46 protein-coding genes, 8 tRNA genes and 1 riboswitch (1 of these 55 cut by a window edge) are annotated in these 57,244 nt (G+C 73.5%); of the genes, 27 read left to right on the top strand and 27 right to left on the bottom strand.

Annotation, left to right across the window (positions count from 1 at the left end):
- From ACZ4K2_RS15530 to ACZ4K2_RS15505, 6 genes are all read right to left on the bottom strand, one after another.
- Positions 1-490, bottom strand: the beginning of a protein-coding gene (locus tag ACZ4K2_RS15530) for a sensor histidine kinase (RefSeq protein ID WP_467468713.1). The gene continues 797 nt to the left of window position 1, outside the view; 490 of the gene's 1,287 nt are visible here — the first part of the coding sequence; the start codon lies at positions 488-490; its stop codon lies off the left edge, out of view.
- 31 nt (positions 491-521) lie between these two features.
- On the bottom strand, positions 522-1,310 hold the full coding sequence (locus ACZ4K2_RS15525; protein WP_467468714.1) for an ABC transporter permease: 789 nt from the start codon (positions 1,308-1,310) through the stop codon (positions 522-524).
- Positions 1,307-2,245: an ABC transporter ATP-binding protein gene (locus ACZ4K2_RS15520; RefSeq protein ID WP_467468716.1), complete on the bottom strand. Its 939-nt coding sequence runs from the start codon at positions 2,243-2,245 to the stop codon at positions 1,307-1,309. The genes ACZ4K2_RS15525 and ACZ4K2_RS15520 overlap by 4 nt, the downstream gene beginning before the upstream one ends.
- 148 nt (positions 2,246-2,393) lie before the next feature.
- A tRNA-Gly gene (locus ACZ4K2_RS15515) sits at positions 2,394-2,466 on the bottom strand.
- Between the two features lie 80 nt (positions 2,467-2,546).
- Positions 2,547-2,618: transfer RNA gene (locus tag ACZ4K2_RS15510), tRNA-Gly, on the bottom strand.
- 168 nt (positions 2,619-2,786) lie between these two features.
- Positions 2,787-3,104 carry a histone-like nucleoid-structuring protein Lsr2 gene (locus tag ACZ4K2_RS15505; RefSeq protein WP_201821922.1) on the bottom strand — a complete coding sequence of 106 codons (318 nt, stop codon included), beginning with the start codon at positions 3,102-3,104 and terminating at the stop codon, positions 2,787-2,789.
- 310 nt (positions 3,105-3,414) lie between these two features.
- On the opposite strand from ACZ4K2_RS15505, the gene purS reads away from it, so the two are divergent.
- The 7 genes from purS to purM all read left to right on the top strand — a co-directional run bounded on the left by purS (position 3,415) and on the right by purM (position 10,906).
- On the top strand, positions 3,415-3,678 hold the full coding sequence (gene purS / locus ACZ4K2_RS15500) for a phosphoribosylformylglycinamidine synthase subunit PurS (protein WP_467468719.1): 264 nt from the start codon (positions 3,415-3,417) through the stop codon (positions 3,676-3,678).
- Entirely contained in the window at positions 3,675-4,355 is a 681-nt protein-coding gene (gene purQ, locus ACZ4K2_RS15495) for a phosphoribosylformylglycinamidine synthase subunit PurQ (RefSeq protein WP_467468721.1), read from the top strand. The genes purS and purQ overlap by 4 nt, the downstream gene beginning before the upstream one ends.
- Positions 4,352-6,610, top strand: a complete 2,259-nt coding sequence (purL, locus tag ACZ4K2_RS15490; protein ID WP_467468723.1) for a phosphoribosylformylglycinamidine synthase subunit PurL — start codon at positions 4,352-4,354, stop codon at positions 6,608-6,610. Before purQ ends, purL begins: the two co-directional genes overlap by 4 nt.
- Before the next feature lie 164 nt (positions 6,611-6,774).
- Positions 6,775-7,572 (top strand): sterol carrier family protein, encoded by a 798-nt coding sequence (locus tag ACZ4K2_RS15485; protein ID WP_467468725.1) that lies wholly within the window; start codon positions 6,775-6,777, stop codon positions 7,570-7,572.
- Positions 7,573-7,617: 45 nt separating this feature from the next.
- A complete protein-coding gene (locus ACZ4K2_RS15480) occupies positions 7,618-8,073 on the top strand; it encodes an META domain-containing protein (RefSeq protein WP_467769958.1) in 456 nt (151 codons plus the stop codon).
- Positions 8,074-8,274: 201 nt separating this feature from the next.
- The gene (gene purF / locus ACZ4K2_RS15475; RefSeq protein WP_467468728.1) at positions 8,275-9,804 is read left to right on the top strand and encodes an amidophosphoribosyltransferase; all 1,530 of its coding nucleotides are present in this window, start codon (positions 8,275-8,277) and stop codon (positions 9,802-9,804) included.
- A 34-nt stretch (positions 9,805-9,838) separates the two neighbouring features.
- Positions 9,839-10,906 carry a phosphoribosylformylglycinamidine cyclo-ligase gene (gene purM, locus ACZ4K2_RS15470; protein ID WP_467468730.1) on the top strand — a complete coding sequence of 356 codons (1,068 nt, stop codon included), beginning with the start codon at positions 9,839-9,841 and terminating at the stop codon, positions 10,904-10,906.
- A 68-nt stretch (positions 10,907-10,974) separates the two neighbouring features.
- Here purM and ACZ4K2_RS15465 read toward each other — a convergent pair whose 3' ends face one another.
- On the bottom strand, positions 10,975-11,223 hold the full coding sequence (locus ACZ4K2_RS15465) for a DUF3073 domain-containing protein (RefSeq protein ID WP_467468732.1): 249 nt from the start codon (positions 11,221-11,223) through the stop codon (positions 10,975-10,977).
- 290 nt (positions 11,224-11,513) lie between these two features.
- Complete coding sequence (locus ACZ4K2_RS15460; RefSeq protein ID WP_467468734.1) at positions 11,514-12,620, bottom strand: Leu/Phe/Val dehydrogenase; 1,107 nt, start codon at positions 12,618-12,620, stop codon at positions 11,514-11,516.
- Positions 12,621-12,820: 200 nt separating this feature from the next.
- Between ACZ4K2_RS15460 and ACZ4K2_RS15455 the strand changes: the two genes are divergently transcribed.
- Positions 12,821-13,663 (top strand): DUF8083 family protein, encoded by an 843-nt coding sequence (locus ACZ4K2_RS15455; RefSeq protein ID WP_467468736.1) that lies wholly within the window; start codon positions 12,821-12,823, stop codon positions 13,661-13,663.
- Positions 13,664-14,182: 519 nt separating this feature from the next.
- Positions 14,183-14,389, top strand: coding sequence for a developmental transcriptional regulator BldC (gene bldC / locus ACZ4K2_RS15450; protein ID WP_003949541.1), 207 nt, complete (start codon positions 14,183-14,185; stop codon positions 14,387-14,389).
- A gap of 462 nt (positions 14,390-14,851) precedes the next feature.
- Here the strand turns inward: bldC and ACZ4K2_RS15445 are convergent, their stop codons facing one another.
- The 3 genes from ACZ4K2_RS15445 to hrpA all read right to left on the bottom strand — a co-directional run bounded on the left by ACZ4K2_RS15445 (position 14,852) and on the right by hrpA (position 19,496).
- Positions 14,852-15,043, bottom strand: coding sequence for a DUF6274 family protein (locus ACZ4K2_RS15445; RefSeq protein ID WP_467468737.1), 192 nt, complete (start codon positions 15,041-15,043; stop codon positions 14,852-14,854).
- Positions 15,044-15,381: 338 nt separating this feature from the next.
- Positions 15,382-15,456, bottom strand: a tRNA-Asp gene (locus ACZ4K2_RS15440).
- Positions 15,457-15,551: 95 nt separating this feature from the next.
- Positions 15,552-19,496 carry an ATP-dependent RNA helicase HrpA gene (gene hrpA, locus ACZ4K2_RS15435; protein WP_467468739.1) on the bottom strand — a complete coding sequence of 1,315 codons (3,945 nt, stop codon included), beginning with the start codon at positions 19,494-19,496 and terminating at the stop codon, positions 15,552-15,554.
- A 160-nt stretch (positions 19,497-19,656) separates the two neighbouring features.
- Between hrpA and ACZ4K2_RS15430 the strand changes: the two genes are divergently transcribed.
- Entirely contained in the window at positions 19,657-20,733 is a 1,077-nt protein-coding gene (locus ACZ4K2_RS15430) for an ABC transporter permease (RefSeq protein ID WP_467468741.1), read from the top strand.
- On the opposite strand, the gene ACZ4K2_RS15425 is transcribed toward ACZ4K2_RS15430, so the two are convergent.
- Positions 20,730-21,050, bottom strand: coding sequence for a hypothetical protein (locus ACZ4K2_RS15425; RefSeq protein ID WP_467468743.1), 321 nt, complete (start codon positions 21,048-21,050; stop codon positions 20,730-20,732). The two genes, ACZ4K2_RS15430 and ACZ4K2_RS15425, sit on opposite strands and share 4 nt — an antisense overlap.
- 183 nt (positions 21,051-21,233) lie before the next feature.
- Here ACZ4K2_RS15425 and ACZ4K2_RS15420 point away from each other — a divergent pair, with 183 nt between their 5' ends.
- Positions 21,234-21,758 (top strand): hypothetical protein, encoded by a 525-nt coding sequence (locus tag ACZ4K2_RS15420; protein ID WP_467468745.1) that lies wholly within the window; start codon positions 21,234-21,236, stop codon positions 21,756-21,758.
- A 114-nt stretch (positions 21,759-21,872) separates the two neighbouring features.
- Here the strand turns inward: ACZ4K2_RS15420 and ACZ4K2_RS15415 are convergent.
- The 4 genes from ACZ4K2_RS15415 to ACZ4K2_RS15400 form a co-directional block, all read right to left on the bottom strand.
- A tRNA-Phe gene (locus tag ACZ4K2_RS15415) sits at positions 21,873-21,946 on the bottom strand.
- A 24-nt stretch (positions 21,947-21,970) separates the two neighbouring features.
- A tRNA-Asp gene (locus ACZ4K2_RS15410) sits at positions 21,971-22,045 on the bottom strand.
- 36 nt (positions 22,046-22,081) lie between these two features.
- Positions 22,082-22,154: transfer RNA gene (locus ACZ4K2_RS15405), tRNA-Glu, on the bottom strand.
- Between the two features lie 80 nt (positions 22,155-22,234).
- A complete protein-coding gene (locus tag ACZ4K2_RS15400) occupies positions 22,235-23,764 on the bottom strand; it encodes a metallophosphoesterase family protein (protein WP_467468747.1) in 1,530 nt (509 codons plus the stop codon).
- Positions 23,765-23,884: 120 nt separating this feature from the next.
- Here ACZ4K2_RS15400 and ACZ4K2_RS15395 point away from each other — a divergent pair, with 120 nt between their 5' ends.
- The 5 genes from ACZ4K2_RS15395 (at position 23,885) to ACZ4K2_RS15375 (ending at position 29,336) form a co-directional block, all read left to right on the top strand.
- Positions 23,885-24,235, top strand: a complete 351-nt coding sequence (locus ACZ4K2_RS15395; RefSeq protein ID WP_467468748.1) for a metallopeptidase family protein — start codon at positions 23,885-23,887, stop codon at positions 24,233-24,235.
- Between the two features lie 153 nt (positions 24,236-24,388).
- Positions 24,389-24,925: a hypothetical protein gene (locus tag ACZ4K2_RS15390; protein ID WP_467468750.1), complete on the top strand. Its 537-nt coding sequence runs from the start codon at positions 24,389-24,391 to the stop codon at positions 24,923-24,925.
- Between the two features lie 446 nt (positions 24,926-25,371).
- Entirely contained in the window at positions 25,372-27,540 is a 2,169-nt protein-coding gene (locus ACZ4K2_RS15385; RefSeq protein WP_467468752.1) for a DEAD/DEAH box helicase, read from the top strand.
- A 100-nt stretch (positions 27,541-27,640) separates the two neighbouring features.
- On the top strand, positions 27,641-29,164 hold the full coding sequence (locus ACZ4K2_RS15380) for an amino acid permease (protein ID WP_467468754.1): 1,524 nt from the start codon (positions 27,641-27,643) through the stop codon (positions 29,162-29,164).
- 99 nt (positions 29,165-29,263) lie between these two features.
- Positions 29,264-29,336: transfer RNA gene (locus tag ACZ4K2_RS15375), tRNA-Lys, on the top strand.
- A gap of 228 nt (positions 29,337-29,564) precedes the next feature.
- Here the strand turns inward: ACZ4K2_RS15375 and ACZ4K2_RS15370 are convergent.
- Positions 29,565-30,251 (bottom strand): TetR/AcrR family transcriptional regulator, encoded by a 687-nt coding sequence (locus ACZ4K2_RS15370; protein ID WP_467468756.1) that lies wholly within the window; start codon positions 30,249-30,251, stop codon positions 29,565-29,567.
- A gap of 197 nt (positions 30,252-30,448) precedes the next feature.
- Between ACZ4K2_RS15370 and ACZ4K2_RS15365 the strand changes: the two genes are divergently transcribed.
- The gene (locus tag ACZ4K2_RS15365) at positions 30,449-31,093 is read left to right on the top strand and encodes an NADPH-dependent FMN reductase (RefSeq protein ID WP_467468758.1); all 645 of its coding nucleotides are present in this window, start codon (positions 30,449-30,451) and stop codon (positions 31,091-31,093) included.
- An 11-nt stretch (positions 31,094-31,104) separates the two neighbouring features.
- Positions 31,105-32,538 carry a DHA2 family efflux MFS transporter permease subunit gene (locus ACZ4K2_RS15360; protein WP_467468760.1) on the top strand — a complete coding sequence of 478 codons (1,434 nt, stop codon included), beginning with the start codon at positions 31,105-31,107 and terminating at the stop codon, positions 32,536-32,538.
- A 31-nt stretch (positions 32,539-32,569) separates the two neighbouring features.
- On the opposite strand, the gene ACZ4K2_RS15355 is transcribed toward ACZ4K2_RS15360, so the two are convergent.
- Positions 32,570-33,214, bottom strand: coding sequence for a GTP cyclohydrolase II (locus tag ACZ4K2_RS15355; RefSeq protein ID WP_467468762.1), 645 nt, complete (start codon positions 33,212-33,214; stop codon positions 32,570-32,572).
- 107 nt (positions 33,215-33,321) lie between these two features.
- Positions 33,322-33,849 carry a MarR family winged helix-turn-helix transcriptional regulator gene (locus ACZ4K2_RS15350; RefSeq protein ID WP_467468764.1) on the bottom strand — a complete coding sequence of 176 codons (528 nt, stop codon included), beginning with the start codon at positions 33,847-33,849 and terminating at the stop codon, positions 33,322-33,324.
- 131 nt (positions 33,850-33,980) lie between these two features.
- On the opposite strand from ACZ4K2_RS15350, the gene ACZ4K2_RS15345 reads away from it, so the two are divergent.
- The gene (locus tag ACZ4K2_RS15345; protein ID WP_467468766.1) at positions 33,981-35,114 is read left to right on the top strand and encodes a dihydrofolate reductase family protein; all 1,134 of its coding nucleotides are present in this window, start codon (positions 33,981-33,983) and stop codon (positions 35,112-35,114) included.
- 55 nt (positions 35,115-35,169) lie between these two features.
- Here the strand turns inward: ACZ4K2_RS15345 and ACZ4K2_RS15340 are convergent.
- Positions 35,170-35,243, bottom strand: a tRNA-Met gene (locus tag ACZ4K2_RS15340).
- 310 nt (positions 35,244-35,553) lie between these two features.
- Positions 35,554-35,720: riboswitch (cyclic di-AMP (ydaO/yuaA leader) on the top strand.
- Between the two features lie 9 nt (positions 35,721-35,729).
- Here ACZ4K2_RS15340 and ACZ4K2_RS15335 point away from each other — a divergent pair.
- Together ACZ4K2_RS15335 and ACZ4K2_RS15330 are read left to right on the top strand one after the other, a co-directional pair.
- Entirely contained in the window at positions 35,730-36,797 is a 1,068-nt protein-coding gene (locus ACZ4K2_RS15335; protein ID WP_467468768.1) for a M23 family metallopeptidase, read from the top strand.
- A 69-nt stretch (positions 36,798-36,866) separates the two neighbouring features.
- On the top strand, positions 36,867-37,811 hold the full coding sequence (locus ACZ4K2_RS15330; RefSeq protein ID WP_467468770.1) for an aldo/keto reductase: 945 nt from the start codon (positions 36,867-36,869) through the stop codon (positions 37,809-37,811).
- Positions 37,812-37,827: 16 nt separating this feature from the next.
- Here the strand turns inward: ACZ4K2_RS15330 and ACZ4K2_RS15325 are convergent, their stop codons facing one another.
- The 4 genes from ACZ4K2_RS15325 to ACZ4K2_RS15310 all read right to left on the bottom strand — a co-directional run bounded on the left by ACZ4K2_RS15325 (position 37,828) and on the right by ACZ4K2_RS15310 (position 42,794).
- Positions 37,828-39,153, bottom strand: coding sequence for a PrsW family intramembrane metalloprotease (locus ACZ4K2_RS15325; RefSeq protein ID WP_467468772.1), 1,326 nt, complete (start codon positions 39,151-39,153; stop codon positions 37,828-37,830).
- 41 nt (positions 39,154-39,194) lie between these two features.
- Positions 39,195-40,022 (bottom strand): tRNA (guanosine(46)-N7)-methyltransferase TrmB, encoded by an 828-nt coding sequence (trmB, locus tag ACZ4K2_RS15320; protein ID WP_467468774.1) that lies wholly within the window; start codon positions 40,020-40,022, stop codon positions 39,195-39,197.
- Between the two features lie 33 nt (positions 40,023-40,055).
- Positions 40,056-41,273, bottom strand: a complete 1,218-nt coding sequence (lhgO, locus tag ACZ4K2_RS15315; RefSeq protein WP_467468839.1) for an L-2-hydroxyglutarate oxidase — start codon at positions 41,271-41,273, stop codon at positions 40,056-40,058.
- Between the two features lie 90 nt (positions 41,274-41,363).
- Positions 41,364-42,794, bottom strand: a complete 1,431-nt coding sequence (locus ACZ4K2_RS15310; protein WP_467468776.1) for an MFS transporter — start codon at positions 42,792-42,794, stop codon at positions 41,364-41,366.
- A 733-nt stretch (positions 42,795-43,527) separates the two neighbouring features.
- Between ACZ4K2_RS15310 and ACZ4K2_RS15305 the strand changes: the two genes are divergently transcribed.
- Together ACZ4K2_RS15305 and ACZ4K2_RS15300 are read left to right on the top strand one after the other, a co-directional pair.
- On the top strand, positions 43,528-45,603 hold the full coding sequence (locus ACZ4K2_RS15305) for an asparagine synthase-related protein (protein ID WP_467468778.1): 2,076 nt from the start codon (positions 43,528-43,530) through the stop codon (positions 45,601-45,603).
- 176 nt (positions 45,604-45,779) lie between these two features.
- Positions 45,780-49,097, top strand: a complete 3,318-nt coding sequence (locus tag ACZ4K2_RS15300; protein ID WP_467468779.1) for an ATP-binding protein — start codon at positions 45,780-45,782, stop codon at positions 49,095-49,097.
- On the opposite strand, the gene ACZ4K2_RS15295 is transcribed toward ACZ4K2_RS15300, so the two are convergent.
- Both ACZ4K2_RS15295 and ACZ4K2_RS15290 read right to left on the bottom strand, forming a co-directional pair.
- Positions 49,013-49,477, bottom strand: a complete 465-nt coding sequence (locus ACZ4K2_RS15295; RefSeq protein ID WP_467468781.1) for an NPCBM/NEW2 domain-containing protein — start codon at positions 49,475-49,477, stop codon at positions 49,013-49,015. The genes ACZ4K2_RS15300 and ACZ4K2_RS15295 overlap by 85 nt on opposite strands.
- 64 nt (positions 49,478-49,541) lie before the next feature.
- Complete coding sequence (locus ACZ4K2_RS15290) at positions 49,542-50,342, bottom strand: TetR/AcrR family transcriptional regulator (protein ID WP_467468783.1); 801 nt, start codon at positions 50,340-50,342, stop codon at positions 49,542-49,544.
- Positions 50,343-50,718: 376 nt separating this feature from the next.
- On the opposite strand from ACZ4K2_RS15290, the gene ACZ4K2_RS15285 reads away from it, so the two are divergent.
- The 3 genes from ACZ4K2_RS15285 to ACZ4K2_RS15275 all read left to right on the top strand — a co-directional run bounded on the left by ACZ4K2_RS15285 (position 50,719) and on the right by ACZ4K2_RS15275 (position 54,774).
- Positions 50,719-52,098 (top strand): NAD(P)/FAD-dependent oxidoreductase, encoded by a 1,380-nt coding sequence (locus tag ACZ4K2_RS15285; protein WP_467468785.1) that lies wholly within the window; start codon positions 50,719-50,721, stop codon positions 52,096-52,098.
- Between the two features lie 129 nt (positions 52,099-52,227).
- Positions 52,228-53,895 (top strand): ATP-binding SpoIIE family protein phosphatase, encoded by a 1,668-nt coding sequence (locus tag ACZ4K2_RS15280; RefSeq protein ID WP_467468787.1) that lies wholly within the window; start codon positions 52,228-52,230, stop codon positions 53,893-53,895.
- A 57-nt stretch (positions 53,896-53,952) separates the two neighbouring features.
- Complete coding sequence (locus ACZ4K2_RS15275; RefSeq protein ID WP_467468789.1) at positions 53,953-54,774, top strand: class I SAM-dependent methyltransferase; 822 nt, start codon at positions 53,953-53,955, stop codon at positions 54,772-54,774.
- 57 nt (positions 54,775-54,831) lie between these two features.
- Here ACZ4K2_RS15275 and ACZ4K2_RS15270 read toward each other — a convergent pair whose 3' ends face one another.
- A complete protein-coding gene (locus ACZ4K2_RS15270; RefSeq protein WP_467468841.1) occupies positions 54,832-56,121 on the bottom strand; it encodes an MFS transporter in 1,290 nt (429 codons plus the stop codon).
- A gap of 110 nt (positions 56,122-56,231) precedes the next feature.
- Between ACZ4K2_RS15270 and ACZ4K2_RS15265 the strand changes: the two genes are divergently transcribed.
- A complete protein-coding gene (locus ACZ4K2_RS15265) occupies positions 56,232-56,780 on the top strand; it encodes a MarR family winged helix-turn-helix transcriptional regulator (RefSeq protein ID WP_467468791.1) in 549 nt (182 codons plus the stop codon).
- Positions 56,781-57,244: the final 464 nt, after the last annotated feature.

The raw sequence follows: 57,244 nt of genomic DNA, 5'->3' as shown, positions 1-57,244 counted from the left end.
GGTCGGTGACCCAGACGGCGCCCATGAGCAGCACCGCGAGCGCCGCCGACCGGCGCAGGAACGTCCGCACCGGGACCGTGAGCCCGTAGAGCAGCCCGAACGGCAGCAGGGCGGCGCCGATCGAGAACCGGACCGTCATCGGGTCGGCCGCGTCCAGCGCGGACAGGCTCACGATCAGGGCGAGCGCCAGTCCCAGCAGGACGGCGGCCGCGCGGTGGCCGCCGGCCGGCGCCGGGGCACGCCCCAGGTAGTGGTCGAGGGCGGGCCGGGTGAGCCGGTTGGAGACCACGCACTGCAGGGCCGACACGAGGACGAGCAGGACGCCGATGACGAGCGCCGCCGGCCGGTGGTCCAGCCCCCCGACCAGCGGCAGCAGCAGCCAGGCGAGCGAGAGGAACCAGATGGTGGTGTACCAGGTGACCACGGTGTACAGCTCGACGCGGTCGGCTTTGCTCCGGTCCCGCCAGTGCCGTTGCCGCCACCGGCGCATGCGCCCCAGCATCCGCGCGACCCCCCGTTCCTCAGCGCCGCGGTTCCCAGCGGAACCGCCGCCGTACAGCAAACACCGCCACCACGATCCAGGCCACCGCGGTCGCGAGGGCGGTGAGCGTCTCGCCCGTGCTCAGGTGGCCCGTCCAGCCGCCGCGGAAGAGCCGGACCGCCGGGGACAGCGGCAGCAGCTCGCAGACGGCCGCCAGCCGGTCCGGCATGACCTCCACCGGGACGGCGATGCCGGAGCCGATCATGGACACGAACATCAGGGGCAGTGTGGTGACCTGGGCGCTCTCCACGCTGCGCGTGAAGGACGCGGTGAGCGCGGCGAGCGCGGCACTGACCAGGAGTCCGGCCACCAGCCCGGGCAGGATCAGGTACGGCGCCTTCGGCGCGCCGGTGTGCAGCAGGGCCGCGCACCCGGCGCACAGCAGCAGCGCCTGGGCCAGGCCGATCCCGGCCGCGGGCAGCGCGGTGCCGGTGAGGATCTCGGCGTCCGACAGCTCGCCGGTGCGCAGCCGCTTCAGGACCAGCTCCTCGCGGCGGGCGACGTAGGCGTTGACCAGGGCGGTGTACACGGCGAACAGGAACGAGAAGCCGACCGCGGCCGTCAGCAGGGTGGTGCCGACGGTCAGCCCCTGCGTGCCGAGGTCCATTTCGTCGAAGGCCGGCCGCACGCTGAACGGCAGCAGGAGCGGCACGAACAGCGCGGTGATCACGACCCCGCGATTGCGGCCGAGCAGGGCCAGTTCGGCCCGGCCCAGCGCGCGCAGCCGCTGTACGGAGGCCGGGCGCAGGCCCGGGAGCGAGCCGGTCACGCCACCGCCTCCCGTTCCCGCGCGATCTGGAGGAACGCCTCCTCAAGCGAGGCCGAGCGGACGTCCAGCCCGCGCAGTTCGACCCCGGTCCGCTCGGCCCAGTTCAGCACCGCGGTGGCGGTGCGCTGGAGTTCGGTGGTGCGCAGCAGCACGGTGCGCCCGTCGCTCTCGTGGTCGTGGACGCCCAGCTCGGCGAGGGGCGGCAGGTCGCCGGGGAAGTAGCCCTCGGGCAGTTCGAAGGACATCCGGGAGGGGCGGCCGGCGGTGACCTCGGCCGGTGTCCCGGCGGCGGCGATCCGGCCCCCGTGCAGGATGGCGAGCCGGTCGGCGAGCCCCTCGGCCTCCTCCAGGTAGTGCGTGGTGAGCAGGACGGTCGTGCCGGCGGCGCGCAGTTCGCGCACCAGGGCCCAGGTGTCCCGGCGGCCCTCCGCGTCGAGTCCGGTCGTCGGCTCGTCGAGGAAGAGCACCTCGGGGTCGCCGAGCAGCGCCAGCGCCAGGTCCAGGCGCCGCCGTTCGCCGCCGGACAACTGCTTGACCCGCACCCCGCGCCGGTCCGAGAGCCCCACCAGGGCGAGGACTTCCCGCTCGGGCCGGGCCCCGGTGGTGCAGCCGGCCCACATCCGGGCGGTCTCCGCGACGGTCAGCTCGGCGGGGAAGCCGCCCTCCTGGAGCATGACGCCGGTGCGCGGCCGCACGGCGGAGCGCTCGCGGAAGGGGTCGTGGCCCAGTACCCGGACCCGGCCGCCGGCCGGGGCGGCGAGCCCCTCCAGTACTTCGACGGTCGACGTCTTCCCGGCGCCGTTGGTGCCCAGCAGGGCGAAGATCTCCCCGCGCGCCACGGAGAAGGTGATTCCGCGTACGGCTTCGAACCCGCCCCCGTAGACACGTCTGAGGTCCGTGACCTCGATCACGTGCTCGTGTCCGTTGGTGTCCATGGCACCAGCCTCCCGGCGGGGCCGGCCGCAGGGCAGTGCGCGGTGTCATCACCGGGCATGACAAATGTCAGAACGGTCGCCGGGAATGAGCGGAGAGGCCGCCGACAACGAAGAGACCCCGGCCCATTGGGCCGGGGTCTCTTTCCCGAGCGGACGACGAGGCTCGAACTCGCGACCTCAACCTTGGCAAGGTTGCGCTCTACCAACTGAGCTACGTCCGCACTGTTGCCGATCGGCTCCCACCGACCGGTGCGGGCACCAGCCTACCCGATCCACAGCGGTGGTCGTGACGGCGATGCAGAGCGGGTGACAGGAATCGCACACTGCGCCTTCCCCCTGGAAGGGGGATGTTCTACTACTGAACTACACCCGCACGGTCCTCGGGATCCGGTCCTTCGGCCTCGCCCCTCGGCGTGTCCCAGACATTAGCTGATCAGCAGGGGGGTAGCGCAAGTCGGCTCCCCCGCGAGCCCCCGCGCGCCCCAAGTGCACGGCCCCCAGGGCCCTCTGACGGTCCCTGAGGGCGCGACCCGCCGCGGGCTCACTGGGCGGCGCTGAACGCCTCGTAGACCTTCTTGGGGATGCGTCCGCGGGCCGGGACGTCCATCTTGTTGGCCTGGGCCCAGGCGCGGACGGCCGCCGGGTCGGGGGCGACCTCCGTCTGCCGGAACGCCTTGCCGGAGCGCGACCGCTTGCGGCCGGCCTCGACGTAGGGCGCGAGCGCCTTGCGCAGTTTTTCGGCGTTGGATTCGTTCAGGTCGATCTCGTACGACTTGCCGTCCAGTCCGAAGGCGATCGTCTCCGCCGCTTCCGAGCCGTCGATGTCGTCAAAGAGAGTGACCACGACCTTTTGCGCCACGAATATCGGTCCCTTCGAGCGGCATGTCGTTACAGCTCAACGCCGTCGACATGCCGAGTATCGGCTATTGCCAATTCATTTGTACAGTGCCCGGCAAAGCAAAGTGAAGTCCGACTAAATCCGTCCGCGTGTCCGGGCGCAATAGGTGCCGCGGACGGACTGGGGAACTTTCCCAGAATTTTTCGCGGGCGCAGGGCTTCGACACCCGATCGTGACGCGCCTCACGTACATTCCTCCAACTCTACCCGCGTAGAAATTTTGTACGGGTAGTCTGAAGGAACCTGCTCAGCACCACACCTCGGGAGTGCCAGTGGCACGCGTCGTAGTCGACGTCATGCTCAAGCCGGAGATCCTCGACCCCCAGGGCCAGGCGGTCCAGCGTGCGCTGCCGCGCCTGGGTTTCCAGGGGATCTCGGACGTACGTCAGGGAAAGCGTTTCGAACTGGAAGTCGACGGCCCCGTCGATGACGCCGCGCTCGCCCGGATCCGTGATCTCGCGGAATCCTTCCTCGCCAACACCGTGATCGAGGACTTCACGGTGCGGGTCGACGAAGTCGCGGAGGCGGCCAAGTGACCGCTCGTATCGGCGTCGTCACTTTCCCGGGCAGCCTGGACGACCAGGACACCCGGCGCGCGATCCGTCTCGCGGGCGCCGAGCCGGTCGCCCTGTGGCACAAGGACAAGGACCTCAAGCAGGTCGACGCCGTCGTGCTGTGCGGCGGTTTCTCCTACGGCGACTATCTGCGGGCCGGCGCCATCGCCCGTTTCTCGCCGGTGATGGACTCCCTCATCGAGCAGGCCAGGGCCGGACTGCCGGTCCTCGGCATCTGCAACGGCTTCCAGATCCTCACCGAGGCGCACCTCCTCCCGGGCGCGATGCTCGGCAACGACCACCTCCACTTCATCTGCCGCGACCAGAAGCTGCGGGTGGAGAACGCGGAGACCGCCTGGACCGCCGACTACCGCGCCGGCCAGGAGATCCACGTCCCGCTGAAGAACATGGACGGCCGGTACGTCGCCGACGAGTACACGCTCGACAAGCTGGAGGCGGAGGGCCGCGTCGCCTTCCGCTACCTGGACTTCAACCCCAACGGTTCGCTGCGGGACATCGCCGGCGTCACCAACGAGGCCGGGAACGTCGTCGGCCTCATGCCGCACCCCGAGCACGCCGTCGAGCCGCTGATCGGTACGGGCCGTACCGACGGGCTCCCGTTCTTCACCTCGATCCTCAAGAAGCTGGTGGGCGCATGAGCCGGACGCCTCTGGACACGGTCGAGCACGCGGCCGCGACCCCCGACGTCGAGCTGCCCTGGGCCGAACTCGGCCTGAAGAAGGACGAGTACGAGCGGGTGGTGGAGATCCTCGGCCGCCGCCCGACCGGCGCCGAGCTCGCCATGTACTCGGTCATGTGGTCCGAGCACTGCTCGTACAAGTCCTCCAAGGTCCACCTCCGCCAGTTCGGCGAGAAGGCCCCGGAGTCCGACGCGATGCTCGTCGGCATCGGCGAGAACGCCGGTGTGGTGGACGTCGGCCAGGGCTACGCGGTCACCTTCAAGGTCGAGTCGCACAACCACCCGTCGTACGTCGAGCCCTACCAGGGCGCGGCCACGGGCGTCGGCGGCATCGTCCGCGACATCATCGCGATGGGCGCGCGCCCGGTCGCCGTCGTGGACCCGCTGCGCTTCGGCGCCGCCGACCACCCCGACACCAAGCGCGTCCTGCCGGGCGTCGTCGCCGGCATCGGCGGCTACGGCAACTGCCTGGGCCTGCCCAACATCGGCGGCGAGGTCGTCTTCGACGCCTGCTACCAGGGCAACCCGCTGGTCAACGCCGGTGCCATCGGCGTGATGCGGCACGAGGACATCCACCTCGCCAAGGCGTCCGGCGCGGGCAACAAGGTCGTCCTGTACGGCGCCCGGACCGGCGGCGACGGCATCGGCGGCGCCTCGATCCTCGCCTCCGAGACCTTCGACGACGCCAAGCCCTCCAAGCGCCCGGCCGTCCAGGTCGGCGACCCCTTCCAGGAGAAGCTCCTCATCGAGTGCACCCTGGAGGCGTTCCGGGAGAAGCTCGTCGTCGGCATCCAGGACCTCGGCGCGGCCGGTCTGTCCTGCGCCACCTCGGAGCTGGCCTCCAACGGCTCCGGCGGCATGCGCGTCACCCTCGACGACGTCCCGCTGCGCGACTCGACGCTCTCTCCCGAGGAGATCCTCATGAGCGAGTCGCAGGAGCGCATGTGCGCGGTCGTGGAGCCGCAGAAGGTCGACCGCTTCCTGGAGATCTGCGAGAAGTGGGACGTCATCGCCACCGTCATCGGTGAGGTGACCGACGGCGACCGGCTGGAGATCTTCTGGCACGGCGGCAAGATCGTCGACGTCGACCCGCGCACGGTCGCGCACGAGGGCCCGGTCTACGAGCGCCCGTACGCCCGCCCCGAGTGGCAGGACGCCCTCCAGGCCGACGACGCGAACAAGCTGCCCCGCCCGGAGACCGGCGAGGAGCTGCGCGAGCAGGTCCTGCGGCTGGTGGCCTCGCCGAACCAGGCGTCCAAGAAGTGGATCACGTCCCAGTACGACCACTTCGTGCAGGGCAACACCGTCCTCGCCCAGCCGGAGGACTCCGGCATGATCCGCGTGGACGAGGAGACCGGGCTCGGCGTCGCCATCGCCACCGACGGCAACGGCCGCTACGCCAAGCTCGACCCGTACACGGGCGCGCAGCTCGCCCTGGCCGAGGCGTACCGGAACGTCGCCACCACCGGTGCCAAGCCGCTGGCCGTCTCCGACTGCCTGAACTTCGGCTCCCCCGAGGACCCGGCCGTGATGTGGCAGTTCGCCGAGGCCGTGCGCGGTCTGGCGGACGGCTGCCAGGTGCTGGGCACGCCGGTGACCGGCGGCAACGTCTCGCTGTACAACCAGACCGGCGAGGCGGCCATCCACCCGACCCCGGTGGTGGCCGTGCTCGGCGTGATCGACGACGTCGCCCGCCGCACCCCGGTCGCCTTCCAGGAGGAGGGCCAGCTGCTCTACCTCCTCGGCGACACCCGGGAGGAGTTCGGCGGCTCGGCCTGGTCCCAGGTGGTCCACGACCACCTCGGCGGCCTGCCCCCGCGGGTCGACCTGGAGCGGGAGCGCCTGCTGGCCGAGATCCTGATCTCCGCCTCCCGCGACGGCATGATCGACTCCGCGCACGACCTGTCCGACGGCGGCCTGGTGCAGGCCGTGGTCGAGTCCGCGCTGCTCGGCGGCAAGGGCGCGCGCCTGGTCGTACCCGACGGCCTGGACGCCTTCACCTTCCTGCTCTCCGAGTCGGCCGGCCGCGCCGTCGTGGCCGTGCCGCGCTCGGAGGAGGTCCGGTTCAACGACATGTGCGGCGCGCGGGGCCTGCCGGTCACCCGCATCGGTGTCGTGGACGGCGACGCGGTGGAGGTCCAGGGCGAGTTCTCGCTGTCCCTCGCCGAGCTGCGCGAGGCCCACGAGGCCACGATCCCGGCGCTGCTCGCGTAAGCGGCCGAGCGGTCGTACGCGTACGACGGTTGGGCCCGCCCGTCTCCCCGGGCGGGCCCTCGCCCGTGTACTCACGGCTCCGTCCCGTCGGCGTACGGCGCCGCCCCTCGGCGCAGGCCACCGGTCAGCCCGCGGGCTCGCCGGCAGGGCTTAGGCTCACCGCCATGCCACCGGCCAAGAAGCGCGCCCGCAGCTACGACCCCGCCAGGACCCGCGCCGCGGTCCTGGCCCAGCTCGCCCACGTCCGGGAGGCCGCCCGCGGCCTCACCTCCGGCCAACTCGCCCTGCCCACCCGGCTCGGCGACTGGACCGTGCGCGAACTGGTCGCCCACATCGGCATGGCGACCACCGCCGTCCTCCGCGCCGCCGGCCGGCCGGCCCCGCCCCGGCAGGACGTGACGCCCGCGCAGTGGCCCTTCGCCACGGCGGCGAACGCCCGCGCCATCGCCGACTTCACCCGGGACGTCGCCGCGGACCACCCGGACCTCGACGCCTACCTCGCGGACGCCGACTCCGCCCTGCGCGCCCTGTTCGACGCGCACCCCGGCGGCCGGCTCCTGGAGACCAACGCGGGCGCGCTCCCGCTGGACGACTACCTGGTCACCCGTACCGTCGAACTCGTCGTCCACACCGACGACCTGAACGCCGCCGTGCCGGGCCTCGACGTCCCCCACGACCGGCAGGCCCTGGCCGCCGCCACCCGGCTGCTCGCCGACGCCCTCGCCCTGAAGGCGCCCGGCGGCTCCACCGAGGTGCGGGTGCCGCCGTACGCCGTCGTGCAGTGCGTCGAGGGGCCCCGGCACACGCGCGGCACCCCGCCCAACGTCGTGGAGACCGACCCGCTGACCTGGATCCGGCTCGCCACCGGCCGCCTGAGCTGGCCGGACGCCCTCGCCGCGGCGGCGGTCAGCGCGAGCGGCGAACGGGCGGACCTCGCGGGACTGCTGCCCGTCATGTCCTGACGGACCCGGGTGGAACCGGTCGCTCCGCTCACCCGTCGAACCGCCATGAACCGCTACAAGCAGCGCATGACCCTGACGGCGGCCGCCGTGCTCGTCCCGCTCACGGTGGCCTGTGGCAGCGAGATGGAGGGGAGTGCCGCGGTGAGCGTCCGGCAGCCCGTGACCGGCATCGACTGGCGGGTCGACGGCCTCACCGCCGGCGGCACGGCCCGGCAGGCCCCCGCGACCGCCCGCCTGCGCATCGACGAGGACGGCAAGGCGGCCGGCAACCTGGGCTGCAACCGGTTCAGCGCCCGGGCCACCGTGCGCGGCGACCGGATCACCATCGGGGACCTGCGCACCACCCGGATGGCCTGTGGCCAGGAGCGGATGGACTTCGAGCGGGCCCTCGCCCGCGTCCTCACCACCGGCACCCTCGTCGCCAGGACCGACGCCGCGAAGCTGACGCTCACCGACGGCGACGGCGACCGCGTCCACCTCAGCCGCCTCGGCCCCGAATGATGTGCGACACCTCACTCACGTATCCGGCAAAGCCCCCGGCGACCGGGCCGCCCGACGCGGCCGCGCTCCCCGCCGTTCGCTGACGCAGGGCTTTGACCAGCGAAAACGCGAAAACCACCAAGGTGATCGCCGGTCCCGGGCCTCGCACGGGAACAGATCCCCAATTCGGACCAGTGGTCGACCTCGCCTACACTCGGTGGCGTGCCACGTGGTGACGGTCGACTCAATCACGATCTGCTTCCCGGCGAAAAGGGCCCCCAGGACGCTTGCGGCGTCTTCGGCGTCTGGGCTCCGGGTGAAGAGGTCGCAAAGCTCACGTACTTCGGGCTCTACGCCCTCCAGCACCGGGGTCAGGAATCCGCGGGAATCGCGGTCAGCAACGGCTCCCAGATCCTCGTCTTCAAGGACATGGGCCTGGTCTCCCAGGTCTTCGACGAAACCTCGCTCGGTTCGCTCCAGGGTCACATCGCGGTCGGACACGCCCGCTACTCGACCACCGGCGCCTCCGTGTGGGAGAACGCCCAGCCGACGTTCCGCGCCACCGCGCACGGTTCGATCGCGCTCGGTCACAACGGCAACCTGGTGAACACGGCGCAGCTCGCCGAGATGGTCGCCGCGCTGCCGAACGACAACAACAGCCGCTCCGCCCGGGTCGCGGCGACCAACGACACCGACCTGCTGACGGCCCTGCTGGCCGCCCAGGTCGACGAGAACGGCAAACCGCTGACCATCGAGGAGGCGGCCCACGCCGTCCTGCCCAAGGTGCGCGGTGCCTTCTCGCTCGTCTTCATGGACGAGGGGACCCTCTACGCCGCCCGCGACCCGCAGGGCATCCGCCCGCTGGTCCTCGGCCGCCTGGAGCGCGGCTGGGTGGTCGCCTCCGAGTCCGCCGCCCTGGACATCTGCGGCGCGAGCTACGTCCGGGAGATCGAACCGGGCGAGTTCGTCGCGATCGACGAGAACGGCCTGCGCGCCTCCCGATTCGCGGAAGCGAAGCCCAAGGGCTGCGTCTTCGAGTACGTGTACCTGGCCCGCCCGGACACCGACATCGCCGGCCGGAACGTGTACCTCTCCCGGGTGGAGATGGGCCGCCGGCTCGCCAAGGAGGCGCCGGTCGAGGCCGACCTGGTCATAGCGACCCCGGAGTCCGGCACACCGGCCGCCGTCGGGTACGCGGAGGCGTCCGGCATCCCCTTCGGCAACGGCCTGGTGAAGAACGCCTACGTCGGCCGGACCTTCATCCAGCCTTCGCAGACCATCCGCCAGCTCGGCATCCGCCTGAAGCTGAACCCGCTGAAGGAAGTCATCAAGGGCAAGCGGCTGGTCGTCGTCGACGACTCGATCGTGCGCGGCAACACCCAGCGCGCCCTGGTCCGCATGCTCCGCGAGGCGGGCGCCGCCGAGGTCCACATCCGGATCTCCTCCCCGCCCGTGAAGTGGCCCTGCTTCTTCGGCATCGACTTCGCCACCCGCGCGGAGCTGATCGCCAACGGCATGACCGTCGAGGAGATCGGCACCAGCCTCGGCGCCGACTCCCTGGCCTACATCTCCATCGACGGCATGATCGAGGCGACCACGATCGCCAAGCCGAACCTGTGCCGCGCCTGCTTCGACGGCGAGTACCCGATGGAACTGCCGGACCCGGAGCTGCTGGGCAAGCAGCTGCTGGAGACCGAGCTGGCGGCCGGTCCCGCCGCCACGGCCGCGGCCGACGCCATCCGTCGCCCGTAACACCCCGCAGTACGACACGAAAGCTCTCACAGCCATGTCTGAGACAACTGGTGCCAGCTACGCAGCGGCGGGCGTCGACATCGAGGCGGGCGACCGCGCCGTCGAGCTGATGAAGGAGTGGGTGAAGAAGACGCAGCGCCCCGAGGTCCTCGGCGGCCTCGGCGGTTTCGCCGGCCTCTTCGACGCCTCCGCCCTCAAGCGCTACGAGCGCCCGCTGCTGGCCTCCGCCACGGACGGCGTGGGCACGAAGGTCGACGTCGCGCGCCGCATGGGCGTCTACGACACCATCGGCCACGACCTGGTCGCCATGGTCATGGACGACATCGTGGTGTGCGGCGCCGAGCCGCTGTTCATGACCGACTACATCTGCGTCGGCAAGGTCCACCCCGAGCGCGTCGCGGCCATCGTGAAGGGCATCGCGGAGGGCTGCGTGCTGGCTGGCTGCGCCCTGGTGGGCGGCGAGACGGCCGAGCACCCGGGCCTGCTGGGCGCGGACGACTTCGACGTGGCCGGCGCCGGCACGGGCGTCGTGGAGGCCGACCGGCTGCTCGGCGCCGATCGCATCCGCACGGGTGACACCGTGATCGCCATGGCGTCCTCCGGGCTTCACTCCAACGGGTACTCCCTGGTCCGCCACGTCCTGCTGGACCGCGCGGGCCTCGCCCTGGAGGCGGAGGTCGCGGAGCTGGGCCGGACCCTCGGCGAGGAGCTGCTGGAGCCCACGAAGATCTACTCGCTGGACTGCCTGGCGCTCACCCGCACCGCCGACGTGCACGCCTTCAGCCACGTCACCGGCGGCGGGCTCGCCGCCAACCTGGCCCGGGTGATCCCGGACGGCCTGCACGCCGTGGTGGACCGCTCCACCTGGACCCCGGGCGCGGTCTTCGACCTGGTCGGCAGGGCCGGGGACGTCGAGCGGCTGGAGCTGGAGAAGACGCTCAACATGGGCGTCGGCATGATCGCGATCGTCCCCGGCGAGTCCGCCGACGTCGCCCTGGCGACCCTCGCGGACCGCGGCGTCGAGGCATGGGTCGCCGGCGAGATCACCGAGCGTGGCGACAGGACGACCGGCGCGGAGCTGGTCGGCGACTACGCCGGCTGATCCCGCCCGGACAGCACAGAAGCCGGTCGGTGGCAGTGCCACCGACCGGACTCGTGCTCAGTACAAGGTCAAGCGCCGCGACGGTGTTGTGAGGGACCCTCACCCTCGTCTCCGTCGTCCTCATAGAGGTCGGCGTAACGGGAGTAAAGGTCGTCCTCGTCGTCCTCATCGTCCTCGAACGGTTCGCCGTTCGGCGGCTGGCTCGAAGTCGATGCGCCCAGTTCACTGGCCAGACGTGACAGGTCAGTCCCACCGCTGTTGTACTTCAGCTGGCGGGCGACCTTTGTCTGCTTGGCCTTGGCCCGGCCGCGCCCCATGGCTCGACCCCCTCGGTGACGGGGCTCAACGGCCCCAGAGTCTGACACGCGTTCATGTTCTGGAACGGACCCTCCGCGGAGGGGCCGGTCCGTAGGGCTTCCACGGTACCTGAGCCCGCGCCCATACGGTACGTCGCCCGCAGCACGCGCGTGTGCCCACGACCTTCGAGGAGCCCTGTCCTCGCTGGTCAGTGGCGATTTTAACCACTTATCGGGGAACGACCCGCCGGTGGAAGTGAGAGTTCTCTCTAAGTTCCCGCCGGCGGATACCGCTCTTCTGTGCGATCGCCCTACGGGGCGACCCGGCCCGCACGGGCGTCGGCCATCCGCTGCTCGGCGATCCGGTCGGCCGCCGCGGCCGGCGGGATCCCGTCCTCCTTCGCACGTGCGAAGATGGCCAGCGTGGTGTCGAAGATCTTCGCGGCCTTCGCCCGGCACCGGTCGAAGTCGAAGCCGTGCAGCTCGTCGGCCACCTGGATGACCCCGCCGGCGTTCACCACGTAGTCCGGTGCGTAGAGGATCCCGCGGTCGGCGAGGTCCTTCTCGACACCCGGGTGGGCGAGCTGGTTGTTGGCCGCGCCGCACACCACCCGGGCGGTGAGCGCGGGCACCGAGAGGTCGTTCAGGGCGCCGCCGAGAGCGCACGGGGCGTAGATGTCCAGGCCCTCGACCCGGATCAGCGCCTCGGTGTCGGCGACCGCCGTCACCCCCTCGGGGTGCTCGTCGAGGATCCGCCGGACGGCGTCGGCGCGCACGTCCGCGATCACGACCTCCGCGCCCTCGTCGAGCAGGTGCCGCACCAGGTGGTGGCCGACCTTGCCGACACCGGCCACGCCGACCCTGCGGCCGCGCAGCGTGGGGTCGCCCCACAGGTGCTGGGCGGAGGCGCGCATGCCCTGGTAGACGCCGAAGGCGGTGAGCACGGAGGAGTCGCCGGCGCCGCCGTTCTCCGGCGAGCGGCCGGTGGTCCAGCGGCAGTCGCGGGCCACGACGTCCATGTCGGCGACGTACGTGCCGACGTCGCACGCGGTGACGTAGCGGCCGCCGAGGGAGGCGACCATGCGCCCGTAGGCGAGGAGCAGCCCCTCGGTCTTGTCGCGCTCCGGGTCGCCGATGATCACGGCCTTGCCGCCGCCGTGGTCGAGACCGGCCAGGGCGTTCTTGTAGGACATCCCGCGCGCGAGGTTCAGGGCGTCGGCGACGGCCTCCGCCTCGGTGGCGTAGGGGTAGAAGCGCGTGCCGCCGAGGGCCGGGCCCAGGGCGGTGGAGTGGATGGCGATCACGGCCTTGAGGCCGCTGGCGCGGTCCTGGCAGAGCACGACCTGCTCGTGGCCGCCCTGGTCCGCGTGGAACAGGGTGTGCAGGACATCGGCAGACGCGCCGGTTACGTCGGTCACTGTGGTGACTCCTGTGTACATAGCGGCGAGTGGGGTGTGGTCCCCGTAAGGGTGGCGGGGAGCCGTGGCATGAGAGTAGAGCCTCGGCCCGTTCGCCATCCGTGCAGTGTTCAGGATCACCCTCCCGGGGCCGCCGCGCACGTATGGGCGTGGCACGATGCGCAGTGTTTCGAGCCGGGTCCGATGGGGAGGGAGCAGGCGTGCCGAAGGTGTCCCCCGTGGTCGTCCCCTATGCCGCGTACCTGCGTGTGTACGAGCCGCTGGCCGCCTTCCCGGAGCCGGAGCGCGGCCACTGGGCGCGCTACGCCCGCCGCACCGAGCGTCCCTCGTACCAGGACGAACTGCGCCGCTCCCTGGCCGACTTGCTGGCCACCCCGCCGATCGTGGTGCCGGTGCGCGAGAGCGGTGACGCCTTCGTGCTGGAGGCCGACGGGGTCGTCTGCGTGTGCCCCTGGCGGACCCGGCTGCGCGGCTGGCAGGCCCTCGGCGAGCCGGCGGAGGAGCTGCCGCCGCTGGTGCTGGACGCGGCGCTGCCGCCGGTGGTGCGCCGCCAGGCGGCCCAGGACTACGAGCGCTGGCTCGCCCGCAACCCCGACGCCCGCCCGTGGATCCGCACGGCGACCTGGGAGCTGCCGCTGACCTGGTTCGTCCTGGTCGCGGACGAGGAGCGGCGGTACGACGAGGGGGCCGCCGGGGTGCCCCCGCTGCTGCGCTACCGCACGCCGATGGTGCAGGCCCGGCGGCGGGTGGCGCGGGCGCTGCGGACGCTGCGGGACACCGTCGAGGAGAGCCCGCTGATCGACGGCCTGGTGGACGTCGGCCGCTGGCTGGAGGAGTTCCACCCGCGCTCGCTGGTGGAGCTGGACTACGGCGGTCTGGTGCACCTGCTGCCGGCGGGCGAGCTGGAGGACGACCACTCGGCGGCGGACGTGGCCGCCGGCGTCGACGCGCTGCGCCGGGGTGACGGGACGGCCGCCGGGGAGGCGTACGAGCGCCTGGTGCGGCGGTGGCGGGCGGTACGGGACCGGCGCTCCGCGAACTGAGTGACGTAGGTCACGGTCAAATGGGTGCCCGAAGACGTACGTTCTACTCGCTCACGGCCATCTGACGGGACGTTGGTCCCGATCTGGACTTTCGCCCCAAGGGTGACGGACAGCACTTACCCGGCCCTTGCTCACGTTGCCACCCCTCGTGCCAAAATAGGACAAGGAGTCCGGGGAGGGTTCCGTCCGTCCACCTATGCTCGGCTGTGGGCGGATTCTCAGCATTGCACGCTTTGGGGGGTCTGGTGACTCCTGATCGCTCTGTGACTGATCGTCACAGTGGCGTGACTGTCCGCTATGGCATGGTCCATCGGCTTCCGTCGCTGATGAACACCTGGGAGGGCAATTCCATCGGTTTGGCCGACGCGGCTGGACGGATGGTGTAGTTGTAGTGCCGAGGACAAGCCGTTCGTCCTATAACCGACTCGACTCGCGTCCGCCATTTCGGGCAACGCGGGTCAAGGTGCAGAATTTAGAGGAAAGAACCGAGAAGGTTCGGTTCTCCCGAGGAGGCCGCTCATGACCGCTCGCACCCCTGATGCCGAGCCGCTGCTGACCCCGGCTGAGGTCGCCACCATGTTCCGTGTCGACCCCAAGACGGTCACGCGGTGGGCGAAGGCCGGCAAGCTCACGTCCATCCGCACGCTCGGCGGGCACCGCCGCTACCGCGAGGCCGAGGTCCGCGCCCTGCTGGCGGGCATCCCGCAGCAGCGCAGCGAGGCCTGAACAACCGTATGACCGGGCAGGACGGCCGGCCCCCCAATCGGCCTCGAACGCCCGGAGCACTGGCTCCACACGACGCGGGTCCTGCCCCAACAGGCCCCTCGCCCAGGCCGAGAGAGCGTCACAGGCAAGCTGCACAGGGTGCGTCGTAAGATCGCGCTGGACTCCGCCGGGTCCAGCGCGATCTTTTTTGTGCGTGGAGCGGGGACGGGGCCGGCGGTTGTGAGCATCCTTGTCGGAGTCTGGGGAGGCCTGTCGGAACGGCTGTGTGCGTCCCTGGGGACGGGTGCAATTGCACATATTAAATTGACCCGTTGTATGACAGGGGTAAGTGCCACCGTTTCAGAAACTCATGCGGTGACACCCGTCACATGGTGCGCCGCTTGCTGGCCGCGCGCCACGTGCGCTAGGGGAGGCGGCCGCTCCACCGTCCCACGCCCGTACGGCGGTTGGGTCGGCCGGGGGTCACGCGCGACGAGGGCCTTCGTCCGCCGCGCCCTCCCCCTCCGCCTCCTGGTCGCGGCCGCCGGAGTCCATCGCCAGCCGCAACAGGCGGTGGCAGATGGGGCAGTGGCGCGTGCGGTGCGGGTAGCCGGAGGCGGCCGACAGATGGGCTCTCAGGAGCGCTCGTGTCTCGTGCCTGACCGACGCCGCCATACGCCACCTCCAGGGGGCCGTGCGGGGAGGACGAGCCCTGCTCCCTGGGTACCGATCGAATGTGACGCCGTCAAGACCGCTGCACCGCACCGAAGTGGCGGGCCCGGCCCCGCTTGCGCCGCTCTCCCGCCGTGGCGCCCTGCCGGGGCCGCGCGAGTGCCCGGAGGGGGCGCGGGGGCGGCAGGGGGCGGCAGGGGGCCCGCCGCGCCCCGGGAAGACCGGCCGCGGCCGCTCTCCGGCCCTCCGGCCCGCCGTGCGGTCCGCGGATGCCGTACCCGTGCGGCGGTGGAAACGAGTGAGGCCCGCGTCCCTTACGGGCGCGGGCCTCACTCTCGATGCGGTCCTGACGGGATTTGAACCCGCGGCCTCCACCTTGACAGGGTGGCGAGCACTCCAAACTGCTCCACAGGACCAGGTTTCGCGGCGCTTTTTCCTGCACTGCGCTGCGAAAAGAGACTGTACAGGAGGGTGAGGTCCCTGGTCGAACTCACCCTCCGTGCCGGGGCGGTCACTGCACGGCCGCGTCGATCGCCTTCACGATCCGCTTGTCGGAGACCGGGTACGCCGTGCCCAGCGCGTGGGCGAAGTAGCTGACCCGCAGCTCCTCGATCATCCAGCGGATGTCCCGGACCGAGGACGGCACCGGGCGGCCCTTCGGGAGCTGTTCCAGCAGCCAGGCGTACTCGTCCTGCATCTCGTGGACCTTCTCCATGCGCGTGGTGTCGCGCTGGACGTTCGTCGGCATCTGCTGGAGCCGGCGGTCGGCGGCCACCAGATAGCGCATCAGGTCCGGCAGGCGCCGTATGCCCGCCCAGGTGACGAAACCGGGCTTCACGAGGGCGTCCAGCTGCTTGCGGACGTCCGCGAGGTTCGCGAGCAGCGTGGGGCTGCGGACGCCCTTCAGCCGGCGCTCGCACGCCTGCCAGGCCGCGAGCACCTGCTGCACCTGGGCGACCGTGCGGACCGTGGTGTCCACGATCTCGGCGCGCACCTTGTCGTACAGCTTGCGGTACGACTCCTCGTCCCAGGCCGGCCCGCCGAAGTCCCCGATGAGCTTGTCCGCCGCCGCCGTCGCGCAGTCGTCGAACAGCGCCTGGACCGAACCGTGCGGGTTGGCGGAGAGCGCCAGCTTCTGGGCGTTCGTCAGCTTCTCGGACGCGAACTTCGCGGCGTTCACCGGGATGTTGCGCAGGATCAGCCGGCGGGTGCCCTTCCACATGGCCTCCGCCTGCTCGGCCTCGGTGTCGAAGAGGCGTACGGAGACCGTGTCGCCGTCGTCCACCAGCGCCGGGTAGGCCTTGACCGGCTGCCCGGCCCGGCGGGTCTCGAAGACCCGGGTGAGCGTGCCGATCGTCCAGTCCGTCAGGCCCCCGCGCTCCAGGGACTGGCCGCCCTCGCGGGACGCGGTCGCCGCCGCGGCCTGGGACAGGGCCTGGCGGGCCTTCGGCTTCAGGCGCAGCTTCAGCGCTTCCAGGTCCTTGTCCTCGGCCAGCTTCCGGCGGCGCTCGTCGACGATCCGGAAGGTGATCCTGAGGTGGTCGGGAACCCTCGACCAGTCGAAGTCCTCCGCCTCGAAGGGGACACCGACCATCCGCTTCAGCTCGCGGGCCATCGTGACGGTCAGCGGCTCCTGGAGGGGCACCGCCCGCTCCAGGAACGCCTTCGCGTAGTTCGGCGCGGGCACGTAGTTGCGGCGCACCGGCTTGGGGAGGGAGCGGATCAGCTCCGTCACCACCTCCGCGCGCAGGCCCGGGATCTGCCAGTCGAAGCCCTCGTCCGTGACCTGGTTGAGCACCTGGAGCGGGACGTGCACCGTCACGCCGTCGGCGTCCGCGCCCGGCTCGAACTGGTAGGTGACGCGGAACTTCAGGTTCCCCTGCCGCCAGGTGTCCGGGTAGTCGGCCTTGGTGACCGCCTCCGCCGACTCCCGGATGAGCATCTCCCGCTCGAAGTCCAGGTAGTCCGGCTGCTCGTGCCGCTTGTGCTTCCACCAGGAGTCGAAGTGCGCCCCGGACACCACGTGTTCGGGCACCCGCTGGTCGTAGAAGTCGAAGAGGGTCTCGTCGTCCACGACGATGTCCCGGCGCCGGGCGCGGTGCTCCAGCTCCTCGACCTCGCTCAGCAGCCTGCGGTTGTCGGCGAAGAACTTGTGGTGGGTGCGCCAGTCGCCCTCCACGAGCGCGTTGCGGATGAACAGCTCGCGCGAGACCCCGGGATCGATCCGGCCGTAGTTCACCTTCCGCTGGGCGACGATCGGGACGCCGTACAGCGTGACCTTCTCGTACGCCATCACGGCCGCCTGGTCCTTCTCCCAGTGCGGCTCGCTGTACGTCCGCTTGAGGAGGTGCTCGGCGAGCGGTTCGACCCACTCGGGCTCGATCTTCGCGTTGACCCGCGCCCACAGCCGGCTCGTCTCCACCAGCTCGGCCGACATCAGGAATCTCGGCTGCTTCCGGAACAGCGCGGAGCCCGGGAAGACGGCGAACTTGGCGCTGCGGGCGCCCAGGTACTCGTTCTTGTTGCCGTCCTTCACGTCCTTCATCCCGACGTGCGAGAGCAGGCCGGCGAGGAGGGAGACGTGGACGCGGTCGGCGGGGGCGTCCTCCTCGTTCAGGTGGATGCCCATCTGCTTGGCGACCGTGCGCAGCTGGGTGTAGATGTCCTGCCATTCCCGGATGCGCAGGAAGTTCAGGTACTCCTGCTTGCACATACGGCGGAACGAGCTGGAGCCGCGCTCCTTCTGCTGCTCCCGGACGTACCGCCACAGGTTCAGGTAGGCGAGGAAGTCGCTGGTCTCGTCCTTGAAGCGGGCGTGCTGCTGGTCGGCCTGCGCCTGCTTGTCGGCGGGGCGCTCGCGCGGGTCCTGGATGGACAGCGCGGCCGCGATGACCATGACCTCGCGGACGCAGCCGTTCCTGTCGGCCTCCAGGACCATCCGGGCCAGCCGCGGGTCGACGGGGAGCTGGGCCAGCTTGCGGCCCGTGTCGGTGAGCCGTTTGCGGACGTCCTTCTGGGCCGGGTCCAGCGCGCCCAGCTCCTGGAGGAGCTGCACGCCGTCACGGATGTTGCGGTGGTCCGGCGGGTCGATGAACGGGAACTTCTCGATCTCGCCCAGGCCGGCCGCGGTCATCTGGAGGATGACGGAAGCGAGGTTGGTGCGGAGGATCTCCGCGTCCGTGAACTCGGGCCGGGCGAGGAAGTCGTCCTCGGAGTACAGGCGGATGCAGATACCGTCGGACGTACGGCCGCAGCGGCCCTTGCGCTGGTTGGCGCTGGCCTGCGAGACCGGCTCGATGGGCAGCCGCTGGACCTTGGTGCGGTGGCTGTAGCGGCTGATCCGGGCGAAGCCGGGGTCGATGACGTACTTGATCCCGGGGACGGTCAGGGACGTCTCGGCGACGTTGGTGGCGAGCACGATCCGCCGGCCGGTGTGCGGCTGGAAGACCCGGTGCTGCTCCGCGTGGGAGAGCCGGGCGTACAGCGGCAGCACCTCCGTGAACCGGTACTTCTTCTTCTCCAGCGCGTCCGCGGTGTCCCGGATCTCGCGCTCGCCGGAGAGGAAGACCAGGATGTCGCCCTTGCCCTCCGCCATCAGCTCCTCGACGGCGTCGGTGATCGCGGTGATCTGGTCGCGGTCGGCGTCCTCGGAGTCCTCCTCGAGCAGCGGCCGGTACCGCACCTCCACGGGGTAGGTCCGGCCGCTCACCTCGATGATCGGGGCGTCGCCGAAGTGCCGCGAGAAGCGCTCGGGGTCGATGGTCGCCGAGGTGATGACGACCTTCAGGTCCGGCCGCTTCGGCAGCAGCCGGGCCAGGTAGCCGAGGAGGAAGTCGATGTTGAGAGACCGCTCGTGGGCCTCGTCGATGATGATCGTGTCGTAGGCGCGCAGCTCGCGGTCGGTCTGGATCTCGGCGAGCAGGATGCCGTCCGTCATCAGCTTGACGAAGGTGGCCTCCGGGTTCACCTGGTCGGTGAACCGGACCTTCCAGCCGACGGCCTCGCCGAGCGGGGTCCGCAGCTCCTCCGCCACGCGCTCGGCGACGGTCCGGGCCGCGATCCGCCGCGGCTGGGTGTGCCCGATCATGCCGCGCACGCCCCGGCCCAGCTCCAGGCAGATCTTGGGGATCTGCGTGGTCTTGCCGGACCCGGTCTCACCGGCCACGATGACCACCTGGTGAGCGCGGATGGCGTCCGCGATCTCGGCCTTCTTCTGGCTGACCGGCAGTTGCTCGGGATAGCTGACGGCCGGCACGCGGGAGCGCCGCTCGGCCATGTGCTTCTCGGCGCGGCCGATCTCGGTCTCGATCTCGGCGAGGACGGCGGTGCGGGCCTCGGGCTTACGGATCTTGCGCGCGCCCTCCAGCCGCCGGCCGAGCCGGTGCGCGTCGCGCAGTGACAGCTCGGTCAGGCGGGGGGCGAGGGTGCCGAGGGCGGGGGCGGGATGCGTAGACATACGCGGTCCAGGATCTCACCCCGGCCGAAATTCACGCGAACGATTTGCGGGCGGCCGGGGGAAGCGCGTCCTCCGGGGGAGCGCGGGGCCGCCGTTCCGGGCGGACACGCGCTCGCCGGGCGACGGGCACGCCCCGGCAGGTGGTGCCAGAGTGTCCCGTATGCCCGATTCCCCGCACGGAGAGCACGGCCGTCCCCCGACGCGCGCGGAGCGCTGGACGGCGTTCCGGGAGTCCCCCTTCCTGCCGGCCACGGTCCTGGTGCTGCTCATCGCCGCGGCGGCCGGCCTCTTCGCCGGCTCCTACACCTACGCCATGGCCAACCCCACCCCGCACGTCATTCCCACGGCGGTGACGGTGTCCAACGACGAACCGGCGGCCCGGCGCTTCATCGCCGGCATGGAGCAGGCCCTGAACGCCTCGCTGAAGCTGCACTCCTACGACAGCAGGGGGGCGGCGGTGCGGGCGGTGGCGGAGCAGCGGGTGTTCGCCGTGGTGGAGACCCCGGCCGGCGGCCGGTCGGTCACCCTGGACGTGTCCAGCGCCTCCGGGGCCACCGTCGCCCAGGTGCTCGGCGAGTCGGCGGCGAAGGTGGGCGAGGCGACCGGGACGGCCGTGGTGGTGCGCGACCTGAACCCGTTGCAGCGGGGTGACCCGCGAGGGCTGGCCATCTTCTACATCTCGCTCGCCGCCGTGATCATCGGATTCATCGGCGCGATCCAGCTCAGCGTGCACGCGAAGGCCCTGAACCCCCTGGAGCGCATCGCCTTCATCGTCGTCTACGCCGTGCTCGGCGGGTTCACGATCGCCGCGGTGGTGGACTGGTGGCTGAAGGCGGTGAAGCTGCCGTTCGTCGAGTCCTGGTTCATCCTCGCCCTGACGATGTTCGCCTCCGGCATGGTCTTCACGATGTTCAACACCCTGTTCGGGCGGTGGGCGATGCTGCCGACCTGGGGACTGATGGTGCTGCTCGGCAACCCGTCGTCCGGCGGTGCGGTCTCCTGGCCGCTGCTGCCCTCGCCGCTCGGCACGATCGGCCGCTGGCTGCCGCCCGGCGCCTCGGTGAACGCCCAGCACACCGCCGTGTACTTCCGGAGCCACCAGCACGCCTTCCCGTTCCTGGTGCTCGCCGGCTGGGCGGTCCTGTCCTGCGCGGTCTTCGTGATCTGGCGCGAGCGCCATCCGGGCGGCCGGACGACGGGACCGGCCCACGCCGCCCGTGACCTCGGGCCCTCCTAGGGCGCGTGCCCGGCCGGCGGGGCCGGCGGGGGCGTCTCGGGGTGGTGGCGTACCGGGCCGTCGCCGAGGACGAAGGACCTCGCGGTGTTGGAGACGGCCTTGATGCCCAGGTAGGCGGTGGTCATGCTGCTGACGGCGGTGAACGCGGCGGTGAGGATGCCGACGATCACCGCCTTGTCCCCGTGGAGCTGCCACACCCCGAAGGCCGCGACCCCGGCGATCGCGAGATTGCTGGTGACGACCGCGAGCAGCCCGTACCGGGCCCGGTCCTTCTCCAGCTCGGTGTCCTGACTGCTCCTGGTCCCGCCCCGGCTCATGTCCGCCCCGCCCCCCCCTCACGCGCACCACGCGCGATCAGCCCGAACGTAGCGCCGGCCGCCGACGGTGCCAAGGCGTCACGGGCACCGCGCGGCGCGGTGGCCGATCGGGCACGGCGGAGCCCCACGGGTTGGCGTGTGTCTCCCTGGTGCCGCGCCTGGCGACCCACGACACTGGACCGCATGGGGGACGGTAACTGGTGGGTGGCGCTGCTCACGGGCGCCACGGCGCTGGGCGCGAGCTGGATCACGACCCGCGGCAACGCGCGCTCCGTACGGGTCGAGGCGGAGGTCAACGCGCACGCCGGTCACCTCACCGAGGCGCGGAACCGGAGACGGGACGCCTACCGGGAGCTGAGCACGGCGGTGCACGCCCTATCCGAGGTCTTCTGGAAGATGGAAGTGGTCGACCTCGCGGAGACGAGGGCGGAGCGGGCCGATCTCGTCGAGCAGATGCACACCGCCTCTCGCCGGTGCCTGAGCGAAGTGACCAGGACCAGTCGGGACGTCTACCTGGAGGGACCGGTGGCGGCGGCGAAGGCCGCGCGGGAGTTGCGCCGGAAGGCCGTGGAAACGCATCTCCTGCTGATACGGCTGCACGACGGCACGGAGGACACCCGCTCCGCGTACGACGCCGCGTACCAGGGCTTCACCGCCCAGCACGTGCGCTTCCTGGACGTGGCCCGGGAAGCACTTGAGGTCAGATGAGGGCGCGGCGTCCGCGCCCTGGACGGCAAGCGGCCCGACGCCGGGGCGAGCAACACGAAAGAGCCCCTCTCCGTTGATGCCGGAGAGGGGCTCAAGCCCTGGTCAGGGCTGCGGTGGCTGGGGCCGGGGTCGAACCGGCGACCTTCCGCTTTTCAGGCGGACGCTCGTACCAACTGAGCTACCCAGCCACGGTGTTTCACGTGAAACACCAGCGGTCCTGACGGGATTTGAACCCGCGGCCTCCACCTTGACAGGGTGGCGAGCACTCCAAACTGCTCCACAGGACCAAGCGTGTGTGCAACAGTGTCGCACACGGTAGTACGTGCCCCCAACGGGATTCGAACCCGTGCTACCGCCTTGAAAGGGCGGCGTCCTAGGCCGCTAGACGATGAGGGCTATCGGCCCGCCTGGGCGCTTCTCAGCGCCTCGGGGACGTGAGAAGCATATGGGATGGCGGGGGGTATCGCCAAAACGGTTTACGGGGACGGCGTCGCGCCGCCGGACGAGGGGGTGGCGGAGGACGCACCGGGCGCGCTGGCGGCGCCCGGCCGGTTCTCGTCCGCCAGGTGGCGGCTGACCTCGGCCGTCGTCAGTCCGAGGCCCCCGAGCTTGATCGAGTCCCAGGCCTGCAGCCTGCGGCTGTCACGGTCGAAGTAGAGGATCGAGGCCTCGATCGGGGCGGGGTGCTCGTGCTCCACGGCCCGCAGTCCGCTGCCGCCCGTCGACCCCTCCCTGCGCAGCCGCGTGCCGTACGGCAGGATCTCGGTCCCCTCGTGGTGCAGGTGCCCGCAGAGCACCAGCGGCACCACGCCGTCCGTCTGCCGGGCGGCGGTCGGCTCGTGCGCGACCGCCACGTCCACCGGGGTGCCGGCCGCCTCCTGGTCGCGCAGGGAGGACGCCAGCCGGACCCCCGCCAGTTCCTCGGACGCCTCGCCGCCGGGCACCACCGAGCGGTCGGGGGTGAACTGGGGGTCGCCGGTGCCCGCGAACCGCAGGCCCGCCACGGTCCGCGCCCGCCCGTCGTCCAGGACGTACACGTTCTTCATGCGCTCCAGGTAGCGCTGCGTGGCCCGGGAGTCGTGGTTGCCGCGCACCCAGACGTAGGGCACGCCGAGGTCCCGGACCGGGTCCAGGAAGCCGTTCTCCGCCGTCGTGCCGTGGTCCATGGTGTCGCCGGAGTCGACGATCACGTTCACCCGGTACTGCTTCACCAGCGAGGCGATGATCTTCCAGCTCGCCGGGTTGAGATGGATGTCCGACACGTGCAGGACCCGGACGGTGGAGGGGTCCGGCCGGTAGGCGGGGAGGGTCGAGGTGACCTCGTAGAGCTTCGTCACGTTCGTCACCAGGCGCGCCAACTCCTTCTGGTACACGTCGAATTCCGTGACGATGCTGCGGGCGTTGCCCACCACGGACGGCGCCGAGCCGAGCAGTCCCGAGAACCGCGGCTCCAGGACCGACTTCGGGTTCCAGGTGGCGTAGGCCGACGTGCCGGAGGCGGCCAGCAGGGCCAGGGCCAGCCCGCCGGCGGCCAGCGCCGGACGGGGCCGGCGGTAGACGGCCAGCCCGAGGGCCGTCGCGCCGGCGACCACGGCGGCGCAGGAGCGCAGGGCCAGGTCCAGCGTGCCGTGCTCGACGTCGCGGGCGACCTCGGCCTGGAGTCCGGAGAGCCGTTCGGGGTGGTTCACCAGCGCCTGTGAGCGCTCCGGGTCCAGCCGGTCGACGTTGACGTCCAGCCGGACGGGGGCGACGTGGCTGTCCAGGCTGAGCGCGCCCAGCGGGGAGATGTTGATCCGCGTGCCACCGGTGGCGGAGGGGCGCAGCGCCATCGTCGTGTCCATCGGGCCGACCGGGGCCCGGACGTCGCCGACGACCAGCAGGCCCAGCCAGGCGCCGACGAGGACGACCCCCGTGAGCCCGAGGGCGCGCAGCCAGGGGTGGGGGCGGGCGGCGAGTTCGAGGCGGGGGAGCGGGCGGGTGCGGGCGGGCTTCGGGGTCCGGTTCACATGCTGTCCAGGGCTGCGGGCGGGGACGCGGGCGGTTCGATCGCGTATGCCCGGGGCGCGGCGCGGATATGCGGTCGTCCGGGGCTCTCGTACGGGCCGTCCGTACCGGACAATGACCCTGTGCTGGAGATGACGCGCGAGGAGTTCGAGGAACTGGTCGCCGAGGCGCTCGACCGGATCCCGCCGGAACTGACACGGTTGATGGACAACGTCGCGGTGTTCGTGGAGGACGAACCGCCCGCCGACGATCCCGAGCTGCTCGGGCTCTACGAGGGGACACCGCTGACCGACCGGGGCGAGTGGTACGCGGGCGTCCTGCCGGACCGGATCACCGTCTACCGGGGGCCGACGCTGCGGATGTGCGAGAGCCGCGAGGACGTGATCGCGGAGACCGAGGTGACCGTGGTGCACGAGGTCGCCCACCACTTCGGCATCGACGACGCCCGGCTGCACGCCCTCGGCTACGGGTGAGCGCGGGGGCGCGCACGGCCGGGTGAGGCGGGGCGCCGGGCGGTGCGCCGGAGCCGCCGGGACCGCGGTGCCGGGCGCGCCGGGCGCGTGTCCTCGCGCGGGCGGCGGGAGTTGGGGAGGTTGACTCCTTCCCCGTCCCCGGAGGTGGCCGCCGTGCGCCGCTTGTACGTACCCGTCCGTCTCGCCGTCACGGCCCTGGCCGTCACCGCCGCCGCCGGCTGCGTGAACGTGGGTGACGACCCGGGCGGGGGCCGCCCCACCCACTCCGCGGGCCGGCACGGGGGCGAGGTGCCCGGCGGCGGCCCGGCCCCGGGCGCGGGCGGCCACGCCGGCGAGAGCGTGCCGAACGACGGCAAGCGCGGGGCCGGCGGCAAGGCCGGGCGGGGAAGCCCGGCCCCGGCGTCGGCCACCCCGTCGGGCACGGGCGGCACGTCCGTCCCGGCGCGCGAGCCGGGGGAGCCCGGGGTGCCGCGGGAACCGGGGGAGACCGGCCCGCCCGAGGAGCCGGCGCCGTCCAGGCTGCCGCCGACGCTCCCGGCCAGCTCCGCCCCGCCCGAGCCGCCGGCCACCACGGAACCGCCGCCCGCCCCCGAGCCGCCGCCGGCCGAGCCGTCCTCGTCGGCGCACGAGGAGACGGGACCGCAACTGGTGCAGCGGGAGCCGGCGCCCGCGGCGGGGCTGGCGGCGTGAGCGTCCAGGGTCCGGCGGCGTGTCCCCACGGGGCCGGGGACGGGGCGGACGGACGCGCGCGGGGGGCGGTCGGGCGTGCGCGGGGCGGTACCGCGTGCGCGGGGTGCGATGGGCGGACGGGCGGCCGGGAGCGCGTGCCCCGGCGCGCGGGTGCCGACCGTCACCCGCGAGCGGTGCGGCCGGCCGGGGGAGGCGGGCGGCGCGGTCCGGGCCGGGCGGCGGGGCGGGGCCACGGTGACGTGCGTCTCCGTGGATCGGTTTGCCTTCGGGGGTGGGGGGTGCGTATGGTGGTAGATCGTTTGATCCCATTTGCCCGGCGCCACCGCAGAGCGCGCCGTGTGGCGCGTACTCTCCCTTGCCGTGGCGGACCGCATTGAGGCGGTCGTGAGCGAATCACGGAGTTGACGGGCGCGTGCCGAAGAGACTCCGGAAGGTTTCGCATTCGCATGTCCGTGTCCAGTACTGATCAGTTCGTCGTGTCCGAGAACGAGAACGAGCTCGTCGACGTGACGTCCGAGGTCACCGAGGCCCCCGAGGCCGCTGACACCACCCCCCAGACCACCCCGACCCCTGAGATCACCTTCGCCGACCTCGGCCTCCCCGAGGGCGTGGTGCGCAAGCTCGCGCAGAACGGTGTGACCACCCCCTTCCCGATCCAGGCCGCGACCATCCCGGACGCCCTGCTCGGCAAGGACATCCTCGGCCGCGGCCGCACCGGCTCCGGCAAGACCCTTTCCTTCGGTCTGCCGACCCTGGCCACCCTGGCCGGCGGCCGCACCGAGAAGAAGCGGCCCCGCGCCGTCATCCTCACCCCGACCCGCGAGCTGGCCATGCAGGTCGCGGACGCCCTCCAGCCGTACGGCGACGTCCTCGGCCTGAAGATGAAGGTCGTCTGCGGCGGTACGTCGATGGGCAACCAGATCTACGCCCTGGAGCGCGGCGTCGACGTCCTCGTCGCCACCCCGGGCCGGCTGCGCGACATCATCAACCGCGGCGCCTGCTCCCTGGAGGACGTGCGCATCGCCGTCCTGGACGAGGCCGACCAGATGTCCGACCTGGGCTTCCTGCCCGAGGTCACCGAGCTGCTCGACCAGGTCCCGGCCGGCGGCCAGCGGATGCTGTTCTCCGCCACGATGGAGAACGAGATCCAGACCCTCGTCGACCGCTACCTGACCGACTCCGTCTCCCACGAGGTGGACGCGGCCCAGGGCGCCGTCACGACGATGTCCCACCACATCCTCATCGTGAAGCCCAAGGACAAGGCGCCGGTCACCGCCGCGATCGCCTCCCGCAAGGGCCGCACGATCATCTTCGTCCGCACCCAGCTCGGTGCCGACCGCGTCGCCGAGCAGCTGCGCGAGGCCGGCGTGAAGGCCGACGCGCTGCACGGCGGCATGACCCAGGGCGCCCGTACCCGCACCCTGGCCGACTTCAAGGACGGCTACGTCAACGTCCTGGTCGCCACCGACGTCGCCGCCCGCGGCATCCACGTCGACGGCATCGACCTGGTCCTGAACGTGGACCCGGCCGGCGACCACAAGGACTACCTGCACCGCGCGGGCCGTACCGCCCGCGCCGGCCGCACCGGCACCGTGGTCTCCCTCTCCCTGCCGCACCAGCGCCGCCAGATCTTCCGCCTCATGGAGGACGCCGGCGTCGACGCGGCCCGCCACATCATCCAGGGCGGGGCCGCCTTCGACCCGGAGGTCGCCGAGATCACCGGCGCCCGCTCCATGACCGAGGTCCAGTCCGAGTCCGCGGGCAACGCCGCCCAGCAGGCCGAGCGCGAGGTCGTCCAGCTCACCAAGCAGCTGGAGCGCGCCCAGCGCCGCGCCACCGAGCTGCGCGAGGAGGCCGACCGGCTGGTCGCCCGGGTCGCCCGCGAACGCGGCGATGACCCGGAGGCCGCGGTGGCCGAGGCCCAGGCGACGGCCGCCGAGGAGCTGGCCGCGGTGGAGGAGCCGGCGGAGCGCGAGACCGAGCGCGAGGAGCGCCCGGCGGCGGCGCCGTTCGAGCGCCGGGAGCGCCGTGACGACCGCGGCGGCCGTGGCTTCGAGCGTCGTGACGACCGCGGTGGCCGCGGGTTCGAGCGTCGTGACGACCGCCGGGACGACCGAGGTGGTCGTTCCTTCGAGCGCCGCGACGACCGGGGCGGCCGGGGCTTCGAGCGCCGTGACGACCGCGGCGAGCGCCGTCCGTTCGACCGTGACCGCTCCTTCGAGCGTCGTGACGACCGTGGTGGCCGTTCCTTCGAACGTCGTGACGACCGCCGCGACGACCGTGGCGGCCGGGGCTTCGACCGTCGTGACGACCGTGGTGGCCGTTCCTTCGAGCGCCGCGACGACCGCCGCGACGACCGTGGCGGCCGGGGCTTCGAGCGCCGCGACGACCGCGGTGGCTTCCGCCGCGAGGAGCGGGGCGGTTTCCGCCGCGACGAGCGGACCGGGCACCGGGGCAGCGACCGTCCGTTCAACCGCGACCGCCGCGACGACCGCCCGGGCTTCCGCACCGGCGGCCACGACCGCCCCTCCGGCCGTCGTGACGACCACCGCGGCACCGGCACCGGTTCCTTCGGCCGCCGCGACGACAAGCCCCGCTGGAAGCGCAACGGCTGACACCGGGTGAGCTGAGGAAGGGCCCGTACGACTCCGGTCGTACGGGCCCTTCCGTGTGAGTGACGCATGTCACGCCTTCGCTCAGGGAATTGCTGGGGGCATGACAGACGACGCGAGAGTGGGCGGACAGCGGGGAACGTCCGGGACGTCGGACGAGGAACGGCTGGCCCAGCTCGGCTACACCCAGGTCCTCGCCCGCCGCATGTCGGCGTTCTCCAACTACGCCGTCTCCTTCACGATCATCTCGGTCCTCTCCGGCTGCCTGACGCTCTACCTGTTCGGCATGACCACCGGCGGCCCCGCGGTGATCACCTGGGGCTGGGTGGCGGTGGGGCTGATGACCCTCTTCGTGGGCCTGTCGATGGCCGAGATCTGCTCGGCGTACCCCACCTCGGCCGGCCTGTACTTCTGGGCGCACCGGCTGGCGCCCCCGCGCTCGGCGGCGGCCTGGGCGTGGTTCACGGGCTGGTTCAACGTGCTGGGCCAGGTGGCGGTGACCGCGGGCATCGACTTCGGCGCGGCCTCCTTCCTGGGCGCCTACCTGAACCTCCAGTTCGGCTTCCGGGTGACGCCGGGCCGCACGGTGGCCCTGTTCGCGGCGATCCTCGTCCTGCACGGCCTGCTGAACACCTTCGGCGTGCGGATCGTCGCGTTCCTGAACAGCGTGAGCGTGTGGTGGCACGTGCTGGGCGTGGCGGTGATCGTCGGCGCCCTGACGCTGGTGCCGGACCGGCACCGGCCGGCCTCCTTCGTCTTCACCGAGTTCGTCAACCGGACGGGCTGGGGCAGCGGCCCGTACGTGGTCCTCCTCGGCCTGCTGATGGCCCAGTACACCTTCACCGGCTACGACGCCTCGGCCCACATGACCGAGGAGACCCGGGACGCGTCCACGGCGGGCCCGAAGGGCATCGTCCGCTCGATCTGGACGTCCTGGATCGCCGGATGCGTGCTGCTCCTCGGCTTCACCTTCGCCATCCAGTCGTACGACCGGGAACTGGCCTCCCCGACCGGCGCGCCGCCCGCCCAGATCCTCCTGGACGCGCTCGGCGCGACGACCGGGAAGCTCCTCCTGCTGGTGGTGATCGGCGCCCAGCTGTTCTGCGGCATGGCCTCCGTCACCGCCAACAGCCGCATGATCTACGCCTTCTCGCGGGACGGGGCGCTGCCCTTCTCCCGCGTCTGGCACACGGTCAGCCCGCGCACCCGCACCCCCGTGGCGGCGGTCTGGCTGGCCGCGCTCGGCGCCCTGGCCCTCGGCCTGCCCTACCTGATCAACACGACGGCCTACGCGGCGGTGACGTCGATCGCGGTCATCGGGCTCTACATCGCCTACGTCATCCCGACCTTCCTGCGGGTCCGCAAGGGCGCCGGGTTCGAGCGCGGTCCCTGGCACCTGGGCCGCTGGTCGGGCGCGATCGGGGTCGTCTCGGTGGCGTGGGTGGTGGTGATCACGGTGCTCTTCATGCTCCCGCAGGTCTCCCCGGTCACCTGGGAGACCTTCAACTACGCCCCGGTCGCCGTCCTGGTCGTGCTCGGCTCCGCGGCGGCCTGGTGGCTGGCGTCGGCCCGCCACTGGTTCCTCGCCCGCACGCCCGCCACGGCTCCCACACCGGCCGAAAAGTGACCATCGTCCCCCTCCGGACCGTTCCGACGCGGCCGCGTCACCGATACCCGATCGGCGACGCGGCCGCGTCCGGCTATGCTCGGACAGGCAACATCGCCCGGGCCCTTAGCTCAATTGGCAGAGCAGTGGACTTTTAATCCATTGGTTGTGGGTTCGAGTCCCACAGGGCCTACGGTTCGCAGGCGGGCGGCAAGCCCTCCGACCTGCGGCGCGGCGCCCGCTCCGGCCTCGGCCGGGGCGGGCGCCGCCGCATTCCGCGGGCCCGCGGCGTCCGTCGGCCCTCCCGCTCGCGATCACCGCCGTCACCGGCGTGCCCTCTTCCGGTTCCGGAGGAAGGCGGGGGCGCGGCCGAGGAGTTCGCGCTCCGGGCGGACGTCCCCCTCCGGTGGCTGCCGAGGCGTCAGTCCGCCCGGTAGGCGCGCAGGAAGGCGGCCACCGCGGAGGTGATCAGGCGGTCCGTCTCCGCCGCCGACAGGGGCATGACGCCGTAGTGGGTCGACTGGACGATCTGGTGCGAGATCAGGGCCGAGAAGTGGTCCGCGGCCAGCGCCGCGTCGCCGTGCAGGTTCAGCAGCCCGGCCTCCTCCAGGCGGGTCATCGCGCCGGTCAGGGCCCGCTCGACGGGTACCGGGCCCGTCTCGCGCCAGGCCTGGAGGACCTCGGGCGGCACGTGGTCGGCCTCCGCGTGGATGTGGCGGACCAGCGCGAAATGGTTCGCGTAGTCGGTCATCAGCCGGGTGAAGGCGCGTGCCAGGGAGACCAGGTCGCGTTCCAGGTCGGCGGGAGCGGGTGGGCGCTCCGGGTCCAGTACGGCGTGCAGGCGGTCCAGTTGGGCGTCCCGGACCTGGCCCGACGTCCAGCCGACGACCGTCTGGAAGAGCTGGGCCTTGCCCCCGGGGAAGTGGTTGTAGAGCGTGCGCGTGGAGACGCCGGCCGCGGCGGCGAGCGCGTCGACCGAGGCGCGCGCGTAGCCCTCCCGGCCGAAGACCGTGCACGCCGCGCTCGCGATGGCGATCTGCTTCTGCAGCTTGCGCGGTGGTACCTCGGCCCGCGCCCGTTCCAGCCGGGACTTGTTCGTCTCGCCCACGTCCGCCTCCTTCGTGACCAGGCAACCCTAGCCGAGTTACAACGGCCGTTGTAATTTCTACAACGATCGTTGTACTTTGCTGGAGCGGGGACCGCCGGACGCGGTCCACCCGCCGTCGCGCCGTTCACGAGCGCGCCACGGCACCCGCGAAGACCACCGCGAGGCTCACCGGAGCCTCGCGACAGAGGGGGAAGCCCGTGTCCGTCACCGACGCCATCACCGGATCCGCCACCGGTTCCCGCATCGCCGGGGACCCTCCGCTCCGCGTCGCCGTCATCGTCGCCAGCGTGCGCGAGGGGCGCCGGGGGCGGGCCGTCGCCGACTGGTTCCTCACCACCGCCGCGGCCGGCGACCCGGGCCTGGAGTTCGACGTCGTCGACCTCGCCGAAGTGGACCTGCCGCTGGTCATGCCGGGCTGGGGCGGCGCACCCGGGCCCGGCGCGACCGCCGCGCTGCGGGAGGTCTCGCCGCGGCTCGCCGCCGCCGACGCGTTCGTCGTCGTCACGCCCGAGTACAACCACAGCTTCCCGGCGGCCCTGAAGAACCTCCTCGACTGGCACCTGCGCGAGTGGCAGGCCAAGCCGGTCGGATTCGTGTCCTACGGCGGCCTCGGCGGCGGACTGCGCGCGGTCGAGCAGCTCCGGCTGGTCCTCGCCGAGCTGCACGCCGTGACCGTGCGCGACTCGGTGAGCCTGCACGGCCCCTGGTCCGGCCTCGGCGAGGACGGCGTCCCGCGCGACGCCGAGATCTGCGCCGGCGCCGCCAAGGGCATGCTCGGCCAGCTCGCCTGGTGGGCGCGGACGCTGCGGACCGCGCGCACCGAGCGCCCCTACGCGGGCTGAGGCGGCCGGCGATGAGCACCCTCCGTCCTCCCGGCACCGTCCGGCCCGGCTCCCCGGCCGGGACCGCCGGCGCCGCCGGCCCGGCCGCCCTGCGCCGCGTCGCCGCCGTCGTGGTCCTCGGCACGATCATGTCCGTGCTCGACATGACGATCGTCAACGTCGCGCTGCGCCGCCTCTCGGAGACCTTCGGCGCCCCGCTGGAGACCATCCAGTGGGCCGCGACCGCCTACACGCTGGCGCTCGCCGCGGTCGTCCCGGCCGCGGGCTGGGCGATGGGCCGGATCGGCGCCAAGCGCACCTACGTGGTCGCGCTCGCCCTGTTCACGCTGGGCTCCCTGCTCGCCGCCTGCGCCTGGGACGCGGGCAGCCTGATCGCGTTCCGGACCGTGCAGGGGCTGGGCGGCGGGCTGCTGCAACCGGTCGGCATGGCGATGGGCATGCGGGTCGCGGACCGGGCCCGCATGGGGCGGGCGACGGCCCTGCTGGGGCTGCCCGTCCTGATCGGCCCGGTCGCCGGTCCGGTGCTCGGCGGCTGGCTCGTCGACACCGCGTCCTGGCACTGGATCTTCCTGATCAACCTGCCCGTCGGGGCCCTGGCGCTGCTCCTCGCGGTCCGCCTGCTGCCGGCGGACGCCCCCGCAGCGGGCGGCGCCGCCCCGCCCCGGCTGGACGTCCCCGGCCTGCTGATGCTCTCGCCCGGCCTGGCCCTGCTGCTCTACGGCCTGTCCCGGGGCGGTGAGCACGGCGACCTCGCGGCACCCGGCGCGCTGGTACCGGCGCTCGCCGGGGCCCTCCTCGTCGCGGCCTTCGTCCGGCGGGCGCTCACCGTCCGCGCCCCGCTGCTGGACCTGCGCCTGCTGCGGGACCGCACCTTCGCCGCCGGGGTCGCCACGCTGGCCCCCTTCACCTGCGGCTACTTCGGGTCGATGCTGCTGGGCCCGCTGTACTGGCAGCAGGAGCGGGGCCTGGGCGCGACGGCCGCGGGGCTGCTCGGCGCGCCGGTCGGGCTCGTGGTCGGTGCGACCATGCAGATCGCGGCGCGGCGCGTCGACCGGGTCGCGCCGCGCCGGCTGGTCGCGGCCGGGTGCGCGGTCGGCGCCCTCGGCATGGGCCTGCTGGCCTGGCAGACCGGCACGGAGGGGGTCGCGTCCTGGCGGATCGTCGCCGCGGGCATGGTGCTGGGCGTGGGCGCCGGTACGACGCTGATGCCCGCGATGACCGCCGCCTCCCGGGGCCTGCCGGCGGACCGGCTGCCGGGGGCGAGCACCGCGCTGAGCATCAACGCCCAGCTCGCCGCGTCCACCGGCACGGCCCTGCTGTCGGTGGTGCTGGGCGCGGCCGGGCCGGGCCCGCACGGTTTCCGGCTCGCCTACGCCGTGGCGGCCGCGCTGCTCGCCCTCGGCGTCCTCCCGGCGCTCCGGCTCCCGGCCCACCGGCCGGGCTGAGACGCACCGCCCGGGCCGAGGCCGGGCCGCGCTAGCCCGCCGTCACGCCGGTCAGGTCCGTCAGGTCGGCCAGCGGCAGTGTGTGCCGGGTGTGGAGCACCTTGGCGCGCAGGTAGCGGACGTTGTGCGCCGTGGTGAAGACCCCGGTCGGCACCTGCTCCCGTACGGCCACCCCCAGCGCGCGCAACTGCCCGGCCTTGTCGGGGTTGTTGGACAGCAGGTCCAGCTCCGTGATGCCGAGGGCGGCGAGCATCTGCGCGGCGGCGGTGTAGTCGCGGGCGTCCTCCGGGAGCCCCAGGGCGGTGTTCGCCTCGTAGGTGTCGAGCCCCTCGTCCTGGAGGGCGTAGGCGTCGAGCTTGTTGTACAGGCCGATGCCCCGGCCCTCCTGGCGGAGGTAGAGCAGCACCCCGCCGCGGCCGGCGACGAGCTCGACCGCCTCGCGCAGCTGCGGGCCGCAGTCGCAGCGGGCCGAGCCGAGGACGTCACCGGTCAGGCACTCGGAGTGCAGGCGCACCAGCGGGACCGGCCCGGGGTCGCCGAGGACGACGGCGAGGTGCTCGCGGCCGTCGGCGAGGCCGTGGAAGGTGACGAGTTCGGCGTCGGCGCGGTAACCGTCGGCGAAGCGCAGCGGTACCCGGACGCGGGCGCGCGGGGTGGCGGCGGGGATGTCGGGCATGCGGGTCTCCGGGTTCCGTGCGGAGGAGAGGTGCTTAAGATTTGAAGCACAACCGGAGCGTGACCCTATCCCATGCTTCAAAGTTGAATCAACAGTTCGTCCGGGGCTCATCCGGCCGCCTGGCCGGGGCAGGGGGCCGACCGCCGCCGCCACGGCACGTCCTCGGCGGCGGGGGCGTCCCCGTCGCCCTGCAGCCCGCGCGCGATCCCCGCGAAGATCTCCTCCAACTGCTCCACCTGCTGCGGGGTGATCCGGTCGAACAGCAGGGCGCGCACCGTCTCGACGTGCCCCGGTGCCGTACGCTCCAGAACCGCCGTGCCCGCGTCGGTCAGCACCGCGAGCGAGCCGCGCCTGTCCCGGTCGCAGTTCTCCCGGCGCACCAGGCCGTCCCGCTCCAGCCGGGTCACCGCGTACGTCAGCCGGCTGCGCGTGATCTTCAGCGTCTCGGCCAGGTCGGTCATGCGCAGCCGCCGGCCGGGCGCGTCGGAGAGGTTGGCCAGCACCGAGTAGAACAGGTGCGGCATGCCGCCCTCCTGCTGGAGCTGCCGGTCGATCGCGTCCTCCAGGAGGCGGGAGGCGGCGATGTAGGCGCGCCAGGCGCGCTGCTCCTCGGGGCTGAGCCAGCGGGTCGTCATGCGGCCAGTGTAGGTTTGTTTCAAACTTGAACCAAGCCGGTCACACCGCCCGGTGATCCACCCTTTCCGCCGCCGGCCCCCCGCCGGCCGACCGCTCCCGCGGCCGGCCGCCTCCGGAAGAGAGAGTGCCGATGCCCCTGCCGTACGTGCTGCTGTCCGCCGCCGTCTCCCTCGACGGCTACCTGGACGACACCGGCCCCGAACGGCTCCTGCTGTCCGGCCCGGCCGACTTCGACCGCGTCGACGCGGAGCGGGCCCTCGCCGACGCCGTCCTCGTCGGCGCCGGCACGATCCGTGCCGACGACCCCCGGCTGCTGGTGAACTCCGCCGAGCGGCGCGCTGCCCGGCGCGCGGAGGGCCGGCCGGAGTACCCGCTGAAGGTCGCCGTCACCGGCTCCGGCGACCTCGATCCGGACGCCCGCTTCTGGCACACCGGCGGCGAGAAGGCCGTCTACACGACCGACGGGGGTGCGGAGCGGGCCGCCCGCCGCCTCGGGCACGCCGCCGACGTCGTCCCCCTCGGCCCCGCCCTGGACTGGCGCGCCCTGCTGGAGCACCTGCACGACGTGCGCGGGGTCGGGCGGCTGATGGTCGAGGGCGGCGGCACGGTCCACACCCAGCTCCTGCGGCAGGGGCTCGCCGACGAGCTCCAACTGGTCCTCGCCCCGCTGTTCGTCGGCGACCCCGCGGCGCCCCGGCTGTTCGGGCCGGGCGGCTACCAGGGCGGACGGCTGCGGCTGCTCGACACCCGGCGGATCGAGGACGTCGTCCTGGTCCGCTACGCGCCCACCGCCCCCGGCACGGGCACGGTCCCCGTCGCCGCCGACCGCCACTGGCTGCGCACCGCGTGCCGCCTCGCGGCGCTCTGCCCGCCTTCGGGGACGGCGTTCAGCGTGGGCGCGGTCGTGGTCGCCGCGGACGGCACGGAGCTGGCCCGCGGCCACTCGCGCGAGGGCGGCGACCCCGTGGTGCACGCCGAGGAGGCGGCCCTCGCGAAGATCGACGCGGCGGACCCGCGGCTGGCCGGTGCCACGGTCTACAGCAGTCTCGAACCCTGTGCCCGCCGTGCCTCCCGCCCCGCCCCCTGCGCCGAGCTGATCCTGCGGGCCGGGGTGCGCCGGGTGGTCACCGCCTGGCGCGAACCCGACACGTTCGTGGCCGGCGCCGACGGCACGGGACTCCTGACCGCCGCCGGGGTCCGGGTCGTCGTCCTGCCCGAACTGGAGGCCCTCGCCAAGGCGCCCAACGCCCACCTGCCGGACTGAACGCGAAAACACCCGGGGCCCGGAATCCAATGGATTCCGGGCCCCGGGCCTTCAGTAGCGGGGACAGGATTTGAACCTGCGACCTCTGGGTTATGAGCCCAGCGAGCTACCGAGCTGCTCCACCCCGCGTCGTTGTGTGACCAGCATACGTCATCCGCGGGGCGCTCCGCACATCGGTTTCCCCGGCCCCCGAGAACCGTGACTTTGGGTGACCAGTCGAGCGCCGTACGCATCACCGCTGAGTCACCATCAAAACCGTCGGTGACTACTGAACGCTTCCATGCCGCGGTCAACTCGCCCTTTTTGGCGGAGTAGTGGGTGATGGATCCGTCGCGGAAAACGTCGATGATCAAGCCGGACGGGCTTGGAAAGTCACTGGCGGGTCTATTAACGTTCGATAACGCAGCGCGGTCGTCCCAGCCGTCACCCGAGACGGCTCCGTGCGCATGCGCCTAATCCCGCAAGGGAGCCGGGGAACCACTACTTTGGGGTGAATCACGCGGATACGGCCGTGAACTCGCGGAGTCCACGACCGGTATACGCGCGTAGGAGACCTTCCTGCTCCGAACCCGTCAGCTAACCCGGTAGGCGGAGGAAGGAAAGGAGTACGCCCGCGTGGCGTCCAACCGGCCTGTTCCCGAAGCCCCGTTCACCCCGGCCCAGCGCGAGCCCGACACCTTCGGCTACGGCGCCTACCGCGCCGAGGAGGGGCCCTGGGAGGAATGGAATCCCACCGAGGACTCCGTCACCCCGGTCCGCGGCCGGCACCGCGTCGCCAAGCAGCGCGGCGGCTTCGCGCGCAGCTCCACCGTCCTCGGCGTCGGCGTGATCGCCGCGGTCGGCGCGGGCGGCATGGCGAGCGCCAACACCGGCAAGCCGCCGGTCTCCCTCACCCTGCCCGACCTGCCCTCCGTCGGCTCGCTCCTCGGTGACGAGGCCGAGCAGGCCCCCGAGGCCGTGGCCACCACGCTCAGCACCGTCGCCGTGGACTCCGCCGCCGACGACGCGCGGTCCGGCGACGCCGGCGAGACCCTGCGCAACCGGATCATGGCCCAGGCCGAGCAGCAGCAGGGCCAGGCCGAGAGCAGGGCCACCGCCGCCGCGTTCGCCGCCGCCCGCAAGCAGAGCGCCGACGCGGCCGCCGAAGCGGAGCGGGCCGCCGCCGTCCAGGCCGCCGCCGCGAAGGAGAAGGCGGAGGCCGCCGCCGAGAAGGCCGAGGCCGAGGCGAAGCGGAAGGCGGCGGCGGCGGCCGAGGCGAAGCGGCTGGCGGAGCTGGCCAAGCAGTACGCGCTGCCGACCTCCGCCTACACGCTCACCTCGACGTTCGGCCAGGCCGGTTCGATGTGGTCCTCCGGCCACCACACCGGCCTCGACTTCGCCGCCCCCACGGGCACCCTGATCAAGGCCGTCCACGGCGGCACGATCACCGAGGCGGGCTGGGCCGGGGCCTACGGCTACCGGACGATCCTCACCCTGGACGACGGCACCGAGGTGTGGTTCTGCCACCAGTCCTCGATCAACGTCTCCGCCGGCCAGCGGGTCGCCACCGGCGAGGTCATCGGCCGCGTCGGCGCCACCGGCAACGTCACCGGCCCCCACCTGCACCTGGAGGTCCACCCGGGCGGCCAGCCCTCCGGCATCGACCCGATGGCGTGGCTGCGCGACAAGGGCCTCAACCCCTGATCCGCCTCCTCGGCGAACCCGGCGCCGGCGACGGGATGCGATCGTCCCCCGCCGGCGTTGACGTGACGTATGACGTCACTTCGTGAACTCGGCACTTCCGACCTCGAGGTCTTCCCGCTGTCGCTCGGCGGCAACGTGTTCGGCTGGACCGCCGACGAGCAGGCCTCCTTCGCCGTCCTCGACGCCTACGCGGCGGCGGGCGGCAACTTCATCGACACCGCCGACTCCTACACCGCCTGGATCGAGGGCAACCAGGGCGGCGAGTCGGAGACGATCATCGGCAGGTGGGTCAAGGCGCGCGGCAACCGCGCCGACGTCGTCATCGCGACCAAGGTCGGCCAGCACCCGGACCACCAGGGGCTGTCCGCCGCCACCATCAAGGCGGCCGCCGACGCCTCCCTGCGCCGCCTGGGCACCGACCACATCGACCTCTACTACACCCACTTCGACCAGCCCGAGGTGCCCGTCGAGGAGATCATCGGCGCGCTGGACGAGCTGGTGAAGGCCGGAAAGGTCCGGCACATCGCCGCCTCCAACATCACCGCGGAGCGCCTGGAGGAGTCCCTCGACTTCTCCGACCGCGAGGGACTCGCCCGCTACGTCGCCCTCCAGCCGCACTACAACCTGGTCTCCCGCGACACCTACGAGGGCCCCTTGCAGGACCTCGTCGCCCGCGAGGGCCTGTCCGCCGTCCCGTACTTCGCGCTCGCCGCCGGCTTCCTCACCGGCAAGTACCGGCCCGGCGCGACCGTCGACAGCGCCCGCGCCGGCCGGGCCCGGGAGTACGCGGAGTCCGAGCGCGGCCCGCGGGTCCTCGCGGCACTGGACGAGGTCGCCGCGGCCCACGAGGCCCCGGTCGCCACGGTCGCCCTCGCCTGGCTGGCCGCCCAGCCGACGGTCATCGCCCCCATCGCCTCGGCGCGCACCGTGGAACAGCTCCCGGCGCTGCTGGGCGTGGCGGACCTGAAGCTGACCGGCACCGAGGTCGCCAGGCTGACGGAGGCGTCGGCCTGACCCGCCCGCACCGGCCCTAGGACCGGTACGGGTTGTAGGGGGCGTACGGCGTGTACGGCGCCACCGGGCGGCCGTACGCCTGCCAGGGCCCCACGGGCACCGGCCCCCCGTACCCCGGCCGGACCGGTGCGGCCGTCCGCGCGGCGTACTCCAGGGCCGGCCGGGCCAGGTCCCGGCGCCGCCACAGCTCGTCCAGCAGCTCCCGCTCCCGGACGACGAAGTCGGCCCCGGCCCGGCCCGCGCGGCCGCGCCGCCGCAGGAAGGCGAGCGAGGTGGCGCACCTCTCGTAGCGCGCCACCTCCCGGGCCGCCGGGCGCCCGGCGTGGTGCCGGGCGTAGTCCCGGGCCATCCGCCGCGCCCGCATCGAGCCCAGGGCGAACGGTTCGGCCGGCCCCAGCCACCCGGCCAGCACGTAGGCCGGCAGCTCCGCGCGCACGATCCGCAGCTCCCGCTGCCGGGACCAGACCGCCAGCCAGGTCAGCAGCCCGAACGCCGGCACCATGAAGCCGCCGTACACGGCGAAGAAGCCGTACTGGCCGAAGGTCGCGGAACCGTTCCACAGGGCGTGCATGCCCATCGCGAGGAGCAGTCCGCCGGCCGGCAGCAGTACGCGCCGCACGTGCTGCCGGTCCGCGGACAGCGCGGCGGTGCCGAAGCCGATGCCGGTGAGGACGGTGAACAGGGGATGCGCGAACGGGGACATCACGATGCGCACGAAGAAGGTGGCGGCGGTGACGGAGGCGATGCCGCGGTCGCCGGTGAGCTGGTCGGTGCCGAAGGCCGTGCCGAGGTAGAGGATGTTCTCGGTGAACGCGAACCCGGTCGCGGTGACCCCCGCGAGCACCACGCCGTCCACGACCCCGGTGAAGTCGCGCCTGCGGAAGAGGAACACCAGCAGCACGGCGGCGGCCTTGGCGGACTCCTCCACGACCGGAGCTATCACGGTGGCGCCGAGCGTGTCGGCGCCGGCCGGATCCGCGGTCGAGGTGGCGATCCACCTGGTCGCGAAGCTGTTCGCCACGATGGCTATCAGCGCCGCCGCGCAGGCCCCCCAGGCGAAGGCGAAGACCAGGTTCCGCCAGGGGCCCGGCTCCACCCGGTCCAGCCACCGGAACGCGGCGACCAGCCACGGCACCGGCAGCACCGCCAGGCCGAGCCCGACGAGGAAGCCCTCCGTGCCGGTCTGCCGCCGGACGAGCGCGAGGATGACCAGGCCCGACAGCGCCAGCAGGGAGCTCAGCGCCCCGTACCGCACCCACCGGCGCTGCCACCAGTGCGGGTGGCGGAGCGCCCCGTCCCCGGGGGGCGAGGCGTACGTCGGGGGCGGAGGACTGGTGGCCACGGCATCGACCCTAACGGTGACGGGGCGAGGGGCTGATCGTTTTACCGGTCCCGGCCGGGCGGCACGCGCCGGAACAGCAGATCGTTCACCACATGACCCTTGTCCAGTCCCTGTCCCTCGAAACGGGTCAGCGGCCGGAACTGCGGGCGCGGCGCGAAACCGCCGTCCGCCCGGGTGTTCTCGAAGCCGGGGTGCGCGGTGAGCACCTCCAGCATCTGCTCGGCGTACGGCTCCCAGTCCGTCGCGCAGTGCACGAGCGCCCCCGGCCGCATCCGGGCCGCGGCGAGCGTCAGGAACTCGGGCTGGATGAGCCGCCGCTTGTGGTGCCGCTTCTTGGGCCACGGGTCGGGGAAGTAGACGCGCAGCCCGTCCAGCGCGTCCGGGCGGAGCATCTCCCGCAGCAGGATGATCGCGTCGCCGTTGCCCACCCGGACGTTGGACAGGCCGCCCCGGTCCGCCAGGCTGAGCAGGTTGCCCTGGCCGGGCGTGTGCACGTCGACGGCGAGGATGTTGGTGTCCGGGTCGCCCGCGGCCATCTGCGCGGTCGCCTCGCCCATCCCGAACCCGATCTCCAGGACCACCGGGCGGTCGTTCCCGAACAGCTCGCCGAGGTCGATCACCCGCTGCCCGTCGATGTCCAGCCCCCACTTGGGCCACAGCCGCTGCAGCGCGTCGGCCTGCCCGGTCGTCACCCGGCTGCGCCGCGGCTGGAAACTGCGGATCCGCCGCTCGAAGTGCGATCCGGCGGGATCGGCCCTGGGCCCGTCGGGGAAGCGCGGCTCCCCCTTGGGCCGGGACGGCCGGACGGAGGCGCCGGGCGTGCGGGGGGCCGGGGGCGGGGCGTCGGGGGTGTTCAGGGAATCAGACACAGTACGACCGATTTTAGAGGCCCGGACCGGGCACTACGGCGTGCGCAGCATCGCCAGGGCCCGGCGCCCGATCTCCCGGCCGATCGGCAGCGAGGCGGTGGCCGCGGGGGAGGGCGCGTTCAGCACGTGCACGGCCCGCTCGCCCTCCTCGATCAGGAAGTCGTCCACCAGCGTCCCGTCGCGCAGCACCGCCTGGGCCCGCACCCCGGCCGGGGCCCGCACCAGGTCCGCGGCCCGCACCTCGGGCAGCAGCCGGCGCACCGCCTCCAGGAACGCCTCCTTCGACACCGAGCGGCGCAGCTCGCCCGCCCCGTACCGCCAGTGCCGCCGGGCGATCGCCCACGACCCGGGCCAGGCCATCGTCCCGGCCAGCTCCCGGGGGCGCACCACCCCCCAGTCGTACCCCTCCCGGGCCAGGGCCGGCACCGCGTTGGGGCCGACGTGCACGCCCCCGTCGACGCCGCGGGTCAGATGCACCCCGAGGAACGGGAACGCCGGGTCCGGCACCGGGTACACCAGCCCGCGCACCAGCTCGGGCCGCGCCAGCTCGTAGTACTCCCCGCGGAACGGCACGATCCGCGCCCCGGGGTCGTCGCCGGTCAGCCGGGCCACCTCGTCGCAGTGCAGCCCGGCGCAGTTCACCAGCACCCGGCCGCGGACCACGTCCCCGGCCGCGGTGAGCACGGCCACGCCCCGGTCCGCCCGGCGGTCCACCCGGACGGCCCGCGCGCCGTAGCGGATCTCCGCGCCGGACGCCCGCGCCAGCTCGCGCGCGACGCCCGTGTAGTCGCACACCCCGGTCGTGCCGACGTGTATGGCGGCGAGGCCGCGCACCTCCGGCTCGTACTCGGCGATCTGCGCGGCTCCCAGCTCCCGCACCGGGATGCCGTTCTCCCGGCCCCGCTGCACGAGCGCGTGCAGCCGCGGCAGCTCCTCCCGCTCGGTGGCGACGATCAGCTTGCCGGTGACGGCGTGCGCGATGCCGTACTCGGAGCAGAACTTCACCATCTCGGCGGCGCCGCGCACCGCGAACGTCGCCTTGAGCGAGCCCGGGCGGTAGTAGATCCCGCTGTGGATGACCCCGCTGTTGCGCCCCGTCTGGTGCCGGGCCGGCCCGGACTCCTTCTCCAGCACGGTCACGCGCGTGCCCGGCGCGGCGCGGGTGATCGCGTACGCCGTCGAGAGCCCGACGATCCCCCCGCCGATCACGAGCACATCACAGTCGTACGCCCCGGCCCGCACCTGCACCACCTCCGCTACTCGATAGTGCACTGCGCCACTGACAGCGGCTTCAAACGCCGTGCGGCAAGGGGACCGGCCGGGCGCGCGCCGGTGCGGCGCTCACGCCGGAGCCGCCGCCGCCAGCAGCGGGCGGGCCCGTTCCCGCAGCTCCACCACCCGCGGCTCGTCGCCGTACGGCTCCAGCCGGTGCAGCAGGTCCTTCACGTACTCCGTCGTCCGCGCCGACGAGATCCGCCCCGCGACCTCCACGGCCCGCACCCCCTGCTCGCACGCCGCGTCCAGGTTGCCGGACTCCAGCTCGGCGACGGCGGACACCACCAGCCGCAGCCCGTGCGACCGCACGAACTCCTCCGTCGGCTTGGACAGCGCCTGCTCGGTGAACCGGCGGACCTGCCGCGGCGCCTTCAGGTCCCGGTAGCACTCGGCCGCGTCGGCGGCGAACCGGTCGTACCCGTAGAAGCCGAGCCAGGACGGGTCGCTGTCCCCCTCGCGCGAGCGCTCCAGCCAGCCCTCGGCGGCCTTCAGGGCCGCGCCGGCGGCCTGCGCGTCGCCCGCACGCGCGTGTGCGCGGGCCTCGACCAGCCGGAAGAAGCTCATGGTGCGGGCGGTCGCCAGGCCCCGGTTGCGCTCCAGCGCGGCTTGCGCGAGGTCGACCCCCTCGTCCCCGAACCCCCGGTACGTCGCCTGCAGCGACATGGAGGCGAGCACGTAGCCGCCCAGCGGGACGTCCGCCGCCGCGCGCGCGAGGCGCAGCGCCTGGATGTAGTAGCGCTGCGCCGCCTCCTGCTGCCCGGTGTCGAAGGCCATCCAGCCGGCGAGCCGGGTGAGCTCCGCCGAGGCGCCGAACAGGGCGCGGCCGACCTCGTCGGAGTAGGCGCCGAGCAGCAGGGGCGCCGCCTCGACCCGCAGGCACTCCGGCACCATCGACGAACGCCAGTCCCCGCCGCCGTATTTGGAGTCCCACCGCCGGGCGTCCTCGGCGGCCTCGCGGAGCTTGCGCACGTCGCTGTGGCCGACTCTGAGCGGTGCGCCGGAGCCCTCGGCGGACCCCGCCTCCCGTGCGACCGAGCTGTCGGCGGGGGTTATCAGCCACCGCGAGGCGGGCGTCGCGTACGCGCTCACCGCGAACGATCCGGCGAGGGACTGCCAGATGCCGCCGGAGCCGGCCCGGCGCCCGGCGAGGTCGAGGCGGTACAGCTCCGTCGCCGACTTCACCGCCTGCCCGACGTCCCGGGGGAAGGCGAGGCCCACCTCGGGCGCGGGGTCCGCGTCGGCCAGGCCGATCTCGTGGAGCGGCACCGGGCGGCCGAGTTTCTGGCCGATGGCGGCGGCGATGAGGTGCGGCGCCGCGCCCTGCGGCACCATGCCCTTCGACACCCAGCGCGCCACCGACGTCTTGTCGTAGCGAAGCGTCAACCCGCGCTGGGCGCCCAGGTCGTTGACGCGCCGCGCGAGTCCCGCGTTGCTGATTCCCGCGAGGGCGAGAACGGCGCCGAGTTTCTCGTTCGGCCCGCGTTGCTCCCTGGACATGAGCCACCCCTCGACACAGACGGCTGCCGCTCTGGCATAACCACGCGGCATTCGTAAACCCAGCGTAGTTCGCCGCATCCCAAGCGTTAAGGGGCATTCTTCCGGATGGCGGGATTGTGGTCCGTACCGGCGCCCGGCCCTGTACGCACCGTGCACGGAGTGCCGCCTCGTGCCCCCGCCCGTGTGGCCGTGCGCCCGTGCGTGCGCTCTCCTGCGGCCATCCGGCAGCCGGTTCGATGGCTCGTGCGTGGGTCGGCCCGCTGTACTGGATCCAGTGGGCTGGGGGACACCGCCGCCTTCATCCCCGCGGGTGGCGGACCGGTCCGGGGGGCGTCGACCGCCTCCCGGACCGTGCGCGTGCGCGGGTCGGCGCACGCGCCGCCGGCCTGTACGGAGCGTGGCCATGTCCGTTGACCCGCTGCCTATTTGGCCGAAAACCGACTCCCACCCGGCACGGTGAAATTCCTTCGCGACCATGCAACTTGAGGGCGCGAAAGGGGTGTTGGGGGAGCGCACTGGGGGCGCGTTCGCGCCGCACCCGACGGACACCGCTCCCCGCGGGACCACTCGGCACCCGCCCGCCGGAGATCGACTCCCCGGGCCCGCCGCGCGAACTTCCCTCGGTTTCCCTCGATCGAAGGCGGCGCCACCGCCACGCTCCGGCCTTCCCTTCATGGCAGCATGGGTCCGGTTCATGCGGTGCACTGGTGGTCCACAGCCTGTGGAGGCGTCGATGCGGTGGTTGGTGGGGTGGAGCAGCACCGCCGCGGGCGCCGCCGCGATCGGTTCGGCGGGTGCCGTCGGCTACGAGGGCGAGGCCCTGCACCCGGTCGGCGCCCAGCTCCTGTGGGGCGACCCCGACCCGCTGTGGGCCGTCGGCGACTGGCGGCCGGACGAGATCCGCGTGGTGCACGCCGACGCGGAGCACCGGATCGCCGTCCTCGGCATCTGCGGCGCCACCGACGAGGAGCTGCGGCGCGGCCTGTTCACCGCGCGCGGCGGCGCGGTCCGCCACCTGACCACCTGGTCCGGCAGTTACACGGCCGTCGTCCGGGCCGGCCGCCGGATCACGGTCTGCGGCGATCTCGCGGGCGCCCGGCCGGTCTTCCACACCCCCTGGGACGGCGGCACCGCCTACGCCACCGCCGCGCTGCCCCTCGCCGACCTCGTCGAGGCCAACCTCGACTTCACCCACCTCGCCGCCCTGCTCGCCGCCCCCGACGTACCGGCCGCGCTGCGCGACACCACCCCGTACGACGGTGTGCGGCGCATTCCGCCGGGGCACGCCCTGGTGCTCCGCGCCGGAGCGCGCGAGATCGCCGGGTACGAGCCCGTCGCCTCCCTCGCCGTGGCCGCGCCCCCCGCCGACGCCGACCGGGCCGTGGACGCCGTCCGGGACGCCCTCGTGGACGCGGTCCGCACCCGGCTGGCGGCCCCCCGGCACGTGCCCGACCTGGACCCCGGGCCGGTGCCCGGCATGGGACCGGCCGAGCGGCGCGCCGCGCGGGGGATGCCCGTCCCCGGCATCGGCGCCGACCTGTCCGGCGGGCCCGCGTCCGGCACCCTCGCACTGCTGGCCGCCGGACTGCCCGGCCGGCCCGGCACGCTGCTCGGACACGGCACGGGCGCCGGCGAGCGCCTCCTCGCGGTCACCTTCAACGACCTCGCCGTGGCCGGCCGCGAGGCCGAGCTGGAGAGCGCCGGGACCCTGGCCGCCGACCCCCGCCTGCACCACGTCGTGGTCACCGGCGACGAGGAGACCCTGCCGTACGCCGACCTCGACGGCCCCCTGACCGACGAACCCGGCCCCTCCCTCGTCCAGGCGGCCCGGCACCGGGCGCGGCTCGCCGCCGGCAGCGCCGACCACTTCACCGGCCACGGTGCCCGCCAGGTCCTGGACGCCCACCCCGCCCGGCTCGCCGACCTCCTGGTGGACCGCCGCCGGCGCCACCTGGTCCGGCCGGTCGCCGCGCTCGCCCGCGCGGACGGCTCGGTGATGGTCCCCGCGCGGGTGTACGGCGCGGCCCGGCGCCTGGCCCGCACCCCCTACCGGGCGGGCCTGGAGGCGCTGGCCGAGCGGCTGATGCGGCGCCGCTTCGACGAGCCCGAGGGCGCGGTCGGCGCGTCCCTCGCCGCGCTGACCTGGGCGAGACCCGGGCCCGCCGCACGGTGGCTGACGGGCGAGGCACTGGCTGAAGTATCGGTTCTGCTCCAGGCGGAGGCCGATCGCTCCGGCACTGGCGTGCAGCGCCCCGGCGACTACCGCGCGCGTGCGGCGCTCGCCCGCTACGCCGCCGACCTGCGGGTCCTGGAACAGGCCGCGGAGATCCGCTCCCAGCGCCTGCACGCGCCCTTCCTCGACAACCAGGTCGTCCGCGCCTGCCGCGACCTGCCCGAGGCCCTGCGCGTCCAGCCCGGCGCCCGCGCCGCCATCCTCCGCACGGTGCTGGAGGGCGCCGGCGTCACCGACCTCCCGCCCGGCTGGGGCGCCCCCTCCCACGCCTCCTCGGCCGCGGCCGTCCACACGGGCCTGCGCGTCGCGGCCGATCCCCTGGTCGACCTCTTCGCCACACCGCTCCTCGCCGACGCCGGCCTGGTGGAGGCCCGCGTGGTCCGCAAGGCCGTACGCTCCGCCGCGGCCGGCGATCCGCTGCCCCTGGACGGCCTGGCCGACCTCGTCTCCCTCGAACTCTGGCTCCGCCGCCTGCTCTCCCGCCGCGGCACCTGCTGGACGGGCACGCCGGGACGCTCCCGCGCGGTGCCGTCCGGGATCCAGCCGAGGAGGAGCGCGCTCGCCTCCGGCGCGTGAGCGGGTACGGGCGCGACGGGAGGCGTCCCGCGCGCGTGCGGGGCGTGCGCGCTCGGCGTCCCGGGGGCTCGCCGGATGCCGTGACGGCCGCGCCCGTGCCCGCGGCGCGGTCGGCCGCGGCTCGCCGCGGCGGAAACTCCGGTGACCCGCCGCGCGCCCCCGGCCACAATGACCGGGTGCGGTACCGAATCCTGGGCGTGACCCAAGCAGCAGACGACCAGGGCGCCCCCGTACCCGTCGGCGGCCGGCGTCTGCGCGCGCTCCTCGCCGCCCTCGCCCTCCGGGCCGGCCGCACCGCCACCCCCGACGCGCTGATCGGCGACATCTGGGCGGACGACCCGCCGAAGGACGCCCCCGCCGCCCTCCAGGCCCTCGTCGGCCGCCTCCGCCGGGCCCTCGGCAAGGACGCCGTCACCTCCGCCCCGGGCGGCTACCGCCTCGAAGCCGCCCCGGCGGACGTCGACCTGCACACCTTCGAACGGCTCACCCGCACCGGCACCGCCGCCCTCGCCGCCGGCGACCCGGCAACCGCCCACCGCGCTCTCACCGAGGCCCTGTCCCTCTGGTACGGCCCGGCCCTCGCCGACCTCCCCGACCGCGCCGCGGCCACCCGCCCCGAGGCCCTGCGCCGGGAGGCGGCCCGCGCCCGCGCCGCCGCCGCCCTCGACCTCGGCCGGGCCCATGAGGTCGTACCGGAACTGCGGGAACTGACCGCCGCCCACCCGTACGACGAGCCCCTGCGCGTCCTCCTCATCCGGGCCCTGCGCGACACGGGCCGTCCGGCCGACGCGCTCGCCGCCTACGAGTCCGCGCGCCGCACCCTCGCCGACACCCTCGGCACCGATCCCGGACCGGAACTGCGGGCCCTGCACGCCTCGCTGCTGCGGCACGAGCCCGCCGCGCCGCCCCGCCCGCCCGTCCCGCACACCCCCGCCCCGCGGACCGGGCGCACCGGCAACCTCCGGCCCCGGCTGACGTCCTTCGTCGGCCGCGGCCCGGAGCTGGAGGCCATCCGCGCCGACGTGCGGCGGGCCCGCCTGGTCACGCTCACCGGACCGGGCGGCTCGGGGAAGACCCGCCTCGCCGAGGAGGCCGCAGCGGCGCTCCCCTCCGCCTGGCTCGTCGAACTGGCCCCGCTCGACCGGCCGGAGGCGGTCCCCGGCGCGGTGGTCAGCGCGCTCGGCCTGCGCGAGACCGTGCTCCTGACCAACGAGCCGGCCACCCAGCAGGCCGACCCGACCGCCCTGCTGGTCGAGCACTGCGCGGCCCGCGACCACCTCCTGATCCTCGACAACTGCGAGCACGTCGTCGACGGGGCGGCCGCCCTCGCCGAGACCCTCCTCACCCGCTGCCCCGGGCTCACCATCCTCGCGACCAGCCGCGAACCCCTGGGCGTCCCCGGCGAGTCGGTGCGCCCGGTCGAACCCCTCGTCCCGGAACAGGCGCACCGCCTGTTCACCGAGCGCGCGCGGACCGTCCGCCCCGACGCCGACACGGTCCTCGGCGACACCGCGGCCGTGGCGGAGATCTGCCGCCGCCTGGACGGGCTGCCGCTCGCCATCGAACTGGCCGCGGCCCGGCTCAGGATGCTCACCCCGCGGCAGATCGCCGACCGCCTCGACGACCGCTTCCGGCTGCTCACCTCCGGCAGCCGCACGGTCCTGCCCCGCCAGCAGACCCTGCGCGCGGTCGTCGACTGGTCCTGGGAACTGCTGGACGAGCGGGAGCGGACGGTGCTGCGCGAGGTGTCGGTGTTCGCCGGCGGCTGGGACCTCGCGGCGGCCGAGGCGGTGTGCACCGGGCCCGCCGCGGAACTGATCGGCGCACTGGTCGACAAGTCCCTCGTGGTCGCCGCCCCGCACGACCCGGACGGCACCGGCACCGGGATGCGCTACCGCATGCTGGAGACCATCCACGAGTACGCCACCGAGCGCGCGGCCGAGGTCCCCGGACTGCGGGCGGCGGCCGAGCGGCGCCACCGCGCGTGGGTGCGGTCGCTGGTGGAGGAGGCCGAGCCGCAGCTCCGCTCGGCGGCCCAGCTCGCCTGGTTCTCCCGCCTGGAGACCGAACTGGACAACATCCGCGCGGCCCTGGACCGCGCGGTGCGCGCCGGGGACGAGGCCGAGGCGGGCGCCGTCGTCCTGGCCATCGGCTGGTTCTGGTGGCTGCGCAACCACCGCCCGGAGGCGGTCGCCTGGGTACGGCTGGTGCTCCGCCTCGGCGCCGCCCTGGACACCCTGCCCGCGCGACCGCCGGCCGTCGCGGCCGACCGCGCGGACCCGGTGGCCGCCCTCTTCGCCGACCCGGACGGCCAGGCCGCGCACCCGCTCGCCGCGCTCCGCATGGACCTGCGCATGCTCGACCTTTTCCTGACCTCCGAGTCGGGCGTCGGCAACCTGGCGGCCGACGACCGGCTCGCGGAGTACGTCGCGCGCGTGCGGGAGGCCTACGAGGGCGGCGGCCCGCGTGCCGCCCGGTTCCCCGGCATCATCTGGCCGCTGACCACGTACTACCTGGGCGGCCCGGTGGACGTCCGCCCGCACATGTCGCGGACCGTCGCCAACGCCCGCGTGTTCGGCGGCGACTGGGAGGTCGCGGTCGCCCTGATGTACCGGGCCCACGTGACCGTCGACTCGCCCGGCAACCTCCGGGGCGTGGACGAGGACCTGGCCGAGCTGCGGGTGCTCAGCCGGCGCGTCGGCGACCGCTGGATGGGGGCGCAGGTGTGCAGCGCCGCCGGGGAGGCCGCCATGGCGCGCGGCCGGCTGGACGAGGCCCGCGACGAGTACGAGGAAGCGCTGCGCCTCTCCTACGAGGTGGGCGCGAACGCCGAGGCGCCGTTCCTGCTCGCCCGGCTCGCCGAGATCTCCTACCGGGGCGGCGACCAGGAGGCCGCGCTGGCCCTGCTGGACGAGGCCGAGGCGGCCGCCGACCGGTACGTGGTGCCGGAGTCGCGGTCCTTCGCACTGCTGCTCCGCGCCCACCTCGCCCTGCACGGCGGGCAGACCGCCCGCGCCCGCGAGCTGTACGAGGCGACCTGCGAGGTGGCCGGCATCGGCACCCCGCCCCCGCAGTTCGTGGCGGTGCAGCGGACGGTGGAGGGGCTGCTCCTGGCCGCCGAGTCGGGCCCGGCGCACGGGCTGCCGGTCCTGGCGGACGCCCTGCGCGAGGCCGTGGCCCAGGAGTGCGCGGAGTCGATCACGGCGGGCCTGGTCGACGCGGCGGCCGGCCTGCTGGCCCGGCTCGGCGACCTGCCGGGCGCGATCCGGCTGTTCGCCGCCGCGGACCGGTGGCGCGAGGGCCGCCGGCGGCCCGAACCCGAGCGCACCGACGCCGACCGGGTACGGGCGGGCGCCCGAGCGGCCCTGCCCCCCGGCCGGTACGCGGCCGAGTGCGCCCGGGGTGCCGCCTACGGCGTGGCGGACGTCCTGCGGGAGCTGGCCGCCGTGCCGGCGGCCGCCGGGGACCGGCCGGAGCGGGCTACCGGCAGGTGAACCGGGACTCCGCCCGGTCCGCGGGCGCCACCCGGGCCCGCGGGCCGGCCGTGCCCGTCCGCCACCGGCCGCACGCTCCGGCGCCCGGCGAGGTCCACGTGGACGGGGACGGCCCGCTCGCGGCCCCGGACCACGCCGGACCGCCACAGCGGGACCCCGTCGGCGTAGACGGCGAAGGAGGCCGCGCCGAGGCCGGACGCCAGGTCGTCCACGCCGGCCGGCGCGTCGTACGCGGTGCACCGCCGGTCGAGGACGACGGCGACCGACGACGTCCCCTGGACGGTGATCCCGCGCCCGTACCGCTCCGGAACATCCCTCGGACGGACCGGCCCGCCGCCCGCACCACCCGAACGAGTGCTGCGAGCGGTACGCGTGAGCACGCGTGGTGCCGGTGAGGCGGCGGGGCCGGGACGGGCCCCGCCGCTCGGGTCACTCGCGCCGGACCTACGCCGGCCGGGACCGGAGCCCCTCCAGCAGGATCTCCAGCAGCCGCGCGGAGGCCGCCGCCTGCTGCGCCGCGTCCGGCAGGGACGGCGCGGCCGTGGCGATCACCAGCAGGACGTCCCCCACGGACACGTCCGCCCGCAGTTCACCGGCCGCCCGGGCCCGCTCCACCAGCCGCCCGACCACCTCGAGCAGCGCCCCGACCCCGGCGTCGTCGGCCACCGGCGCGGCGTCCTCCGCCACCAGGCGCAGCTCACCGCCGCCCAGCGTCCGCTGCTGGGGCAGCCGTGCCTCGACGGGCCCGACCGGGCCGACGGACAGGGCGGCACCGGCGGCGGCGCCGACGGCCTCCTCGACCGGATCGTCCGAGCCGACCCGCAGCACCTGCGGCGGCAGCAGCCGGCCCGCCCCGGACGCCACGGACGTCCGCAGGAACCGCGACAGCGCCGACCACGGCTCGTCCTCCTGCCCGAGCGCGGTCCGCGCCTGCTCGGTCAGCCGTGCCGTCTCCTCCTCCGCGATCCGCCGGACCAGTACGTCCTTGCTGGGGAAGCGCCGGTACACCGTGCCCACCCCGACCCGCGCGCGCCGCGCCACGTCCTCCATCGGCGCGCCGTAACCCAGCTCGCCGAACACCTCACGCGCCGCACGCAGCACGTGCTCCAGATTGCGCTGTGCGTCCACCCGCAGCGGAGCCGTACGCGCCCCGTCCGCGCGTCCGTTGCCCATCGCCGCGTTCATGGCCTTTCCGCCGGCCGCGATCGCGGCTGCGGGTGCCCAATGCGTGTCCTGAACATGCATGTATTTCCCCCGGAAATGACGTCTCCCCCCGGAGACTCCCCGCCATTGAATACGCAGTGCGAGGAACCGGCATCGGTCCCGGCCGAACCCGCCCGTCGCGAACCCGGCCGCCCGTATCCCCCACACTCCGACGACACACGAACATAGTTGAGGCGGGGTCAATTCAGAAGGGGCAGGTTCCGCACAGTGCGCCCCCCGATCGGAGTACGGGCCGCGTACGTCCCGAATCCGTCCCTTCGCCCGTTCTCGTCCGCCCCTGCTGACCTGGCCCCATTCGTCCTGCGTGAACGCCGCCGCCGGCCCCGGGCGCCCCCGGCCGTCGGTCACACACCTGGTCGGGGCTGTGGACAAACAACAGCGCCGGGTGCGTCATGGGATGGTGAAGGAACGTGCGCGCATTCTGGTTGTCGGCGGCGGCTACGTCGGGATGTACACGGCCCTGCGTCTCCAGCGGAAGCTGAGGGCCGAGCTGAGGAGGGGCGAGGCCGAGATCACCGTCGTCACCCCCGACCCCTACATGACGTACCAGCCGTTCCTCCCCGAGGCCGCCGCGGGATCGATCTCCCCGCGCCACGTCGTCGTACCGCTGCGCCGCGTCCTCGACCGGTGCCACGTCGTCGTCGGCGAGGTGACGTCCGTCGACCACGCGGTGCGCACCGCCGCTGTCACCACGCTCGCCACCGCCGAGGAGGGCAGGTCGGACGAGCTGTTCGGCTACGACGAACTCGTGCTCGCCCCCGGCTCGGTCTCCCGGGCCCTGCCCGTCCCCGGCCTCGCCGAGTACGGCATCGGCTTCAAGACCGTCGAAGAGGCCATCGGCCTGCGCAACCACGTCATCGAACAGATGGACATCGCCTCCTCCACCCGCGATCCCGCCATCCGCGACGCCGCCCTCACCTTCGTCTTCGTCGGCGGCGGCTACGCGGGCGTCGAGGCACTCGGCGAACTGGAGGACATGGCCCGCTACGCGGCGCGGTACTACCACAACCTCCGCCCCGAGGACATGAAATGGGTCCTCGTGGAGGCGACCGACCGCATCCTGCCCGAGGTCGGCCCGGAGATGGGCCGCTACACCGTCACCGAGCTGCGCCGCCGCAACATCCAGGTGCTGCTCGGCACCCGCCTGGAGTCCTGTGCCGGCCGCGTCGCCGTGCTCAGCGACGGCCAGAGTTTCCCCACCCGTACGGTCGTGTGGACCGCCGGGGTCAAACCGCACCCGCTGCTCGCCGCGACCGACCTGCCGCGCACCGCCCGCGGCCGGCTGCGCTGCACCGCCCAGCTCACCGTCGACGGCACCGAGCACGCCTGGGCCGCGGGCGACGCCGCCGCCGTCCCCGACGTCACGGCCGCCGAACCCGGCACCGAGACCGCACCCAACGCACAGCACGCGGTCCGCCAGGCCAGGGTCCTCGGCGACAACATCGTCCACGCCCTGCGCGGCGAGCCCCTCCAGACGTACGCCCACAGGTACGCCGGCTCCGTCGCCTCCCTCGGCCTGCACAAGGGCGTCGCCCAGGTCTACGGGCGCAGGCTGAAGGGCTACCCCGCCTGGTTCATGCACCGCGTCTACCACCTCAGCCGGGTGCCCACCGTCAACCGCAAGGCCCGGGTGCTCGCCGAATGGACCCTCGCCGGCCTCTTCAAACGGGAGATCGTCTCGCTCGGCTCGCTCGAACACCCGCGCGCCGAGTTCGAACTGGCGGCCGGGCGAAAGCCTCCCCACGCCCCCTCCGACGACCCGAAGGGGTCCTCCTGACCGGACCCGGGAACTCCCCGGCCCGCCGACGCGTCGACAGGATGTCGCCGCGGCCCGCTCCTGTCAGACTGCCCACGTCCGCGGACGGGTCCCCCGCCCGCCCACCGCACCCACGAGGCCTTCCCCACAGTGAACTTCACGCGCTGGAGCGCCCGTCTCCCCGGAACGCAGCGCCGCGCCGCCGCACGGACCAAGAGCCCGGTCCCCCCGGACCGGCGGGGGGAAGGGGCCGTGCCCGCGGCCCGCGCCGAACACCCGGCCGACGACCCGGCCCCGGCCCCCGCCGTCCCCGCCGTCGACGAGCTGCCCGTGCGGGACGTCCTGGACCGCGTCCCGGCCCTCGTCGCCCTCGTCCACGGCCCCGACCACCGCATCGCCTACGTCAACGGCGCCTATACGGCCGCCTTCGGCACCCGCCCCGCCGGCGCGCCCGCCCGCGACGCCCTGCCCGAACTCGCCGGGCTGGGCCTGCTCCCGCTCCTGGACCAGGTGCTGCGCAGCGGCCGGCCGCGCACCCTGAAGTCCCGCAAGGCCGTCGACGGCCGCTCGTACACCTTCACCTGCACGCCCGTCACCGAGGACGGCGACCGCGACGCCGGTGTGCTGGTCTTCGCCACCGACGTCACCGACCACGCCGAAGCCGCCGAACGCCTGCGCGCCAGCGAACGCCGCCAGCGCGAGACGGCCGTCACCCTCCAGCGCTCCCTGCTGCCGCAGGAACTGGAGCAGCCCGACGACCTGCGCATCGCCGCCACCTACCAGCCCGGCGGCACCGAGGCCGCGGTCGGCGGCGACTGGTACGACGTGATCACCCTCGGCGGCGGCCGGACCGCCCTCGTCATCGGCGACGTCATGGGCCGCGGGGTGCGCGCCGCGGCCGTCATGGGCCAGCTCCGCACGGCCGTACGGGCCTACGCCCGCCTCGACCTGCCCCCGCACGAGGTGCTCCAGCTGCTCGACGGCCTGGCCGCCGAGATCGACGCCAACCAGATCGCCACCTGCGTCTACGCCGTGCACGACCCGAACGAGGGCCGCCTGGTGTACGCGTCGGCGGGCCACCTGCCGATCCTGGTCCGCGACGAGAACGGCATGGTGTCCCGCGCCGACGAACCCACCGGCCCGCCGCTCGGCACCGGCGGCTGGATCCACTCCTCCGGCTCCGTCGCCCTCGGCCCCGGCGCCACGGCCGTCCTCTACACCGATGGCCTGGTCGAGCGCCGCGACGCCGACCTGGACGAGGGCATCGCCGCGCTCGCAGGCGCCCTCGCCGGCGCCACCGGCACCCCGCAGGTCGTCTGCGACCGCCTGGTCCGCTCGGCCGGCGTCACCGCCGACCACGACGACGACGTGGCCGTCCTCGTCCTCCAGCACCCGGCGCGCACGGGCCCCGACGGCGACCTCTTCCGCAACGCCGCCCTCGAACTCCTCGGCGGGGTCGAGGCGGCCCCCCGCGCGCGTGCCTTCGCCTCCGGCGTCCTCACCAGCTGGCGCTTCCCCGCCGAACTGCACGACCTCGGCGTCCTCGCCACCAGCGAGCTGGTCGCCAACAGCCTCCAGCACGGCACCCCGCCGATGCGGCTCCGGCTCCGCCGCACCGACCGCCGTCTGATCGTCGAGGTCACCGACGGCGACGACCACCTGCCCAGACGCCGCCGCGCCGAGCCCGGCGACGAGTCGGGCCGGGGCATCGCGATCGTGGCGACGATCGCCTCCGGCTGGGGCTGCCGGCGCACCCCCGGCGGCGGCAAGGCGGTGTGGTGCGAGTTCGTGCTGCCCGGGGCCGGTCAGCGAACCTGACCCGTACGGCCGCCCGGACCACGGCGGCGGACCACGCCCGCTGCGAGGAGCGCACCCATGCCGGACAGGACGGACAGGACGGAAGGACCCCGCGGCGGCACGGGCCCCGAGGGGTACGAGATCCACCACGCACCGCTGATGGCCCCCTTCGTGGCCGAGCTGGTGGACGCCGCCGGCCTCGGCCCCGGCGACCACGTCCTCGACCTCGCCTGCGGCACGGGCTTCGCCGCCCGCGCGGCCGCCCCGCTGGTCGGCCCCACCGGCCGGGTCTGCGGGGTGGACGCCGACGAGGGCATGATCCGGGTCGCCCGGGCGCACGCCCCCCGCCTCCGGCCGGACATCGACTTCCGGGTGGCCCCGGCCGGCCGCCTGCCGTACGGGCCCGCCACCTTCGACGCGGTGCTCTGCCAGCAGGGCGCCCAGTTCTTCCCCGACCTCGGTGCCGCCCTCACCGGCACGGCCCGGGTCACCCGCCCCGGGGGCCGCTTCGCCGCGACCGTCTGGGCCTCCCTCGAACGCCAGCCCTACTTCCGCGCCCAGCACCTGGCGCTCCGGGAGTACGGCGGCCCCGACGCGGCCCGCCACTTCGCCCGGGCCTTCACCGGCACCGCCGATCAGCTCACCGCCGCCCTCCGCGCGGCCGGCTACCGGGACACCGCCCACCGCGAGGTCACCTTCGGCATCGCCCTGCCCCCGCTCGACACCTACGCCCGCGACCACCTGGACGCGCTGTGGGGCGGCCTGCTCAGGGAGGCCGGCGGCGAGGAGGCCCTCACCCGCGCCGCCCGCCTGGTCCGCGACCGGCTCGCCGGCCGCACCGCCGGGGACGGCACCGCGTCCGTGCCCTTCACCGCGGTCCTCCTCACGGCGACCCGCTGACCGGTACGCGAAACGGCCGCCGCCCGAAGGCGACGGCCGTCACGGACCACCGGGGGCTCACGCCTCCGCGGCCACGGGCTCCGCCGCGGCCCCGCCCCGCGTGACCACCCGGGTACCGCGCACCGCGGCGGGCCGGTCCTGCACGGCGGACAGCCGCCGGCCCAGCCGCAGCGCCAGCACGGTGATCCCCAGCGAGAACAGCAGGAAGGTCACGACGTACGGCCCGGGCAGCGAGGCGCCGAGCGGCCCGCCCACCGCCGGACCGACCGCCAGCGCCAACTGCTTGACCAGGGCGAACGCCGAGTTGTACTGACCGGCCATGCCCTCCGGCGCCAGATCGGCGACCAGCGGGGCGACCGTCGGCGACAGCATCGCCTCACCGAGACCGAACAGCGCGTACGTCGACACGAAGGCGGCCGTGGCCATCTCCCGGCTGCCGTGCCCGAGCCCGGCGTACCCGGCGGCCAGCCAGGCCACGGCCCAGATCAGCCCGACCGCGGCGATGACCCGGGACCGGCGGCGCCGCTCCACCAGCTTCAGGACGGCGAACTGGGCGATCACGATCACCAGCGTGTTCGCGGCCAGCGCCGTGCCCAGGTCGGAGGTGGATATCCCGGCGGCCTCGACGCCGTAGGCGCTCAGCCCGGACTCGAACTGCCCGTAGCAGGCGAAGAAGAGCACGAAGCCCAGCACGCACAGCTGCACCATCGCCCGGTTGCCGAGCAGCTGCTTCCAGCTGCCCTTCGCCGAGCCCTCCGGGGCGTCCTCCAGCCGCGGCGAGTGCGGCATCCGCACGGTCGCCATCACGACGACCAGCAGCAGGAACATGGCCGCCTCGATCGCGAACAGCAGCGTGAAGGAGGAGACGCGGGTGGTGTCGACGAGGTGGCCGCCAATGAGGCCGCCGACGCCGAGCCCCAGGTTCTGCAGGAAGAACTGCATTGCGAAGGCGCGCGAGCGCGTGTCCGCCGAGGAGCAGTCCACGATCATCGTCGCCAGCGCCGGCTGCATGACGGCCTGCCCGGCACCGAGGGCCGCCGCCGACACCAGCACGGTCGCGGCCCCGCCGCTCAGACCGAGGCTCAGCGCTCCCAGAGCGGCGGTCACCAGGGCGGCCAGCAGGACCGGCAGCGGGCCGCGCCGCACGATCGCCCGACCGGCCAGCGGCAGCACGATCAGCGCGGCCACGGCGAAGACGGCGAGCACGAGACCCGCCGTCATGGAACCCAGCCCCCGCACCTGCGCCACGTAGACGTACAGGTAGGGGACCGTGAAACCGAGCCCGAAAGCGCTGAGTGCGTTGCCCACGTGGATCCGGCGCATCGCTGCGCCCATCGCCCTGGTCACGTTCACCTCTCTCACTAGTGAGACCTGAAGACTTCAAAGCTAAAGTTCGAAGCTAAAGAGTACACAGTGAAGGACTTCAAGGCAAAGGGGCCGCGTGCCATACTGCGGCCATGGCCGACACCACCGGCGTCCCGGAGCCGACACTCGAAGAACAGATCGCCGCCTACCAGCGCGAGTTCCAGGACCTGGACCCCCAGGTCGAGGAGATCGTGTCGGCGCTGTCCCGGCTGAACCGCCGCATGAACGTGGCGTACGGCCGCCAGACCGCCGACCTCGGCATCAGCAACGCGGACTGGGAGGTCCTCAAGGCACTGGTCCTCTCCGGCGCCCCCTACCGCATGGGCCCGGGCGACCTGGCCAAGCGGCTCGGCCTGACGCCGGCCGCGATGACCCACCGGATCGACCGCATGGTGACCGAGGGCCTGGTCACCCGGGAGCGGGACGAGTCCAACCGCGTCCGCGTCATCGTGGAGCTGACCCCCGAGGGCCGGGAGAAGTGGCTGGAGGCCATGCGTCTGGCCACCGTGTTCGAGGCGGACCTGCTCCAGGACCTGACCCCTGCGGAGCGCGCGGTGCTCGGCGAGGTCCTGATCCGGCTCCTGCGCAGGGTGGAGCACGCGCAGCCGGACGCCGGCGGCCGGCTCAGCGACCTGGACTGAGGGCCCGCACCTCCCCGAAAAGATCTTGACAGAGGGGTGTTGACACGCCCCCGACCGATCCGTAGTGTTCTCCGGGTTGCCACGGAGCCGTAACGGTTCTCCGGTAGCACTCAGCCGCCCCGAGCGGCACCCCTCACACCACCAGCACGATCTCCCGAACGGGTTGCTTTCGGCTTGCCCGAATTCAATTCGACGGGAAGCCCGGCGGCCCGATTGGGAATCGCCGAGCGGATCCGCTAAGGTTTGAGACGTCGGAAGGGCCCAACAGCCCGGAGGACAAGCCCCCTGACTGGGAGTCAGACGCCGAAAGGATCTGATAGAGTCGGAACCGCCGGAAAGGGAAACGCGAAAGCGAGAACCTGGAAAGCACCGAGGAAATCGGATCGGAAAAAGATCTGATAGAGTCGGAAACACCGAAGGGAAGCCCGGAGGAAAGCCCGAGAGGGTGAGTACGAAGGAAGCGA

The sequence above is a fragment of the Streptomyces sp. NPDC025833 genome, from assembly GCF_055558055.1.
The sequence above is the reverse complement of the archived record's forward strand: the minus strand, read 5'-3'. Positions and strand labels throughout refer to the sequence as shown.

Coding starts and splice junctions, on each gene's coding strand:
- ACZ4K2_RS15520 (WP_467468716.1), bottom strand. CDS start 2,245: ATGGACACCAACGGACACGAGCACGTGATCGAGGTCACGGACCTCAGA.
- purL (WP_467468723.1), top strand. CDS start 4,352: ATGAGCCGGACGCCTCTGGACACGGTCGAGCACGCGGCCGCGACCCCC.
- ACZ4K2_RS15485 (WP_467468725.1), top strand. CDS start 6,775: ATGCCACCGGCCAAGAAGCGCGCCCGCAGCTACGACCCCGCCAGGACC.
- ACZ4K2_RS15480 (WP_467769958.1), top strand. CDS start 7,618: ATGAACCGCTACAAGCAGCGCATGACCCTGACGGCGGCCGCCGTGCTC.
- purM (WP_467468730.1), top strand. CDS start 9,839: ATGTCTGAGACAACTGGTGCCAGCTACGCAGCGGCGGGCGTCGACATC.
- ACZ4K2_RS15465 (WP_467468732.1), bottom strand. CDS start 11,223: ATGGGGCGCGGCCGGGCCAAGGCCAAGCAGACAAAGGTCGCCCGCCAG.
- bldC (WP_003949541.1), top strand. CDS start 14,183: ATGACCGCTCGCACCCCTGATGCCGAGCCGCTGCTGACCCCGGCTGAG.
- ACZ4K2_RS15445 (WP_467468737.1), bottom strand. CDS start 15,043: ATGGCGGCGTCGGTCAGGCACGAGACACGAGCGCTCCTGAGAGCCCAT.
- hrpA (WP_467468739.1), bottom strand. CDS start 19,496: ATGTCTACGCATCCCGCCCCCGCCCTCGGCACCCTCGCCCCCCGCCTG.
- ACZ4K2_RS15430 (WP_467468741.1), top strand. CDS start 19,657: ATGCCCGATTCCCCGCACGGAGAGCACGGCCGTCCCCCGACGCGCGCG.
- ACZ4K2_RS15425 (WP_467468743.1), bottom strand. CDS start 21,050: ATGAGCCGGGGCGGGACCAGGAGCAGTCAGGACACCGAGCTGGAGAAG.
- ACZ4K2_RS15420 (WP_467468745.1), top strand. CDS start 21,234: ATGGGGGACGGTAACTGGTGGGTGGCGCTGCTCACGGGCGCCACGGCG.
- ACZ4K2_RS15385 (WP_467468752.1), top strand. CDS start 25,372: ATGTCCGTGTCCAGTACTGATCAGTTCGTCGTGTCCGAGAACGAGAAC.
- ACZ4K2_RS15380 (WP_467468754.1), top strand. CDS start 27,641: ATGACAGACGACGCGAGAGTGGGCGGACAGCGGGGAACGTCCGGGACG.
- ACZ4K2_RS15360 (WP_467468760.1), top strand. CDS start 31,105: ATGAGCACCCTCCGTCCTCCCGGCACCGTCCGGCCCGGCTCCCCGGCC.
- ACZ4K2_RS15355 (WP_467468762.1), bottom strand. CDS start 33,214: ATGCCCGACATCCCCGCCGCCACCCCGCGCGCCCGCGTCCGGGTACCG.
- ACZ4K2_RS15350 (WP_467468764.1), bottom strand. CDS start 33,849: ATGACGACCCGCTGGCTCAGCCCCGAGGAGCAGCGCGCCTGGCGCGCC.
- ACZ4K2_RS15345 (WP_467468766.1), top strand. CDS start 33,981: ATGCCCCTGCCGTACGTGCTGCTGTCCGCCGCCGTCTCCCTCGACGGC.
- ACZ4K2_RS15330 (WP_467468770.1), top strand. CDS start 36,867: ATGACGTCACTTCGTGAACTCGGCACTTCCGACCTCGAGGTCTTCCCG.
- ACZ4K2_RS15310 (WP_467468776.1), bottom strand. CDS start 42,794: ATGTCCAGGGAGCAACGCGGGCCGAACGAGAAACTCGGCGCCGTTCTC.
- ACZ4K2_RS15305 (WP_467468778.1), top strand. CDS start 43,528: ATGCGGTGGTTGGTGGGGTGGAGCAGCACCGCCGCGGGCGCCGCCGCG.
- ACZ4K2_RS15290 (WP_467468783.1), bottom strand. CDS start 50,342: ATGCATGTTCAGGACACGCATTGGGCACCCGCAGCCGCGATCGCGGCC.
- ACZ4K2_RS15285 (WP_467468785.1), top strand. CDS start 50,719: ATGGTGAAGGAACGTGCGCGCATTCTGGTTGTCGGCGGCGGCTACGTC.
- ACZ4K2_RS15275 (WP_467468789.1), top strand. CDS start 53,953: ATGCCGGACAGGACGGACAGGACGGAAGGACCCCGCGGCGGCACGGGC.
- ACZ4K2_RS15265 (WP_467468791.1), top strand. CDS start 56,232: ATGGCCGACACCACCGGCGTCCCGGAGCCGACACTCGAAGAACAGATC.